The 56,422-nt window shown below is 67.5% G+C and carries 54 protein-coding genes, 1 pseudogene and 1 riboswitch (2 of these 56 only partly in view); of the genes and pseudogenes, 21 read left to right on the plus strand and 34 right to left on the minus strand.

The features are described 5' to 3' along the window. Positions 1-68, plus strand: partial view of a hypothetical protein gene (locus tag DFS13_RS12260; RefSeq protein WP_048984259.1) — the end only. Its footprint begins 184 nt before the window's first position; 68 of the gene's 252 nt are visible here — the last part of the coding sequence; its start codon lies off the left edge, out of view; it ends in the stop codon at positions 66-68. A 140-nt stretch (positions 69-208) separates the two neighbouring features. Here the strand turns inward: DFS13_RS12260 and DFS13_RS12265 are convergent, their stop codons facing one another. From DFS13_RS12265 to DFS13_RS12310, 10 genes are all read right to left on the minus strand, one after another. After that, positions 209-1,297, minus strand: coding sequence for a porin (locus DFS13_RS12265; protein WP_111441753.1), 1,089 nt, complete (start codon positions 1,295-1,297; stop codon positions 209-211). A gap of 193 nt (positions 1,298-1,490) precedes the next feature. Then, complete coding sequence (locus DFS13_RS12270; RefSeq protein ID WP_006484583.1) at positions 1,491-1,826, minus strand: Rieske 2Fe-2S domain-containing protein; 336 nt, start codon at positions 1,824-1,826, stop codon at positions 1,491-1,493. A 3-nt stretch (positions 1,827-1,829) separates the two neighbouring features. Then, a complete protein-coding gene (locus DFS13_RS12275; RefSeq protein ID WP_006484614.1) occupies positions 1,830-2,141 on the minus strand; it encodes a YciI family protein in 312 nt (103 codons plus the stop codon). Between the two features lie 108 nt (positions 2,142-2,249). Then, positions 2,250-3,317 carry a maleylacetate reductase gene (locus tag DFS13_RS12280; protein ID WP_069353897.1) on the minus strand — a complete coding sequence of 356 codons (1,068 nt, stop codon included), beginning with the start codon at positions 3,315-3,317 and terminating at the stop codon, positions 2,250-2,252. 7 nt (positions 3,318-3,324) lie between these two features. After that, positions 3,325-4,791 carry an aldehyde dehydrogenase family protein gene (locus DFS13_RS12285; protein WP_006484608.1) on the minus strand — a complete coding sequence of 489 codons (1,467 nt, stop codon included), beginning with the start codon at positions 4,789-4,791 and terminating at the stop codon, positions 3,325-3,327. 50 nt (positions 4,792-4,841) lie between these two features. Further along, positions 4,842-5,861, minus strand: a complete 1,020-nt coding sequence (locus tag DFS13_RS12290; protein WP_006484584.1) for a hypothetical protein — start codon at positions 5,859-5,861, stop codon at positions 4,842-4,844. Between the two features lie 37 nt (positions 5,862-5,898). After that, positions 5,899-6,393, minus strand: coding sequence for a hypothetical protein (locus DFS13_RS12295; RefSeq protein WP_006484626.1), 495 nt, complete (start codon positions 6,391-6,393; stop codon positions 5,899-5,901). A 115-nt stretch (positions 6,394-6,508) separates the two neighbouring features. Next, entirely contained in the window at positions 6,509-7,438 is a 930-nt protein-coding gene (locus tag DFS13_RS12300) for a LysR family transcriptional regulator (RefSeq protein WP_006484594.1), read from the minus strand. 122 nt (positions 7,439-7,560) lie between these two features. Next, entirely contained in the window at positions 7,561-8,814 is a 1,254-nt protein-coding gene (locus DFS13_RS12305) for an MFS transporter (protein WP_006484557.1), read from the minus strand. A 362-nt stretch (positions 8,815-9,176) separates the two neighbouring features. Continuing rightward, positions 9,177-10,130 (minus strand): LysR substrate-binding domain-containing protein, encoded by a 954-nt coding sequence (locus tag DFS13_RS12310; RefSeq protein WP_048984247.1) that lies wholly within the window; start codon positions 10,128-10,130, stop codon positions 9,177-9,179. A gap of 108 nt (positions 10,131-10,238) precedes the next feature. On the opposite strand from DFS13_RS12310, the gene metC reads away from it, so the two are divergent. The 6 genes from metC to DFS13_RS12345 all read left to right on the plus strand — a co-directional run bounded on the left by metC (position 10,239) and on the right by DFS13_RS12345 (position 16,248). Beyond that, positions 10,239-11,402: a cystathionine beta-lyase gene (metC, locus tag DFS13_RS12315; RefSeq protein WP_048984246.1), complete on the plus strand. Its 1,164-nt coding sequence runs from the start codon at positions 10,239-10,241 to the stop codon at positions 11,400-11,402. 55 nt (positions 11,403-11,457) lie between these two features. After that, complete coding sequence (locus DFS13_RS12320) at positions 11,458-12,297, plus strand: ABC transporter substrate-binding protein (protein ID WP_006484549.1); 840 nt, start codon at positions 11,458-11,460, stop codon at positions 12,295-12,297. Between the two features lie 3 nt (positions 12,298-12,300). Further along, on the plus strand, positions 12,301-12,951 hold the full coding sequence (locus DFS13_RS12325; protein ID WP_034202830.1) for an amino acid ABC transporter permease: 651 nt from the start codon (positions 12,301-12,303) through the stop codon (positions 12,949-12,951). 8 nt (positions 12,952-12,959) lie between these two features. Further along, positions 12,960-13,718: an amino acid ABC transporter ATP-binding protein gene (locus DFS13_RS12330; RefSeq protein WP_006484591.1), complete on the plus strand. Its 759-nt coding sequence runs from the start codon at positions 12,960-12,962 to the stop codon at positions 13,716-13,718. A gap of 300 nt (positions 13,719-14,018) precedes the next feature. Beyond that, positions 14,019-15,497: an aminotransferase class V-fold PLP-dependent enzyme gene (locus DFS13_RS12335; RefSeq protein WP_006484541.1), complete on the plus strand. Its 1,479-nt coding sequence runs from the start codon at positions 14,019-14,021 to the stop codon at positions 15,495-15,497. Positions 15,498-15,828: 331 nt separating this feature from the next. Then, complete coding sequence (locus DFS13_RS12345) at positions 15,829-16,248, plus strand: hypothetical protein (protein ID WP_006495792.1); 420 nt, start codon at positions 15,829-15,831, stop codon at positions 16,246-16,248. Positions 16,249-16,260: 12 nt separating this feature from the next. Here the strand turns inward: DFS13_RS12345 and DFS13_RS12350 are convergent, their stop codons facing one another. Further along, positions 16,261-17,361, minus strand: coding sequence for a DJ-1/PfpI family protein (locus tag DFS13_RS12350; protein WP_048984238.1), 1,101 nt, complete (start codon positions 17,359-17,361; stop codon positions 16,261-16,263). An 88-nt stretch (positions 17,362-17,449) separates the two neighbouring features. Between DFS13_RS12350 and DFS13_RS12355 the strand changes: the two genes are divergently transcribed. Beyond that, the gene (locus DFS13_RS12355; RefSeq protein ID WP_048984237.1) at positions 17,450-18,460 is read left to right on the plus strand and encodes a GlxA family transcriptional regulator; all 1,011 of its coding nucleotides are present in this window, start codon (positions 17,450-17,452) and stop codon (positions 18,458-18,460) included. A 132-nt stretch (positions 18,461-18,592) separates the two neighbouring features. Here DFS13_RS12355 and DFS13_RS12360 read toward each other — a convergent pair whose 3' ends face one another. The 10 genes from DFS13_RS12360 to DFS13_RS12415 all read right to left on the minus strand — a co-directional run bounded on the left by DFS13_RS12360 (position 18,593) and on the right by DFS13_RS12415 (position 28,881). After that, on the minus strand, positions 18,593-18,985 hold the full coding sequence (locus DFS13_RS12360) for a hypothetical protein (RefSeq protein ID WP_006484518.1): 393 nt from the start codon (positions 18,983-18,985) through the stop codon (positions 18,593-18,595). Positions 18,986-19,067: 82 nt separating this feature from the next. After that, positions 19,068-20,915: a peptidase S10 gene (locus DFS13_RS12365; RefSeq protein WP_006484566.1), complete on the minus strand. Its 1,848-nt coding sequence runs from the start codon at positions 20,913-20,915 to the stop codon at positions 19,068-19,070. A gap of 703 nt (positions 20,916-21,618) precedes the next feature. Continuing rightward, positions 21,619-23,433: an ExeM/NucH family extracellular endonuclease gene (locus DFS13_RS12380; protein ID WP_048984231.1), complete on the minus strand. Its 1,815-nt coding sequence runs from the start codon at positions 23,431-23,433 to the stop codon at positions 21,619-21,621. Between the two features lie 169 nt (positions 23,434-23,602). Further along, a complete protein-coding gene (locus tag DFS13_RS12385) occupies positions 23,603-24,544 on the minus strand; it encodes a CopD family protein (RefSeq protein WP_048984229.1) in 942 nt (313 codons plus the stop codon). Next, on the minus strand, positions 24,541-24,921 hold the full coding sequence (gene copC / locus DFS13_RS12390; RefSeq protein ID WP_048984384.1) for a copper homeostasis periplasmic binding protein CopC: 381 nt from the start codon (positions 24,919-24,921) through the stop codon (positions 24,541-24,543). Before copC ends, DFS13_RS12385 begins: the two co-directional genes overlap by 4 nt. 14 nt (positions 24,922-24,935) lie before the next feature. Next, positions 24,936-25,292, minus strand: coding sequence for a copper-binding protein (locus DFS13_RS12395; protein ID WP_048984227.1), 357 nt, complete (start codon positions 25,290-25,292; stop codon positions 24,936-24,938). 66 nt (positions 25,293-25,358) lie between these two features. Continuing rightward, the gene (locus DFS13_RS12400; protein WP_006495800.1) at positions 25,359-26,654 is read right to left on the minus strand and encodes a multicopper oxidase family protein; all 1,296 of its coding nucleotides are present in this window, start codon (positions 26,652-26,654) and stop codon (positions 25,359-25,361) included. Position 26,655: 1 nt separating this feature from the next. Then, entirely contained in the window at positions 26,656-28,158 is a 1,503-nt protein-coding gene (locus tag DFS13_RS12405) for a TolC family protein (RefSeq protein WP_111441754.1), read from the minus strand. Next, positions 28,155-28,436: a hypothetical protein gene (locus DFS13_RS12410; RefSeq protein WP_048984381.1), complete on the minus strand. Its 282-nt coding sequence runs from the start codon at positions 28,434-28,436 to the stop codon at positions 28,155-28,157. The genes DFS13_RS12405 and DFS13_RS12410 overlap by 4 nt, the downstream gene beginning before the upstream one ends. Before the next feature lie 88 nt (positions 28,437-28,524). Beyond that, on the minus strand, positions 28,525-28,881 hold the full coding sequence (locus DFS13_RS12415; RefSeq protein WP_048984221.1) for a hypothetical protein: 357 nt from the start codon (positions 28,879-28,881) through the stop codon (positions 28,525-28,527). Positions 28,882-29,114: 233 nt separating this feature from the next. On the opposite strand from DFS13_RS12415, the gene DFS13_RS12420 reads away from it, so the two are divergent. Together DFS13_RS12420 and DFS13_RS12425 are read left to right on the plus strand one after the other, a co-directional pair. Further along, the gene (locus DFS13_RS12420) at positions 29,115-29,786 is read left to right on the plus strand and encodes a heavy metal response regulator transcription factor (RefSeq protein WP_034202840.1); all 672 of its coding nucleotides are present in this window, start codon (positions 29,115-29,117) and stop codon (positions 29,784-29,786) included. Continuing rightward, complete coding sequence (locus DFS13_RS12425; protein ID WP_111441755.1) at positions 29,783-31,192, plus strand: heavy metal sensor histidine kinase; 1,410 nt, start codon at positions 29,783-29,785, stop codon at positions 31,190-31,192. Before DFS13_RS12420 ends, DFS13_RS12425 begins: the two co-directional genes overlap by 4 nt. Before the next feature lie 24 nt (positions 31,193-31,216). Here the strand turns inward: DFS13_RS12425 and DFS13_RS12430 are convergent, their stop codons facing one another. From DFS13_RS12430 to DFS13_RS12445, 4 genes are all read right to left on the minus strand, one after another. Beyond that, positions 31,217-32,425 carry an MFS transporter gene (locus tag DFS13_RS12430; protein WP_060212906.1) on the minus strand — a complete coding sequence of 403 codons (1,209 nt, stop codon included), beginning with the start codon at positions 32,423-32,425 and terminating at the stop codon, positions 31,217-31,219. A gap of 90 nt (positions 32,426-32,515) precedes the next feature. Further along, on the minus strand, positions 32,516-32,701 hold the full coding sequence (locus DFS13_RS12435) for a DUF1289 domain-containing protein (protein WP_080431263.1): 186 nt from the start codon (positions 32,699-32,701) through the stop codon (positions 32,516-32,518). Between the two features lie 2 nt (positions 32,702-32,703). Beyond that, positions 32,704-33,717, minus strand: coding sequence for a CDF family Co(II)/Ni(II) efflux transporter DmeF (gene dmeF, locus DFS13_RS12440; protein WP_060212909.1), 1,014 nt, complete (start codon positions 33,715-33,717; stop codon positions 32,704-32,706). Positions 33,718-33,729: 12 nt separating this feature from the next. Further along, the gene (locus DFS13_RS12445) at positions 33,730-34,005 is read right to left on the minus strand and encodes a metal/formaldehyde-sensitive transcriptional repressor (protein WP_006479857.1); all 276 of its coding nucleotides are present in this window, start codon (positions 34,003-34,005) and stop codon (positions 33,730-33,732) included. A 117-nt stretch (positions 34,006-34,122) separates the two neighbouring features. Further along, a riboswitch (yybP-ykoY riboswitch) is annotated at positions 34,123-34,290 on the plus strand. A gap of 69 nt (positions 34,291-34,359) precedes the next feature. On the opposite strand from DFS13_RS12445, the gene DFS13_RS12450 reads away from it, so the two are divergent. Next, positions 34,360-35,370 carry a sodium:calcium antiporter gene (locus tag DFS13_RS12450; RefSeq protein WP_048984209.1) on the plus strand — a complete coding sequence of 337 codons (1,011 nt, stop codon included), beginning with the start codon at positions 34,360-34,362 and terminating at the stop codon, positions 35,368-35,370. Between the two features lie 5 nt (positions 35,371-35,375). On the opposite strand, the gene gstA is transcribed toward DFS13_RS12450, so the two are convergent. Next, complete coding sequence (gstA, locus tag DFS13_RS12455; protein ID WP_060212912.1) at positions 35,376-36,014, minus strand: glutathione transferase GstA; 639 nt, start codon at positions 36,012-36,014, stop codon at positions 35,376-35,378. Between the two features lie 135 nt (positions 36,015-36,149). Between gstA and DFS13_RS12460 the strand changes: the two genes are divergently transcribed. From DFS13_RS12460 to DFS13_RS12470, 4 genes and pseudogenes are all read left to right on the plus strand, one after another. After that, on the plus strand, positions 36,150-36,530 hold the full coding sequence (locus DFS13_RS12460; protein WP_048984205.1) for a helix-turn-helix domain-containing protein: 381 nt from the start codon (positions 36,150-36,152) through the stop codon (positions 36,528-36,530). A 113-nt stretch (positions 36,531-36,643) separates the two neighbouring features. Next, positions 36,644-37,693 (plus strand): annotated as a pseudogene (locus DFS13_RS12465) (RNA-guided endonuclease InsQ/TnpB family protein); the annotation flags it as partial. Continuing rightward, positions 37,682-38,077 (plus strand): hypothetical protein, encoded by a 396-nt coding sequence (locus DFS13_RS40610; protein WP_208328483.1) that lies wholly within the window; start codon positions 37,682-37,684, stop codon positions 38,075-38,077. The pseudogene DFS13_RS12465 and the gene DFS13_RS40610, both read left to right, overlap by 12 nt. 211 nt (positions 38,078-38,288) lie before the next feature. Further along, positions 38,289-39,680 (plus strand): MFS transporter, encoded by a 1,392-nt coding sequence (locus DFS13_RS12470; RefSeq protein WP_060212914.1) that lies wholly within the window; start codon positions 38,289-38,291, stop codon positions 39,678-39,680. 64 nt (positions 39,681-39,744) lie between these two features. Here the strand turns inward: DFS13_RS12470 and DFS13_RS12475 are convergent, their stop codons facing one another. From DFS13_RS12475 to DFS13_RS12490, 4 genes are all read right to left on the minus strand, one after another. Beyond that, positions 39,745-40,821: a C45 family peptidase gene (locus DFS13_RS12475; protein WP_060213005.1), complete on the minus strand. Its 1,077-nt coding sequence runs from the start codon at positions 40,819-40,821 to the stop codon at positions 39,745-39,747. Positions 40,822-40,917: 96 nt separating this feature from the next. After that, positions 40,918-42,516, minus strand: a complete 1,599-nt coding sequence (locus DFS13_RS12480) for a DUF3138 family protein (RefSeq protein WP_080431264.1) — start codon at positions 42,514-42,516, stop codon at positions 40,918-40,920. A gap of 88 nt (positions 42,517-42,604) precedes the next feature. Then, the gene (locus DFS13_RS12485) at positions 42,605-43,720 is read right to left on the minus strand and encodes a polyamine ABC transporter substrate-binding protein (protein WP_060212916.1); all 1,116 of its coding nucleotides are present in this window, start codon (positions 43,718-43,720) and stop codon (positions 42,605-42,607) included. Positions 43,721-43,898: 178 nt separating this feature from the next. Continuing rightward, a complete protein-coding gene (locus DFS13_RS12490; RefSeq protein WP_077056675.1) occupies positions 43,899-45,623 on the minus strand; it encodes an amidohydrolase in 1,725 nt (574 codons plus the stop codon). A gap of 240 nt (positions 45,624-45,863) precedes the next feature. Here DFS13_RS12490 and DFS13_RS12495 point away from each other — a divergent pair, with 240 nt between their 5' ends. Beyond that, entirely contained in the window at positions 45,864-46,694 is an 831-nt protein-coding gene (locus DFS13_RS12495) for a helix-turn-helix transcriptional regulator (protein WP_006495819.1), read from the plus strand. Positions 46,695-46,709: 15 nt separating this feature from the next. On the opposite strand, the gene DFS13_RS12500 is transcribed toward DFS13_RS12495, so the two are convergent. The 4 genes from DFS13_RS12500 to DFS13_RS12520 form a co-directional block, all read right to left on the minus strand. Continuing rightward, positions 46,710-47,630 carry a LysR family transcriptional regulator gene (locus DFS13_RS12500; RefSeq protein ID WP_012493096.1) on the minus strand — a complete coding sequence of 307 codons (921 nt, stop codon included), beginning with the start codon at positions 47,628-47,630 and terminating at the stop codon, positions 46,710-46,712. A gap of 123 nt (positions 47,631-47,753) precedes the next feature. After that, positions 47,754-48,944: an MFS transporter gene (locus DFS13_RS12510; protein WP_077020782.1), complete on the minus strand. Its 1,191-nt coding sequence runs from the start codon at positions 48,942-48,944 to the stop codon at positions 47,754-47,756. An 87-nt stretch (positions 48,945-49,031) separates the two neighbouring features. Next, positions 49,032-50,492, minus strand: coding sequence for an FAD-binding oxidoreductase (locus DFS13_RS12515; protein ID WP_077020781.1), 1,461 nt, complete (start codon positions 50,490-50,492; stop codon positions 49,032-49,034). An 85-nt stretch (positions 50,493-50,577) separates the two neighbouring features. Continuing rightward, positions 50,578-50,922, minus strand: a complete 345-nt coding sequence (locus DFS13_RS12520) for a cupin domain-containing protein (RefSeq protein ID WP_077020780.1) — start codon at positions 50,920-50,922, stop codon at positions 50,578-50,580. A gap of 205 nt (positions 50,923-51,127) precedes the next feature. Here DFS13_RS12520 and DFS13_RS12525 point away from each other — a divergent pair, with 205 nt between their 5' ends. The 5 genes from DFS13_RS12525 to DFS13_RS12545 form a co-directional block, all read left to right on the plus strand. Beyond that, entirely contained in the window at positions 51,128-52,012 is an 885-nt protein-coding gene (locus DFS13_RS12525) for a helix-turn-helix transcriptional regulator (RefSeq protein ID WP_034202856.1), read from the plus strand. Positions 52,013-52,166: 154 nt separating this feature from the next. Further along, the gene (gene speB / locus DFS13_RS12530; RefSeq protein WP_077020779.1) at positions 52,167-53,117 is read left to right on the plus strand and encodes an agmatinase; all 951 of its coding nucleotides are present in this window, start codon (positions 52,167-52,169) and stop codon (positions 53,115-53,117) included. Positions 53,118-53,139: 22 nt separating this feature from the next. Beyond that, positions 53,140-54,621 carry an aldehyde dehydrogenase family protein gene (locus DFS13_RS12535; protein ID WP_060213011.1) on the plus strand — a complete coding sequence of 494 codons (1,482 nt, stop codon included), beginning with the start codon at positions 53,140-53,142 and terminating at the stop codon, positions 54,619-54,621. Positions 54,622-54,740: 119 nt separating this feature from the next. Beyond that, positions 54,741-55,289, plus strand: a complete 549-nt coding sequence (locus DFS13_RS12540; RefSeq protein ID WP_111441757.1) for a hypothetical protein — start codon at positions 54,741-54,743, stop codon at positions 55,287-55,289. A gap of 119 nt (positions 55,290-55,408) precedes the next feature. After that, on the plus strand, positions 55,409-56,422 hold the 5' portion of the coding sequence (locus tag DFS13_RS12545; protein WP_060212928.1) for a DUF2325 domain-containing protein. 336 nt of this gene lie beyond the right edge of the window; 1,014 of the gene's 1,350 nt are visible here — the first part of the coding sequence; its start codon is at positions 55,409-55,411; its stop codon lies off the right edge, out of view.

Raw genomic sequence — 56,422 nt, forward strand, 5'->3', positions numbered from 1 at the left:
CCTTGCCGAAACGGGTGGTCAAGGACTACTTCGGCGCAAGTAACGGCGTCGTCATGAGTCTCGCGTAAGCGAGTATGGCAATCGCAAACGCCGTAAAAGTGGAAAAGAAAACGGGCCGCCTGGCCCGTTTTCCGTTTGATCCGTCCAACGACAGGCGTCGCATACGCGACGCACCACGACGCATCTGAAGCGCGGCACCGCCGCCCCGTCAAAACACCGTATGCACCCCCACCCGCGCCACCGCCTGACTCGCGGAACTCGACGCCCCGTTCGGATCCAGCACGCCGTTCACCTGCGCATTCGCGCCGTTATTCGCGCGCTGATAATCCGCCGACACATACACCATCGTCCGCTTCGACAACAGGTATTGAAGCGCGACGCTGACCTGATGCGCATGGTCGTCGTTCAACGCTTCATTGCCCTTCATGTACATGTATTTCGCGCCCAGCACGACGTCCGGCCTGATTCGCCACAAGCCGCCGGCCTCGGCCATCCACACGCCCGCATCGTTGAACGAATTGCGCACGGTGGTCATCAGCGCCTTCGCGGTCACGACACCGAAGTCGTAGTGCATCCCGACACCCCAGTTGCGCACGCTGGTCGATGGCACACCCGGCGCCGGACCGTATTTCTCGTTCGTATAGGCCGCGCCCACGCCGAAGGCTCCGAGCTCATAGTTCACGCCGGCGCTGACGGCGTTGTCCGCGCCGATCGAACCCGCGACGCCGCCGAACGCATACATCACGCCGCCGGACAAACCCGCGACGGTCGGCGAGCTGTACTTGACCGAATTCGCGATCGGCTTGCTGCCTGCGGTGCGGTCCCAGTCGAATGCGCCGGTCGGATTGCCCGGCAGCGCGAGACGCTGGAACGGGCCGTTCCGAAAGCCGTACAGCCCGGAAATGTCCCGCGAAATCGCGTTGCCCTTTGAAAACAATGCATCGACCATGAAGTCGTACTGATTGCCCAGCGTGATGCTGCCGAAGCGGTCGCTCTCGATCCCCACGTAGGCATTGCGCCCGAAAATCCCGGTCCCGATGATGCTGCCGTTCGCCATCGAGAACTGGTTCACGAGCGCGAAGGTCGCGCGATACCCGCCGCCGAGATCCTCGGTGCCGCGCAGGCCGAACAGGTTGGGCGCGAATATGCCGTCGTCGAACTTGACGTTCTTTCCGCCGCCCTCGTTGCTGACATACGTGATGCCGGAATCGATCAGCCCGAACATCGTCACGCTGCTTTGCGCCCATGCGCCCTGCGCCACGGCAAGCACCGCCAATACACCAAACCTGAGTTTCATGTCGTCTCCGTCTTTTTTATGAAAATGCGAGTCCGTCACCCGCTGCGAGGCGGGTGTTCGCTCATTGCTTCGTGGAAAATCGCGTTGATTCAGGCAGTCACATCAACACCGGAAATGGGTTTTACCGATCGATCAATTCAGAACAATTCCCGGCGAACCCGCATCGACGCGCACGCATTCAACATGCGCCAAGTCAAGCGCCCCGAAAGACGATCCATGCGGATGCGTCCACCTCGACGGCCACGGTTTCCAGCCCGGCCCCCGTGCAGGGTCCGTCGATACACACGCCATCATCGAACCGGAACAACGCACTGTGATGCGCGCACATCAACACCTGCGACCGGTAGCACGACACATTGCCCGGCACGAAATCGAGCGGCACCGAAAAGTGCGGGCAACGATTCACGTACGCCCACACCTGCTCGCCACGCCGCACGACGATGACGGGACGCCCGATGCAGGCTTCGTCGACGACCCGCGCGCCGCCGTCGGGCACATCGGCCACGCGACACAGCTGTTTCGCTTCCATCGCTCACACCCTGTGCTCGGGGTTGCCGAGACTCCAGTCCCACGGGCGCACCTCGACGCGCGAGAACAGGCCCTCCTTCACATATGGATCGTTGCCGATGAACTGCATCACCGCATGGATGTCGTCCGCCTCGACGACGAGCAGCGTGCCGTTCATCGCATCGTCCTGCGGGTCCAGCGTCGGGCCGCCGAGCCGCACATACACGCCATGCTCGGCCGCCGAGCGCAGATACGTCCGGTGAATCGGCCGCATGCGGTCGCGCACGTCACGCATGCCCGGCTGGTCGGTGGCAAACACCGCAAAAAAACGCGCCATGGCGATCAGCTCCGATCGAGGACGAAGCCGAACATCGCTTCGCGGTGCAAGCCGTGCAGGCCGGTCTGGTCATTCATCACGTCGTTCTCCGTTCGCCCATCCGGCCGCTCAATGCGGCGCGCGTCCTTCCCATGCGTGCTGAAGCAACGCGCGAATCGCCGCGCGTTCGATCGGCCGCGGGTTCGCATACGGGTTCCTGCATGCGAGTTCCGCCGCTTCGTCGAGCCCCTGCTGCGGCATCCCGATATCGGCTAGCGCCGGCGCGATGCCGAGTTGCGCGTTCAGCCTGAACAGCAGCGGCCCGGCGTCAGCCGCGTCGCTCCCGCCCAGCGCCCGCGCGACGCGACGCAGTGCGTCGGGCGCGGCGGCGTGGTTGTAATGCGCGGTATGCGGCAACATCGCCGCGTGCGTCTGCGCGTGCGGCAGGTTGAACGTGCCGCCGAGCGTGTGACAAAGCTTGTGATGCAACGCCATGCCGACCGCGCCGAGGCAGGTGCCGGCGAGCCACGCGCCATACAGCGCGCGGCTGCGCATTGCGCGATCTTGCGGATCGCGCACCACGACGGGCAATGCTTCGCCGAGCGCACGAATCGATTCCTCGGCCATCAAGCTGATGACCGGGTTCGCGTCTTCCGCGTAGAGCGCCTCGACCGCATGCGCCATCGCATTGACACCGGACGCCGCCGAAATACCCGGCGGCAGCGACACCGTCAGCGACGGGTCGTAAATCACGGTCCGCGGCAGCACGCGTGCGTCGCGCCCGGTGCGCTTCAACCGGCCTTCGGTGAGCCCGTAGATCGGCGTCATCTCCGAGCCGGCGTAGGTCGTCGGCACGGCGAGGATCGGCAGCGACGATTCGAGTGCGATGGCCTTGCCGAGCCCGATCGTCGAACCGCCGCCGATCGCGATGCAGCAATCCGCGCCCAGTTCGGCGGCCGTCTCGCGCGCCGCGCGGGCGACCTCGACCGGCACGTGCATGACGGCCTCGGCGCACACGCCGGCCGCACGTTCGCCCAGCACGTCCTTCACGCGATCGGCGAGCGGCTGCTGTTCGGGCGTGGAGAGGATGAGCGCGCGGCGGGCGCCGAGCGCCGACAGCTCGTCCGGCAGCCTGTCGAGCGCGCCCCATTCGAAGACCACGCGCGAGGGGGTGCCCTGATAGACGAAGCGCTCCATACGAGCCTCAGCGCTTGAAATGCGGCGGCACGTTGCCGTCGACGTTGACCCACACCGAGCGTGCTTCCGTGTAGTCGTGCATCGCCTCGAAGCCCATCTCGCGGCCGTAGCCCGACTTGCCGACGCCGCCGAACGGGCTGCCCGGATTCACGCGCTTGTAGCAGTTGATCCAGCACATGCCCGCGTCGATCCGCGCCGCCATCCGGTGGGCGCGCGACAGGTCGTTGGTCCACAGGCCGCTGCCGAGCCCGTATTCCGTCGCGTTGGCGATGGCCAGCGCTTCGTCGTCGCTGCCGAAGCGCAGCACGGTGACGAACGGGCCGAACACTTCTTCCTGCGCGACGCGGTCGGTCGCATGCTTCGCCTCGACGATCGTCGGGCGCACGTAATAGCCATTGGCGAGCGCCGGGTCCTGCGGCGCGCTGCCGCCCGTCAGCACGCGGCCGCCCTGCTCGCGCGCGACGTCGACATACGACAGCACGCGATCGAGGTGCTGCTTCGACGTGAGCGGCCCCATTTCGGTATTCGGGTCGAGCGGATTGCCGATCCGGATCGACGACGCGAGCGCGACGAAGCGTTCGAGAAACGCGTCCGCGATGCGTTCGTGCAGCACCAGACGCGACCCCGCGATACACGCCTGCCCCTGGTTGTGGAAGATCGCCCACGCGGCGCCGTTGATGGCCGCGTCGAGGTTGGCATCGTCGAACACGATGTTGGCGCCCTTGCCGCCCAGTTCCAGTTGCACGCGCTTCAGGTTGCCCTGCGATGCTTCGACGATTCGCCGGCCGGTCGCCGTCGAGCCGGTGAACGCGATCTTGCCGACGCCCGGATGTTCGGCGAGCCGCTGGCCGGCCGTATGGCCGTAGCCGGGCACGATGTTGACGACGCCGGCAGGAAATCCGACCTCGGCCATCAGCTCGACGATGCGCAACGTCGACAGCGGCGTGATTTCCGACGGCTTGAGCACCACCGTGTTGCCGGCCGCCAGCGCCGGGCCCATCTTCCAGCTCGTGAACATCAGCGGAAAATTCCACGGCACGATCTGGCCGACCACGCCGATCGGCGCGCGCTGCACGTAGTTCAGGAAGCCGGTGTCGACCGGTATCACCGAGCCTTGCAGCTTGTCGGCCATGCCGCCGAAATAGCGGAAGCAGGCCGCCGTGCGCGGCACGTCGAGCGCACGCGAATCGCGAATCGGGTGGCCGGTGTCCAGCGATTCGAGCTGCGCCAGCGCTTCCGTGTTCGCTTCGATCGCATCGGCCAGGCGCAGCAGCAGGCGGCCGCGCTCGGCGGCCGGCATCGCCGACCAGGCCGGGAAGGCGCGCGTCGCGGCGTCGACGGCCAGATCGACGTCCGCCGCGGTGGCTGCCGCGATCTTCGTGATGACGGAGCCGTCGTGCGGGTTCAGCACGTCGATCGTGCCGCGATCGACGGCGTCAACGAAGCGCCCGTCGATGAAGAGTTGGGTTTGCATGAATCGTCCTCGGTGTAATGCGGAAGCGGAAGCAGACACTGACGCGCGGCCTAGAACGCGATCGGGTACGGCGCGAGCTCGCCGCTCTCGTAGCGTTGCGGCAGATCCGGCGTCGCGTTTTCCCAGACCAGCAGCATCGAGCGCTTCGTCGAATATCCCTGGTGCCGGATATCGGCCGGCATCGCGCAGATGTCACCGGCCCGCATCGTGATGCGGGCGCGCGGCGCGCCGGTGTTCTTGTCGCCGATATCCCACACGATTTCGTCGGACAGTTGCAGGAACCATTCGACGCGGTCGTTGCCGTGGAAGACCGGCAGGATGAATTCCTCGGTGGTCGGGCAGAACAGGCTGCGCCCGCACACCGACGTGACCGACGGATTCCACGTCACGTCCGAGCGCGACAGGTACTTGAACAGGTTGAACGCGTGCAGCTCGCCCTCGAAGCCCGGCTCGACGTGCACTTCCGGCTCGTCCTGCGCGACGTCGAGAAACGCGCGGTTGACCGGCAGGTCGTCGCGCAACGGCGAGTCGCCTTCGAGCCCCGGCATGCGGCGCGTCGCGATCCGCGTGCGCTCGATCGCCGCGCCGTTGTCGCCGTGCTTGCGGCCGAACGCCGTGCCCGTTTCCTCGGGCGCCGCGAACGGGTCGAAGCCTTCGTTGGTCCAGTCGTGCAGCATCGCCTTGAAGGTCGCCATGATCGTCGGCGTGTCGAAGGTCTCGGTGTAGTCGACGCCGGCGTCCTTCAGAATGCCGTTGAAGGTGCCCGCATACATGTCGACCTTGCCGTAGTGATTGCGCGTGCCGAATACGTGGTCGAAATTCACCCAGCCGTAGAAGAAGCCCCACGCGACGTCGCGCATCATCGCGCGCAGGAATGCGTCGGCCGGCATCGCATGCGTGCGGGTCTGGCCTTTCGCGGGCCAGCTGATCTTCACGAAATATTCGTCGCGCTGGAATGCGAATTCGCCGAGCTGAAAGCGGCGGTAGCCGGTGACGGCATCGGCTTCGGTCGATCGCACCAGATCGGCGGCGAAGCCCGTGGAAAGGTCGAGGGTCTCGAGGGTGGCCATAACGTGTCTCCTGGAATAGTCGAATGCGGTCGGGCGGTCAGTGCAGGCAGATCTCGGCCCACTTCTCGACGGACAGTTCGCCGAGCACGGTCTGGACGAGCGCGACGCCCGGCCGGCTCGCGGTGAAGCGATACGCACAGCCGGCCGGCAACAGCGCCTGATGCCCGTTGCGCAACACTACGTACCCCATGTTTCGGCCGGCCGGATGCGCGCCTGCGCTCACGGTGCCGCGGCCCGCTTGCGGCGGGTGGTCGAGCTTGATGAAGTCGATCCGGACTTCGCCGTCCATCTGGATCGTGAACTCGTCGTGCGCGCACGCGAACCACGGCGACTGGCCGTCGGTCCGCAGCACTTCGATCACGTATTCGAGGTTCTTGCCGGCGACGACCTTTTCGTAAGGGGCCGACTTCGACGCCACCTCGAAGACGTTCGAGAAGGCGTAGTGCTGCGCGCTGCCGCTGGTGATTTCGATCTCGCCCTTCCGGTAACCGTCGAGCGAACCGAAGACGGTGTGGAATGCCGTGCTGGTCATGTCTGTCTCCTGAGTTGAACCGCTTGTTGGATTCCACTCTAGGGGCAACGCACACCAGCAACAAGGCAACGGATGGCGATTACGGCATTTGCGTTTCGCGAATAATCCGCGCGGGTCAGCGTACCCAGCCGCGCGCCAGCAGCGGCCGGTCCCACGGCGATTCGTCGCCGATGTATTCCGCGAGGAACTCGACCAAGGCCTTCACCTTCAACGCCTGTCGCTGCGTGGCGGGATAGACGGCGGCGAAGCTCAGCGGCGCGAGCTGGTAGTCGGTCAGGATCGGCACCAGGCGGCCCGCGACGAGCGCGTCGCTGGCCACGAGCGTGGGCAGGCAGACGACCCCGCCGCCGGTCAGCGCGTATTCGCGCAACAGATGAACGGAGTTCGAGCGAATCATGCCCGGCAACTCCATCTCGACGACCTCGTCGCCGCGCGTCATCGTCCAGCGGTTGCGCGACGGGTAGCCCGAATACAGCGCCGTCGTGTGTTGCAGCAGATCGCGCGGATGTTGTGGTGCACCATGCGCGTCGACATACGCGGGCGCGGCACAGAAGAGGCGCCGGACCGTGAACAGCCGTCGCTCGATCAGCGACTCGGAAATCGGCGGGAAGATCTGGAACGCGATGTCGAACCCTTCTTCGACGGGGTCGACGACGCGATCGTTGACGATGATGTCGAGCTGGATGCCCGGATAACGCTGGTTGAACGCGGCGAGCGGCTTGCCGAAGTGATCGAGCGCGAAGCCGGGCAGCATCTGGATGCGCAGCCGCCCGGTCGGTGTCGCGCGCAGCTCGCGCATCTGGTCGGTCAGCTCGTTGACGCGGCCCACCACCTCGGCGCACTCGCGGTAAAACGTTTCGCCGACTTCGGACAGCCGCACGTGGCGCGTGCTGCGGTGAAACAACGGCGCGTTGACGAACTTCTCCAGTTGCTGGATGCGGTTCGTCACGACCGAACTCGTCACACCCAGCTGCCGCGCCGCCTCGGCGAAGCTGCTCGCCTCCGCGACCCTCACGAATGCCTCGATGCTCAGAAACCGGTCCATACCGCGCCCTTTTTCGACAGCGAAACCGGCAGTCTACCTGTGCGGATACAAGGCGGTGTCATGCGAAAGGCGTCACTGTGTCGCCAAATCGATGTCAATCGCCCGACCCATCGACACCGGCATTACCGCGCTTGCTCTCCGGCGGCCAGCTCCGGCTGCACGATCGCGCGGCGCTGCAGCACGGCCGGCGCGGTTTCCTTCAGCAGCAGGCTGACCACGATGCCGAGCAGCACCGAGGCCATCGGCAGCCACAGGATGTTCTGGATGCCAAAGTGTGCGGCCACGTAGCCGCCCATCGCCGGCGCGATGCCGCCGCCGAAGATCTCGCCGACGCCGACCACCACGCCGATGGACGTGGACACGAGGCCGACCGGCGCGGCCTCGGTCGCGACCGGGCCGGACAGCAGCGACACCAGCCCGAGCGTGAAGAACGACGCGACGAACAGCACGCCGAACAGCGCGAGCGGCTGCGGGCCGAGGCCGCGGAACACGTAGAGCATCACGGCCGTGCCCGCGAAGCCGACGATGCTGGCGATGCGGCGGCCGACCAGATCGGACAGGCCGGGCAGGCCGAACTGGCCGAGAAAGCCGCCGAAGCCGATCGCGGATACGACGAGGCCCATCTTCTGCGTGCCGAGCGACAGGTAATCGGTCAGGTATAGCGGCAGCAGCGCGCCGAGCACGAAGACGCCGGTCATCGCGCAGCACAGCGCGGCCATCGCCACGAGGATGTTGCGGCGCTTGAGCACGTGGCCGAGCGACGCGGGCGCATGCTCCGACGCGACGTCCTGCGCGACCTTCGGCTCGCGAATCACGAACACCATGATCGCGCCGAGGACCAGGCCGGGCACGGCCACGAGCGCGAAGACCCAGCGCCACGACACGAAACCGAGCAACTGCGTGGCGATGATCGGCGACAGCGCGAGCCCGAACAGCGCGAAGCCGCTTTGCTGCAGGCCGAGGTTCAGGCCGCGCCGCCGCGGATGCGACGCGTCGGCCGTCGCGGCAAAACTCGTCGGACAGAACGAGCCTTCCGCGACGCCCATCAGCCCGCGAATCGCCATCAGGCCGAGCAACCCGCCCGCGAGCCCCGAGAAGCCCGACAGCAGCGAGAACGCGATGATGGCCGGAATCAGCACCTTCCGGCGACCGATCTTGTCCGAGATGCCGCCCATCAGCGCGGCGAAGATGCCCCACGACAGGCCGAGCACGCCGATGCAGTTGCCGACGTCCTGCGCGTTCAGGTTCAGGTCCTTCATGATCGAAGGAAACAGCGGCGCGATGAGCCAGCGGTCGAGGCCGACCAGCCCGAAACCGAGCGCCAGCAGCGTGACCGCCTTCCACTCGTATGAGGTATCCCACTCGTTTGCTTTCATGTCCGTCTCCGTGGACGCCGGTTCGCCCGCGCGCGCCGCAGCGCCTGCGCATGGTTCGTGTCCGATGGTTTTTGTGTGCGACGCGAATCGCGAGGAAGTGCCGGCCGGCGTCCCGATTCGACGCATCGAACGGGCTCGGCCGACGCCACCACGATAGGTGCGCGGACGCCGATCGGGTATGGAACAACCGGCGAACGCGCCATTCGCGAAACGCAAACAATCGGGCGCGGCGGACCGGGAGGCGCTACCGGAACGCGCGGAGCGAACGGATACCGCGTCGAACGGGCGCGTGGCCACGTGTGACGGGGGAATCCCTCATGGACATCGGGATATCGGTGGACAGCCCCCGAGCAGCTGTCGATTCAACCGCCACCGCCCGCCCCCCGCGCACTACCCCGCCCCTTCCTGCCTGACAACGCCGCCAGCGCATGCCGGTCGGCCTCCAGCTGGATCCGCATGTGCTGGAGAAACACGCGCGCGTTCTCCGACATCGGCGTACCCGGACGAAACACCAGCACGCCGGTAAACGCGACATCGACGTCGAACGGCCGGACCACGAGCCCGCGCTGCGCGAAGTCGAGCGCCACCAGCGGATGCGCGAAACCGACGCCCACGCCGGCCAGCGCGAGTTCGCACACGGTATGCGAATAAGGCGTTTCGACCAGCGGCTTCAGCACGACGCCGAGCCCGCGCAACTGCGTTTCGAGCCGCAACCGCGTGCTGTCCTCCGGGTTCAGCGCGATGAACGGCGCCTGCGACAGATCGTCGGCCTTGATCACGCTTTTCGCCGCCAGCGGGTGCGCGGCATGCATCACCGCGACACCGGGCATGCTGACGAACGACGAGTGCTCGAGCCCGGCCATCGACATCTCGTCGGACATCAGCCCGAAATCGACCTGCCCGGCCGACACCGTCTCGTGAACCTCGCGGGAGCTCATCACCTGCAGCGAAATCTGCACGTCGCGCGCCGCCGCGTCGAACGACGCGATCACGCGCGGCAGGAAGCCGGTGCCGAGCGCGGGCAGCGACGCGATCGCGAGGCGCCCCAACCCATACGAACGCAGGCTGCGGATCCGGTGTTCGATCACCTCGAAGCCGAGAAAGTACCGGTCGACGTCGCGCATCAGCGCGACGGCCTCCTGCGTCGGCACGAGCCGGCTGCGCACGCGCTCGAACAGGCGGAACCCGGCCATGCCCTCGAGCCGCCGGATCGACTGGCTCACGGCCGGCTGAGAAATCTCCAGCACGCCGGCCGCCTTGCTGGTACTGCCGGCGTTCATCACCGCCCGGAACACCTCGATATCGCGCACGCTCACCTATAACTCCGGCTTATCAACCTAATTATTTCCGATGTTGCTGCAAACCGGCGCGAAAGTAAAACTGCTCGTCATCCCGTTTCCAGCCATGGAGTCCCGACCCGCATCATGACGACCACCCCGCCGCTCCCTCCGCAACCGTTCCGCAGCCTGTCGCCGGCGGTCATGCGTGCCTCGACCGTCGTATTCGACTCGCTCGACGATTTCGCCCGCCGCAAGGAACGCCAGCCCGACGGCTACAGCTACGGCATCACCGGCACGCCGACCGCGCGCGAACTGGAGCGCCGCATCGCCGTGCTCGAAGGCGGCGCGCACTGCGTGCTGGCGCCGTCCGGGCAGGCCGCGCTGATGACGTCCGTGATGGGCTTCGTGCGCGGCGGCGATCACCTGCTCGTGTCGGCCGCGTGCTACGGCGCGCTGAAGACCTTCGCGCAGAAATGGCTCGCGCTGTTCGACGTGGACGTCGAGCTGTACGAACCGGCGATCGGCGCCGACATCGAGCGGTACGTGAAACCGACTACGCGGATGATCTGCATGGAATCGCCGGGCACGGTGACGATGGAAATGCCGGACGTGCCGGCGATCGTCGACGTCGCGCGCCGCCATCGCATCATGACGATGATGGACAACACGTGGGCCAGCCCGCTCGCGTTTCGACCGCTCGAACATGGCGTGGACCTGAGCGTCGAAGCGGCCACGAAGCTGTTCGGCGGTCACTCCGATCTGCTGCTCGGCGCGATCAGCATGAACGACTTCGGCTACTACGAGACGCTGCGCGAGACGCAGAGCATCCTCGGCCAGCAGGCGAGCCCCGACGACTGTTTCCTCGTGTTGCGCGGCCTCGACACCCTGAAGGTGCGCTTCGATGCGCAAAGCGCGGCGGCGCTGCGCGTCGCGCAGGCGCTCGAATCGCATCCGGCGGTTCGCCAGGTGCTGTTTCCCGCACTGCCGTCCGACGCGGGGCACGCGATCTGGAAGCGCGATTTCTCCGGCAACGGCTGCCTGTTTTCGCTGATGCTCGAACCCGCGCCGGAAGCCGCGTTCACCGCGTTCTTCGATGCGCTGCGCCACTTCGCGATCGGCGCGAGCTGGGGCGGCGTCCACAGCCTCGCCGCGTACTACCCGGCGCCGCTGCAGGCGCAGCGCCGGTTCCCGCTGACCGACCAGCCGATCGTGCGCCTGTCGATCGGACTCGAAGCCCCCGAGCTGCTGATCGACGATCTGTACACGGGGCTCGCCGCGTTCACCGACGTCAGAAACCACGCAGCGTAACGCGGCGCTCGTACACACCCGCCGTGCGGAACAAGCCACCACCCAAGGAGACACCATGAACCCTCAGACCACCCGCGTTCTGGCCAGAGGCCTGGCCACGCTCGGCATCGCGGGCGCGCTCGCGTTGTCGAGCCTCGATGCCGGCGCGGCCGACCTGCTCGCTGCCGCGCGCGGCAGCGGCACGCTGCGCGTCGCGAACACGCAGAGCAGCCCGCCGTGGAGCCTGCTGGACGAGCGCAACCAGCCGGCCGGCTACGACGTCGAAGTCGCGCGCGAAGTCGGCAAGCGCATCGGCGTGAAGCAGGTCGTGTTCGTCGCGGACGCGTACAAGAACTTCGTCGAAGGGCTCAAGGCCGGCAAATACGATCTGGTGATGAACGACCTGACGCCGACGGCCGAGCGCAGCAAGCAGGTCGATTTCGCGAAACCGTACGGCGTCGAGGATTTCCGGATCTTCGTGCGCACCGACAACACCCACATTCACGGGCAGGCCGACCTGAAAGGCAAGCGCGTCGGCGTGACCACGGGCTCGTCGAACGAAACCTGGGCACGCGCGCACCTGAAGGACGCCGACATTCGCGCGTACGACAACGGCGGCCTCGTGTTCAACGATCTCGGCAGCGGCCGCCTCGATGCGGTCATCATTTCCCACTTCGGCGGGATGAAATACGCGAACGTGAATCACCTGCCGGTCAAGGAAGTCGGCGAGCCGCTGATCTATCAGCTGTCCGCGCCGGCGCTCGCGAAGGGACAACCGGCGCTGCTCGCCGCCGTCGACAAGGCGATCGACGACATGGCCGCCGACGGCACGCTCGAACGGCTCGCGAAGCGCTGGGTCGGCCCGACCTACGACATGGTCGGCAACATCGCGCGGGCGAAAGCGCAGAAGGAGTGACGCATGTTCGATCTCTTCGTGCGGTCGCTGCCGCTGCTCGAAAGCGCGGTGACGATGACCGTGTTCCTCGGCCTCGCGTCGTTCGCGCTCGGCTCGGCGCTGGGGCTCGCCGTCGCGCTCGCGCGGGTGTCGTCGATCCGCTTCCTGCGCGGCATCGCGTTCGCGTACGTGTCGATCTTTCGCGGCACGCCGCTGCTGGTGCAGATCCTGCTGATCTACTTCGGGCTGCCGCGCTACGGCATCACGCTCGACCCGGTACCGGCCGCGCTGCTCGCGCTCACGCTGTTCTCCGCGGCGTACCTGAGCGAGAACTTCCGCTCCGGGATCAACGCGGTCGATCGCGGCCAGTGGGAAGCCGCGCATTCGCTCGGCATGAACTACTGGAAGATGATGTGGCGCGTGATCCTGCCGCAGGGGCTGCGCATCGCGATCCCGCCCGTCGGCAGCCGGATGATCGCGCTGATCAAGGATACGTCGCTGGCGTCCACGATCACCGTCGTCGAACTCACCCGCGTGGCCGACCAGGTCGGCGCGTCGACCTTCCGCTACATGGAGATGTTCCTGATGGTCGGCCTGATCTACTGGGTCATCAACCAGATCCTGACGATCGTCCAGACGATCTTCGAAGGCCGCGTGTCGCGGCGCTTTCAATGACTACACCTATGCATACCATCGTCGTTCAGGGGCTGGCCAAGTCCTTCGGGGAAAACGTCGTGCTGCGGCGCGTCGACTTCCGTGTCGCACGCGGCGAAGTGGTCGTGCTGATGGGGCCGTCCGGCTCCGGCAAGACCACGTTGTTGCGCTCGCTGAATTTTCTGGAACTGCCCGATGCGGGCAAGGTATCGGTGTGCGGCATCGAAATCGAACGCGCGGGCGGCACCGCGCTGTCGCGCGACGAGCAGAAACGCATCAAGGCCATCCGCCAGCGTACGGCGATGGTGTTCCAGTCGTTCAACCTGTTTCCGCACCGCACCGCGCTGGAAAACGTCATCGAGGGGCTCGTGAGCGTCAAGGGCGTGCGCAAAAGCGAAGCGCTCGAGCGCGGGCTGCACCTGCTCGACCGCGTGGGCCTCGCGCACAAGGCCGGCGAATACCCGGCGCGACTGTCCGGCGGCCAGAAGCAGCGCGTCGCCATCGCCCGCGGCCTCGCGATGGACCCGGAAGTCATCCTGTTCGACGAGCCGACTTCCGCGCTCGATCCGGCATTGCGGGAAGACGTGCTCGCGGTCATGCGGGAACTCGCGGGCAACGGAATGACGATGCTCGTCGTCACGCACGAAGTGCGCTTCGCGCAGGACGTCGCCGATCGCGTGGTGTTCATGGAGAACGGCGTGGTGGTGCAGGACACGACGCCCGATGCGTTCTTTACCGCGAGCACGCACCCGCGCGTGCGGCAGTTTCTCAATCTCATCGAGACTTGATGCGCGCGTGACCCGACGTGCCGCCGGGCGCCGGCAGGCTCGAACCCGGCGACACGATGGCCAGCTGCCATGCCGGCCCGCGACGCTTCTCCGTGCGACCCGGCCGACCGCGGCAGGCCAACCCGCCGGTCGAGCCGGTGCCCCCGCGCACAATTGGCCCACCGAGAAACAAATTCCCCAAATTCATAAACAGAGAAAATATTATTCCACATCGAGCTGAATCGCCAGCCAACTTTGGATCCTTTTTCCCTTCTGTCCCCCGTATCATTTCCGTCACTACGCAATCAGCAAGAGACGGACATGAGCGAACCCACCCCGCTGCACTACCTCGACTACGCAGCCACCACCCCGGCCGATCCGCGCGTGATCGAAGCGATGACGGCCTGCCTCGGCTTCGACGGCATCTTCGGCAACCCCGCTTCCAGTTCGCACGCCGCCGGCCGGCTCGCGAAAGACAAGGTCGAGCACGCCCGCGCGCAGGTCGCCGCCTTAATCGGCGCGGATGCCGACGAAATCGTCTGGACGTCCGGCGCCACCGAATCGAACAACCTCGCGCTGAAGGGCTATGCGGAAAACGCGACCGGCAAGCGCCACCTGATCACGAGCCGCCTCGAGCACAAGGCCATTCTCGACACGATGGCGAACCTGTCGAAGCACGGCACGCAGGTCACCTTCCTGACGCCCGACGCGCACGGCGAAATCACCGCCGACGCGGTCGCGGCCGCGATCGGCCCCGACACGGGCCTCGTGTCGCTGATGCTCGTGAACAACGAGATCGGCACGCTGACCGACATCGGCGCGATCGCCGGCATCGTGCACGCCGCCGGCGCGCTGCTCCACGTCGACGCCGCGCAGGCGCTCGGCAAGACGCCGATCGACGTGCGCGCGCTCGGCATCGACATGATGTCGATGTCCGCCCACAAGGTGTACGGCCCGAAAGGCATCGGCGCCCTGTTCGTCCGCCGCGAGATCGCCAGCCGGATCGCACCGCAGATTCACGGCGGCGGCCACGAGCGCGGGTTGCGTTCGGGCACGCTCGCGACGCACCAGATCGTCGGCATGGGCGTCGCGTGCGCACTCGCCGCGGAAAAACTCGACGGCGAGACCGCGCGAATCGCGGCGCTCGGCGCACGGCTGACCGGCGCGCTGTTCGCGCTCGGCGACGTCACGCAGAACGCGGCCGCCGCCCGCCGCATCCCGCACACGCTGAGCCTGACGGTGCATGCGCCGGGCTTCTTCCCGTTCATGCTCGGCGATGCGCTCGCCGTGTCGTCGACCTCCGCGTGCAATTCGACCAGCGGCGCGCCGTCCCACGTGCTGACCGCGATCGGCCTCGATGCGGAAACGGCCGGTCGCACCGTGCGCATCAGTTTCGGGCGGTTCACGACGGAGCAGGACGTCGACTTCGCGATCGGCTGTTTCGCGCGAGCGATCGAGCAATGTCGCGCGGCCGCGGCGACCGGCTTCACCGCGTCGCGGCAGATCACGCCGGCCGACCTGAAGGCGATCCGCAATGCCGGCTTCCGTGCGGTGATCTGCAACCGGCCGGATGGCGAAGGCGACGACCAGCCGGCGTTCGAGGAAATCGCCGCGGCCGCGCGCGAACTCGGGATGGACGCGCGCTACCTGCCGGTCGAACGCGATCGCATCGGCGACGCGGAAGTCGACGCGTTCGGCGCACTGGTCGACACGCTGCCCAAGCCGGTGCTCGCGTATTGCCGCAGCGGGAGCCGCTCCGGCATGCTGTGGAACCGGCTGTCTGCACGACGGACAGCCTGAACGTCCCCGACGGCAGCCGTGACGCTGATGACCGGGCGCGTTCGCGGCGGGTCGCTCGACCTCGGGCATTTCGACGTGAGGGGCTTCGCGCTCGACGACGCGAACGGCGCGTTCGCGCATGCGGCAGAACACGGCGGGCCGTTCAGGATGACGGTGATCGCGCGTTGGCGTTCGCGCACGCGGCACGCGAGCCGCCATCACGCCGCGTCGGGGCTGGCGCCGGGTAGCGGTACGTCGAGGCACGGCAGCTTCATGTCGATCTCCTGGCGAACGTCGCGGCGGCCGGCGAAATCCGTCACAATGCCCGCCATGTTCATCCGCTGGACGCCGAATGCCCCGCCCGTCACATGCCCGCGCGCGGCAGCGCGCCGACGCTGACGCACCTTCCGCCCACGGCCCGTGCCACTGGCGGCGCGCCGGCCGCGCCGCCGCGCTGCTGCTGGCCGCGAGCGTCGCCGCATGCGACGCGACGCCGGTGCCGGACCGGCTCTCCGACCTCGACGCGACCTACGCGATGCAGGAGCGGTTCGGCCTCGGCGACGTCATGGTGTTTCTCGGGTCCTGCATCGGCGCGAAAAACCCGACGTACCCCGGACAGGCCGCCTGCACCATGGCCATCCGCTCGAACGGCCACGGATCGGAAACGCAGGCCGATTTCCACTGGAACGGCGAGAAATGGGTGGCCGAGCCCACCGCGTCGCAGGATCTCCTGCCCTATCCCGATCCGCGGCTCGCGGAATGGGTGAAGTAAGCGCGGCGGGCGCTACTCCGGATACTCCAGTTGCAACGCGACCCAACCGGATGTGGCGTCGCCGTAGCGCGCCGCGATATCCGCGAGCACACCGGCAAGCGTCGATTCGCCCCGCCAGCCGGCCGACGTCGTCACGCGCGCGTGCCGGCCATGGGCCGGCTGCGCCAGCAACCGCAGCCCGTACCTCGACTCGACCACGCCCGCATCGGCCGTCGCGACGACGTCACTGCGCCAGGTCCGTGCCCACGCGTCGGCGCTCAACGCGACCGGCAGCTCGTCAAACCCGCTTTCGACCGGAAGATCGAACGTCTCGTGCCGCCAGAACGCGACGCGGTTCATCAATGCGATCGCCACCGCGCGCGCGGTCACCCCGAAGCGGCTGCCGTCGTGCGCATCGCCCCATGTCTGCACGCCGAGGCCGCGCGCCGTGTCGCGCGCGGCGGTCGGCCCGGCCAGCGCGCTCAACAATGCCAGCGAAGCGGGAATCGATGCGGACACGCCGGTCGTCGTCATCACGTTGCCGTCCATCACGTAGCGACGATCGTCGACCCATTTCGTCTCGGTGAAACGGCGACGCAGGCGCTCGCGCGAATACCAGTGCGACGTCGCGGTACGATGCCGCAGCAGGCCGGTGTTCGCGAGCACCTCGGCGCCATCGCAGATCGCCACCATCGTCGCGCCGGCAGCGGCCTGCTTGCGGAGCCAGGCCAGCACGGCCGGCCGGTCCGCGCGATGCATCGCGGGAACGATCACGACATCCGCCCCCGCGGGCACCGTCGCGTCGAACCGGTCGAACGTGGTATCGGCGAGCACGCGCAGAGCGGGCATCAGTTCGACCGCGCCTTCGTCGGCCGACACGGCGACGACATCGACCGCACCGGAGCGCTTCAGAATCGCGTACGGCACGATGAAATCGGTCGTCTCCGTTCCGGCGTTGTCCGCGACGATCGCTACGAGCGGCCGCGGGCGACCCGCCTTCGGCATGCCGATCGTCAGCGTCCGGGCCGCCGCCGGCGGGTCCTCCGCCATCGCCCGCGCCGGCCACCCCCATGCCCACGCACCCAGCAGCCCGCATACGAGCAGCACCGCGCCGCCTGTCTTCCGTTCCCGCATCGCCCACCCGTGTCGATCGATTGCATGTCCGGAAAATTACAAGGATCATGCTCGCGGTCACAAGGACAACTCCACCGCACTTTCCGCCATGCCTCAGTCAACCCGTTCGGCACGCAACGTCGTCGTCGTCGGCTTCGCAGGTGTCCAGTCGCTCGACATCACGGGGCCGATGGAAGTGTTCGCGGTCGCGAACCGTCATCTTCCGGATCACGCCGTTCCGTACCGGCTCACGCTCGCGTCGCAACACGGGGACGATATCGTCACGCACGCGGGCCTGCGGCTCGCCGGCGCGGCCGCCCTCGCGGCACTGCCGGAACGAATCGACACGATCATCGTCGCGGGCGGCGATGAAGCGGCGCTGCGGCACGCCGCGTCGGAAGCCGGCGTGCTGCCGTGGCTCCGCACCCGGATCGCGAGCACGCGGCGCATCGCGAGCATCTGCACCGGCGCGTTCGTGCTCGCCGCCGGCGGCTGGCTGGACGGCAAGCGCGCGACCACGCACTGGAACCAGTGCTCGGCGCTACAGGCGCTCTGTCCCGACGCGCGGATCGAGCCGGACGCGATCTACGTGAGCGATCCGCCGTTCCATACGTCGGCCGGCGTGACGGCCGGTATCGATCTGTGCCTGGCGCTCGTCGAGGCGGACTGCGGTGCGCCGACCGCGCTCGCGATCGCACGCGAACTCGTGCTGTTCATGCATCGTCCCGGCGGACAGGCGCAGTTCAGCGTCGGGCTCGACATCCAGGCCGGGGCGACGCCGCGCATGCGGTCGCTGCTCGCCGACATCGCCGACGATCCGGCCGGCGACCTCGGCGTCGCCGCGCTGGCCGCCCGCATGCACATGAGCGAACGGACGTTCGCGCGCCATTTCGTCAAGGAGACCGGACTATCGCCCGCGCAGTACGTGCTGGCAGCGCGCGTCGAGCGCGCGAAGGCGCTGCTGGAGCGCGCCGACTGGCCGCTCGAACGGATCGCGGAACGCTCGGGATTCGGCAGCGTGGACGCGCTGCAGCGTGCGTTCTCGAAACGCGTCGGCATCTCGCCGCGCGACTATCGCGCGCGCTTCGGACCGCGACGCGACAACCGGCAAACGGAATAAGCCGTCGCCCGCCTCTCCGGCATGCGGGATGAAAACATGCAACGGAAGCCGGGCGACCCCGCCCCCGCGCAGCTGAATAGTCGGCGGCCGGTGCGATCGCCATCGCGCCGGCCGCCGCCCTGCCCGACTACGTCACTCGTCCTGCTGTTCCTGCTGCGCCTGCACCTGCCGCTGCCGGATGAACTGCCGTACATCGCTCATCGTCACGCGGCCGGTGTGCTTCGCGTCGATCTCGTCGAAGTGCTTCGACACGAAGCCGAGCCCGCTGCTCTGCGCCTGCGCCTTCGTCACGGCCGCGCCGTTGCTCAGCACGGTATTGGCGCCGAGCCGCGCATCGACGCGCTGCTGCGCCTGCTGCTGCAACGCCGCGCCGGTCGACGGCAACACCGGCGCCGCGCGCGTGGCCGGAAAGAACGGACCGTCGACACCGCGCCCGCCGTGCGGCAGCTTCACCGGCGCCACCGCCTGCGGCGGCAACGCGTAGGCACTGCTCATCGCGGCACCGAGCACGATCAACGGAGACATACGCCGCATCAATTGGATTAGGGACATGATCGCTCGCATTCAATGGATGAAGAGTGGGTTCCTTTGACAAGGACGCCGTCGCTCAAGGGGCTGCCGCCAGCGTCGTCGCGGCCGTCGCGCCCGGGACGCTGCCGGTCGGGACGCTCGGCGGGTTTTCATCCGGCCACGGCGGCGGCAGCGTGTGCAGCGTCAGCGCCGTCGGAATCCGCGCGCCCTTGTAGAACGTCTGCAGGTCCCGCTTCATCAGCGGACGGGCGACGTCGTCCAGGTAAGTCATGTGGCCGCCCTGGAAGAAGTTCACCTGCAGTTTCGGATTCAGGCCCTTCACCGTCTGCAGCCGCGCGAGTTGCTTCTCGGTGTTGAAGAACGGCGTCGCGAGATCGTGGTAGCCGTTCTCCGCGAGCACGCGAAGCTTCGGGTTGAGCTGCAGCGCGCCGAGCAGATCGGGGATCGTGTCCGGCATCGGCTGGCCGTCGTGCGAGAAGTCCCAGACGCCGATGATGTTGTCGTTCAGCGGCAGGTACGTCGCGTTCGGGGCCGTATAGCCGAGGTAGTCCGGCATCTGCGTCGCGAGCGCGTTCGTGAACGGCTGCGAGATCAGGATGTCGGACGGATCGCCGTCGGTCTGCAGCCGCGGGTCCGAGTTCGGCAACGACACGCGCCCGTCGTAGCGGCCGATCGTCGTGCCGGGCAGCAGGCTCGTGCCGAACGGATTCGCGTTGAAGTAGCCGCGCAGCGCCTGCTGCGTGAGGCTCGACGGGATCGACCACAGCCTGAGCGTCGCATCGCTCGGGAACACCGGCGTGCCGAGCGCATCCGGAATGCCGAGCTGGCTCAACACCCACGATTGCGAGTACTTCTGCAGCTGGCTGTAGATCAGCGTCGTGAACAGTTCCGTCTGGAATGCGTACAGATCCTGGTTCACCGGCGCCGGCGACACCTGGTTGAAGTACGCGGCGACCGCCGCGTAGCCGGGCAGGTAGCCGGCCACCGTATCGGTATCGAGCAGCAGCCCTTCGGTCGACTGCGTGATCGCCACCGCTTCCACCGCATCCGCGAAGTAGTTCAGGATCGACGACTGCAACACGATGCCCGTCAGGTGCACGCCGGCCGATTCGAGTGCGAGCGCCAGCATGTCGGTCCGCGGCGTGCCGTACGATTCGCCGTACAGGTAGATCGGCGACGTGCCGCGACTGTTGACGTTCAGGTAGCGCTGGATGAAGTCGCGCATGATGTTCACGTCCACGTCGGAGCCCCAGTACTTCTGGTTGGTGTTCGGCAACACGGCTTCCGACAGCCCGGTGCCGGGCGGGTCGATGAACACGAGGTCGGTGGTGTCGATCAGGCTCTCCGCATTGTCGACGAGCGGGTAGTTCGGCCAGTTGTTGCCGAACAGCGGATCGGGCGTGGCCACGCGGGTCGGCGCGAACGAGCCGAGCCGCAGCCAGATCGACGACGAGCCGGGCCCGCCGTTGTAGACGAACGTGACCGGGCGCGGCTTGCCGTTCGTGCTGGGCGCGGTGTACGCGACATACGACATCGACGCTTCCGCATTGCCGTTCGCGTCCTGCGCGGTCAGGTGGCCGGTGGTCGTCGTGTAGTTGATCGTCTTGCCGCCGCCGGTCCACTGGTAATGCATGACGGCCGCCTTCTCGGACACCTGCGACGGCGCGAGGCCGTCGGTCGCGTTCATCGAGTACGCGACCGGGTCGACGTACGGCTGGTTGGCCGCCGGCGCCTGGGTGCCGGCCGCCTGCGCGCTCGCCTGCTGGCTCGCCGTGGCCTGCGCGAGACTCGACGCGCCGACCGACGACGAATCGTCGCCGCCGCACGCCGCGAGCGCCAGCGTCATGGCCGACAATGCACCGAGCCCGGCCAGCCGACCGCGACGAACACGGCGGCTGCCGGTACTGCTCCTGTCTGGTTTCATCTCTTTCCTTTGGCTTCGGATACCGCGTCACAAAGGCCGCCAACGCCTGCGACACGCGCAGGCCGACCCGCCACTCGCGTTGCACGGTCGGCAGTCGGCGGTTGGGGATTGGACTTCTCAGAGACTGAACTTGATACAGACACAGCAAACTGCTGGCGAGAATGGTGCTCGGACGCGCCCCCTGCAGTTTGGCCAACTTTTATATGACTAAATTTACGACACCACAAAAATAGGCGGTGCTGCGCCGCGTTGTCAAAGATCATTCGGATATTAAAAATCCCGCAATGATGCAAAGGGCGGACAGTGTCTGGAATCTGAAAGAAAGCGGGATTATTCGGGCAGCGTGTGCTTCATCGGTAATGCCGAACCGAATATTTTGCTTTTCCAGCATAACGCGGAAGCCTATCCCGTCTTGGACAAGCGCATTCAAAGCCTTCAAATCGACAGGATCATTCTTTCATTTTTATTATCACCTATCGATTAATGCAATGCCGCGGCGTGCGCCGCGCGTCATTCGATGATTCGATTCGCTTCAATCACGCTTCAATCGCAGCATCGCCGTGCGCTGCGTCATCCATAAAATACCGATTCGATTAATTCTTCACGGCATTATTTACCCGGCATTCAAACGGTGTTCCCGGACAAGCGACGACGTACGGTATTGCCTGCCGCACGTCGCCCGTCGTCGAGACTCGAACCGCGATTACTTCCCGCCGCCCGGCAGCGCGATATCGATCAGCACCGGATCGTGATCCGACGAACGATATGCATCGGCCGCGTAGAACGTCTTCTGCTGCTCCGCCGACTTGTACGCGAGCGTGTACTGCAGCGCGAGCGGCTCGTCCGCGTTGATGTGCCATTCGTGCACGGCCTTCACGTGCGATGCGAGCGGCAGCGTCGCCAGCGCGTGGTCGAGATAGCCGGCTTCGCCGTTGTACACGTAGCTGTACGCGTTCGCGCCGATCCAGCGCGCGACGAGGTTGCGGTAGCCGCGCGATTCGAGCGCGCGGATCGGGTCTTCGTACGTGTAGCTGTTGAAATCGCCGATCAGCAGCACGCCCTGGCTCTTGACGCCCGTCGGGTTGCCGGCCAGCCAGTCGGCCACCTTCGCCGCCGCGCGCGTGCGCGTCGGGTTCCAGCAGCCCTGGCCATCGCCCTGGTCGAGATCGTCGTTCGCCGCATCCGGGCAGTTCTTCGACTTCAGGTGATTCACGGCCACCGTCAGCGCCTGCTTGTTGCCGTTGATCAGCCGGAACGACTGCGCGAGCGGCTGACGGTTCTTGTCGTCGATCGCGAGCGTCGCCGCGCGGCCGACCGGTTCGACCTTGCGGCTGTCGTAGATCAGCGCGACCGCGATCGCGTCGCCGCCCAGCCGCGACGTGCCGGGATCGACCACGCGCCAGTGGTTGCCGAGCTTCGCCGCGAGCTGGCGCACCGCGCTCAGTTCGCCGTAGCCGTTGTTCTGGATTTCCATCAGGCCGATCACGTCGGCGTCGATCGCCTTCAGCGCGCTGACGATCTTCGCTTCCTGACGCTGGAATTCCTGGAAGGTCTTCGCGCCGCGGTTGTTCGGATCGTCGAAGCCGCCGCCGAGACCGTTGCCGTTGAAATAGTTCAGCACGTTGAACGACGCGACGCGCAGGTTCGATTTCGGATCGCGCGCCGGTGCTTGGGTGCGCGGGTTCGAACGCGCGTCGAACGCCGGCGCGGCCGCGCCGGGCAGCGGCTGCACGCGCCAGGCGCCGTAACGCACTTCGAGCACGCCTTCGACGTCGCGCACCGTGTAGCCCGCGCGCAGCGTGTTCGCGGCCGACAGGCCCGGCGCCGGATACGGCACGGTTGCCGGGTTCTGCTTGTTCGAGCCGTCGTCGAGGATCAGGCGGTTGCGCGCGTTCGCGTCGATCTGCGTCTGCGCCTGCGCGGGCGGCACGACGCTCGTCGGCGTACGCAAGCGGCCGTTGCTGAGCATCACGCTGCCGTAGCGGCCGAGTTCGTAGTTGTCGGTGACGGTCAGCGTCTGCGGCAGGCGCACGAGCATCCCTTCGTATGCGGCGAACGCGCTCGGGCTGTCGACCGGCAGCGTGAGCGTCGCGGGCGTGACCGTCTGGCCGTTCGCGCACACCGCGATCGCGCCCGACAGCGTGAGCTGCGTCTGCCCGTATTTCTCCTCGACCTTGCCCGTCACGTGCACGAGATCGCCGGCCTTCGCGCGCGCTTTCGGCGCATAGACGAACAGCCCTTCGGACACGCCCGGCTGGTTGCGGCGCTGCGCGTCGGCCTGCTGGACGAAGAAGCCGCCGAAGCCGTCCGTGCCGCCGAAATCGGCGGTGACGACCGCTTCGATCGATGCGTTCTGACCGGCGAGCGGCGACGGCGCGCCTGCCCCCTGGATATCGGCGATCGGCGTCGTGCTGCCGCCGCAATTCGGGCTGACGGGTGCGGCGGTGGCGGCGCACACCGGCGCGGCGAGCGTCGGGAGCAGCAATAGCGGGGCAAACAGGCGGATTGTCGAGCGCATGGCGGGAATCCCGGTTGTGAGGGTGGCGAAAGCTTAGCGGCGCTCGGTGACAGTTTTTGGTAATCGCGAGACAGGCCGATGTAATGGTCGTCATCACGCCGCGATCGCCCTGTGTCCTCCGGTCAAGCCCCGACCATGCACCCCATCTTCCGGCGCCGAAGCCCCGCCGCTAGATCGTCCCCGGCAACGCGCTCGACACGAGCACGGCCGCCGCCATCAGCACGCCGCCGAGCACGACCGCCTCGACTCGCAGCACGGTGCAGAACCGCTTCAACGCGTGTGCCGGCATCGCGGCGGCCGGGTCCCTCAACGCGCGCAGCAGCGTCGGCATTCCGAAGAAGCGGTTGTGTGCGCCGAGCATCGCGGCAAGCAGCACGAGCGCGAGCTTCAGCAGCAGGATCTGCCCGTACGTCGACGCGAACAGGTTGACGGGCGTCTCGACGCCGCGCCAGCCGTTGTACGCGCCGGTCGCGAACAGCACGATCAACGCGCAGGTCGACGCATCGGACAGCGACTGCACGAACGCCGCGCCCGTCATGCGTTCGCTCGCCGGCATGCGGGCGAGCCGCGGCATCACGCCGAACGCCGTCACGAGCACGAGTCCGATCCACACGCTGATCGCCAGCAGATGCAGCCAGTCGATCCACACCGGCACGCTGAACAGCCCGGCGTCGACCGGATGGCCGCCATTGCTGCGCGCCAGCGCGACACCGGCAAGCGCGGCCGCCATCGCGAACGGAAACCGCGTGTCGTTCGCACGTCCGGCGAACGACAGCAGCACGACGACGAGCATGAACGCCGTGCCGGCCAGCCACGCATGACCGAAGCCGGTGCCCGCGAGCATCGAACATACCGCCGGGCCCGCGTCGAGCAGCGACACTTCGCTCATCAGCGCGCAGTGCGCCCAGAACGCGGTGACGCTCGCGAGCAGCGATACGACGGACGCGATGCGCAGCGTCGCGACGAGCCGCCGTCCGACACCGTGCTGCCATGCGGACGCGCCGCGCGCGAGCCAGCGGCGCCCCAGCAGCGCACCGACGACGACCGCGAACCCGGCGTTCTGGATCGTCACCGCACCAAGCCGCAGCAGGCCGACGACGCCGTCGTTCATCCCTTCACCCGGAACGCATAAGTGCCCTTCGTGCGATGCGCGTCGGCCGTCATCGCCGCCCATTGCACGGTGTACGCGCCCGCCGCGAGCGTCGGAATCGCGACGGTCATCACACGCGGGTTCGACGCGTCGACCTTCGCCTTGTCCTGCGTGATGGCGTTGCCGCTCGCATCCGACACCTTCACCGTGCTGAACGCCGGTTCGAGAGCTTCGTTGAACGTGAGCCGCACCATGTCGGGCGCCGCGTCGATCGTGCTGCCGGCCGCCGGGACCGCGCTTTCCAGCTTGCCGTGCGCCGACGCCGCGACCGGTGCAATCGCGAAGAGCGCGGCAGCGGCGGTGAAGCCGGCCAGCCGCTTGCGTGTGGAAATCGTCATGTTCGCGCTCCGCGTCACGGCTTCTTCAGTTCGACGACGGTCAGCGTGCCGTCCACGTCCTCGGCGACGAAGTCGATCGTATCGCCCGCCTTCACCTGCGACAGCATCGCCGGGTCCTTCACCTTGAATACCATCGTCATCGCGTCCATCCCGAGGTTCTCCAGCGGGCCGTGCTTGATCGTCAGCTTGCCGGCCGCCGTGTCGACCTTGCGGATCTCGCCGTGCGACATGCTCGACGCCGCGGCGCCCTGCTTCGCATCCGCGCTCATGTCCATGCCGGCCGTGTCGCCGGCCATGTCGCCGGCCGCGTGCGACGCGGCCGACAACGCCAGCGCCCACCCCGTCGCCATCAAAACCAGTCCCTTCTTCATCGTGTCGACTCCCGTGTCAGTGAATGGAAACCGGCGGCCGCCTCGGTGCGGCCGCCGCATGCTGCTTCAGCTATCCGGCAATTCGCCGGTGTATTCGTATGCGACGGTGCCCTTCGGATGCCGGAACCAGCCCGGATCGCGATAGTCGTTGCGCCCGAGCCCCTGCCGCACCTTGAGCACCGTGAACATGCCGCCCATCTCCAGCGGCCCGAACGGGCCCGTGCCGGTCATCATCGGCAGCGTGTTGTCGGGCAGCGGCATCTCCATGCCGCCCATCGCGCCGCCCGTGCTGCCCATCGCCATGTAGTCGGGCACGAGCTTGCCGATCCGCTTCGCGAGATCCTTCTGCGGCACGCCGATCAGGTTCGGCACCTGGTGGCCCATCGCATTCATCGTGTGATGCGACTTGTGGCAATGAAACGCCCAGTCGCCCGGGCGATCGGCGGTGAACTCGATCGCGCGCATCTGGCCCACCGCGACATCGGCCGTCACTTCCGGCCAGCGCGCGGCCGGCGGAATCCAGCCGCCGTCGGTGCCCGCGACCTCGAAGCGGTAGCCGTGCAGATGGATCGGGTGATTCGTCATCGTCAGGTTGCCGAAACGAATTCGCACGCGGTCGCCGGCGCGCACCGGCAGCGGATCGATGCCCGGGAACACGCGCGAGTTGAAGGTCCACATGTTGAAGTCGGTCATCTCGTTCACGCGCGGCGTGTAGCTGCCCGGATCGATGTCGTACGCGGCGAGCAGGAACACGAAATCGCGATCGACCGGCATCGTGCCGCGATCCTTCGGATGCACGATGAACATGCCCATCATCCCCATCGCCATCTGCACCATCTCGTCGGCGTGCGGGTGATACATGAACGTGCCGTGCGCTTCGAGCTGGAACTCGTAGACGAAGGTCTTGCCGGGCGGGATATGCGGCTGCGTGAGGCCGCCGACGCCGTCCATCCCGTTCGGCAGCCGCAGCCCGTGCCAGTGGATCGTCGTGTGCTCGGGCAGCCGGTTGGTCACGAAGATGCGGACCTTGTCGCCTTCGACGGCCTCGATCGTCGGGCCGGGCGACTGGCCGTTGTAACCCCACAGGTTCGCGTTCATGCCGGGCGCCATCTCGCGCACGACGGGCTCGGCCGTCAGGTGGAATTCCTTCCAGCCGTTCTTCATCCGCCACGGCAGCGACCAGCCGTTCAGCGTCGCGACGGGCGTGTACGGGCGGCCGTTGGGCGGCACGAGCGGCGGCTGCGTGCCGGTTTTCGCCATCGTCGGCGCGTCGGGCAGCGACGCGGCGCCGGCCCGGCTGACCATCGCCGCGCCAAGCAGCGCGGCGCCCGAGCCGCTGAGAAATTGTCGACGGGACACCATGTCAATGACCTTCCGGATGCGGTTGCGTGGCGGGCGCCGATGGCGCCGCGGGGGTGGAAGCCGGCTGCCGCGCAGCGTCGGCGCCGAGTGTGGATGCGGGTGCCGATTCGGCGTCATGCGGTGCGCGCGGCGCAGCGCCCGACGACGGCAACCGGCCGCCGACGGCCATCTGCAGATCGGTTTCGGCGAGCCAGTAGTCCTTCAGCGCGTCGATGTAGCCGTTGACCGCGCCAACCTGTTCGCGCGCATCGGTCAGCAGCTCGAACACGCTCGCGAGCATCCCGTTGTAGCGCAGCAGCAGTTCGTCGGAAATCGTCTTGCGCAGCGGCACGACTTCGTCGCGATAGTGCGTCGCGACGTCGTAGCTCGTCACGTACGCCGCGTACGATTCGCGTACTTCGGAGCGGGCATCGATGGCCGTTTTCGCGAGCAGGTTCGCCGATTGCATGTAGACGGCCTCGGCGCGCGCGACCTTCGCGCCGCCCCAGTCGAACAGCGGAATCTCGACGCTGATCTCGTAGCCGTGCTCGTGGCCCTTGCCGGTCTCGTAGTCGTTCACGTAACCGAGCTCGACCGCGTTGACGAAACGCGTGGCCTTGCTCAGGCCGAGCGACGACGCGACGCCCTGCGTCCGCAGCTTCGCCGCCTGGATGTCGAGGCGGTTGCGCATCGCGAAGCGCTCGAGATCGGGCAGATCCGGGCGCGCCTTCGGCAAATCCGGCAGGCGTTCGGGTAGCGCGTACCGCGTGCGTTCGCCCCACAGCCCCATCGCACGCGTGAGCTTCTCGCGTGCGGCGACGGCCTGCTGGCGCGCCTTCGCGTGCTGCGCGACCGCGTCGGCATGAAACGCCTGTTCGCGCGCGTAGTCGAGCCGGCTGAAGTTGCCGGCCTGCCGCATGCGCAGCGCCAGTTCGGCGGCCGCGCTCGCGGCGTCGCGCACCTGCTGCGCATAGTTCGCGGCCTGCTCAGCGGCGACCGCTTCCACATAGGCCCGGCGCGCATCGGCCGCGACCTTCAGCATCGCATCGGTCGTTTCCAGCCTGGTCTGCTCGAAACGGCGGCGCTCGATCTTCGTCGCAAGCGGCATCGTCAGCAGCGCGAACACGTTCGCCGAGAACGTGCGGCCGAGCGTTAGCTCGCCGTCGCCGGCACGCGTGCGGCTGAATGCGAAGCGCGGGTTCGGCAACCGGCCGGCCTGCACGAGGTCGGCCTCCGACAGCCCCAGCTCCGCGTACGACGCCTGCAGCCCGCGGTTGTTCAGCAGCGCGACCTGCACCGCGTCGTCCATCGACAGCGGCTTGCCGAGCAGTTCCTTCGTCCGCCGGTCGACGGCTTCGCGGTCGGCGTCGGTCCTGACCACCACCGCGTCCTTGCCGATGCGCGCCGATGCGGCGGACGACACGGCGTCGAACCCACCGTCCTTCGAAAACGTCGTGCAGCCCGCGAGGAACGCCAGCGCGACCACGGCCGCGCCGATCCTCCGCGATATCGCGAACGTCGTCATCGCGCGGCCCCTCCATGCGTCGAATGGGCCGCGCCGTTGCCGGCCGCGCCGCCGGTCGTACGCCCTTTCGCGGGCCGCGCCGTCACGTCCCGGTTCAGTTGCTTCCAGCCCGGGCCTGCATCGTCCCGATACGGCCGGTAGCCGTCGAACGCGGACGTCACGGTGACGTCCGGCACCGACGCGGCGGCGTCCGCCGGATCGGGCAACGGGGTTTGCGCGGGCGCGAGCGACGGCACGAGGGCCGCCGCGCCCATTAGCGCCGCAATGATCAATCGCATGAACATGTCTCGTCGTAAGTCGTCCGGCGCGCCTGAGGCGGCCGCCGGAGTAGAGGGCGGATCGCGGCCGGTCGGCCACGGGCAGGGACTAGGCGGGCATCCGGCGCGGCGGCCGGTCGATGCCGCCGGTCAGGAACGACACGTCCGCAGCCGAAGGCGGCGGCGCGACGATCGTGACGCCGCCGCTCGCCGCGGCCGGCACCGCAGGCGCCCCCGACATGCCCGTGCCGAAGCAGCAGGACACGCACGCGACACACGACGACGCATGCCGCGCGTGGTCGCCGTGATCGGCATGACCATCCTGCGCGGCCGGCATCGCGTGCGACACATTCTCCTCATGCGGCGCGGCGACGCTCGCGCACTGCATCGAAACAGCCGCGAACGACTGGATCGGCAGGCTCAGCGCGAGCAACACGACGACGAGGAATGTGCGCCAGTACGACATGGATGCGAAATCGGGCAGACAGCGATCGTTCGGGCCATCGCGGCGCCGCGACGGCGCGCTCCGGGGACAAGACGGTCGCAGCTTATCGCCGCCGCGGTGACGACGGCATGGCCGGAACATGACCGGCTTTTCATGACAATTCCGTCATCCGCCGGTCATCCTGCGCGCACGCGCGACACCGTACGCTCCGGCGTTACACTGACCGGCTGGAATCACGGACAGCCTGCCTCACCATGCGGATACTGATAGTCGAAGACGAACCCAAGATGGCGTCCTACCTGCGGAAGGGCCTGACGGAGGCGAGCTACACGGTCGACGTCGCGGAAAACGGCAAGGACGGGCTGTTCCTCGCATTGCACGAGGATTTCGACCTGGTCGTGCTCGACGTGATGCTGCCGGAGCTCGACGGCTTCGAGGTGCTCAGGCGGCTGCGTGCGCAGAAGCAGACGCCCGTGCTGCTGCTCACGGCCCGCGACGCGATCGAGGACAAGGTCGCCGGGCTCGAACTCGGCGCCGACGATTACCTGCTCAAGCCGTTCGCGTATGCCGAATTCCTCGCACGTATCCGCTCGCTGCTGCGGCGCGCGCCGCGCAACGTGCGCGACGTCCTGCACGTCGCCGATCTGGAAATCGACCTGCTCAAGCGCCGCGTGCGGCGCGCCGACGCCCGCATCGACCTGACCGCACAGGAATTCGCGCTGCTGCAGCTGCTCGCGGAACGCGAAGGCGAGGTGCTGACGCGCACCTTCATCACGTCGCAGATCTGGGACATGAATTTCGACAGCGACACGAACGTCGTCGATGCGGCGATCAAGCGCCTGCGCGCGAAGATCGACAACGCTTACGAGAAGAAGCTGATCCACACGATCCGCGGCATGGGCTACGTGCTCGAGGATCGTTCGTGACCGCGCGCCCCGCGTCGTATTCGCTGCTGCGGCGCCTGACGCTCGCGTTCGCCGCCGTCGCGGCGCTCGTGTTCGCGCTGACCGGCGCGTATCTCTATCGTTCGCTGTCCGCCGAACTGACGCGGCGCGACGACATCGAGATCTCCGCCAAGCTCAACCAGTTCCTGCAACTGGCACGCGCCAGCGGCTCGACGGCCGCGCTGCGCGCCGACCCGGCCGTGTTCCATGACGTGCTGCTGTCACATCCGGGCGTCTATCTCGGCATCTACGATGCGCGACACCAGCCGCTCGTCGAGCATTCCGACGAAGCCGGCAACACGCTCGCATCGGTGATCTCGGCGCCGCATCCGGCTGGCAGCGCCGATGGGCCGTTCACGTGCGCGCCGCCCGGCATCGGCACGTCGCGCTGCGTGTACGCGCGCGAAACGCTGCCGTCCGGCGAAGCGATCGAGGTCGCGCTCGCGCGCACCGCGACCGATCGGCAGTCGCTGCTCGAAAGCTATCGTGTCGACATCTGGCTCGCGGCGGCCGTCGGCGCGCTGCTGGTCGGCGCGCTCGGCTACGCGGTCGCGTCGCGCGGCCTGCGCCCGGTCGAAAGCCTCGGCCGGCAGACGTCGCGCATCGAGGCGCACAACCTGAACGCACGCCTCGACGCGCGCGGCGGCCCGGTCGAATTGCGCGAGTTCGCCACGTCGGTGAACCGGATGCTCGACCGCCTCGAACGCGCGTTCGTGCGGCTGTCGCAGTTCTCGTCCGATCTCGCGCACGACATGCGCACGCCGCTCGCGAACGTGATCAGCTCGTCGCAGATCACGCTGTCGCGCGCCCGCACCGTCGACGAATACGAAGCGCTGATCGAATCGAACATCGAGGAATGCGAACGGCTGCAGCGGATGATCGAGAACATGCTGTTTCTCGCGCGCACCGACAATGCGCGGCAGCACCTGAAGACCGCCGAACTGGACGCGGGCAGCGAACTGCGCCGCCTCGCGTCGTATTTCCAGGCGTTGGCCGACGAGGCCGGCGTGCGCATCGACGTGCATGGCGAAGCGCCGGTCGTCGCGGACGCGACGCTGTTCCGGCGCGCGGTCAGCAACCTCGCGTCGAATGCGCTCGAACACGCGCACGCCGCGTCGACGATCGAGCTGGCCGTGTCCGTACAACGCGGCTACGCGGTCGTCGAAGTCACGAACCGCGGCGCCGCGATTCCGCCCGAACAGGTCGAGCGGATCTTCGAGCGCTTCTACCGGATCGATTCGTCGCGGCACGGCGCGGCGCGCAACGCGGGGCTCGGGCTCGCGATCGTGAAGTCGATCATGGAGCTGCATCGCGGCAAGGTGGAGGTCGCGAGCCGCGACGGGCGCACGACGTTCGCGCTTTATTTTCCGCGCGGCACCGATCGTTAGCGCGTGCGCCGCCGCGTCGTGCGGCTAGCGATCCTGCACCGTGCCGAACGACGTGCGAACGCACACGAGCAGCGCGATGGTCGCCGCGCTGAACACCGCCCCCGCGTAGAACGTGGCAGCAGCACCGGCCCGGTCCCACAGGAAGCCCGCGACGACGCTCGATACGAGCGTCACGATGCCGCTGATCAGGTTGAACACGCCGAACGCCGTCCCTCTCAATTCGGCCGGCGCGGCATGCGCGACCATCGTCGCGAGCAGCCCTTGCGTCATGCCCATATGGAGCCCCCACAGCGCGACGCCGACGAGCACGGCCGGCCAGTGCGCGCCGTGCGCCAACACGATATCGGCGGCGATCAGCATGACGAGCCCGATCACCATCAATGTCGTGTGGCTCGTCGTATCGGCGAGCTTGCCGAACGGGTAAGCGGACAACGCGTACACGACGTTCATCGCGACCATCACGAGCGGCACGAGCGCGACGGGCACGCCGCTGCCCATCGCGCGCAGCACCAGGAACGCCTCGCTGAAACGCGCGAGCGCGAACACGCCGCCGACGGCCACGACCCACCAGTAGCGGGCGCCGAGTTGCGCGACGACCTCGCGGCGGATCGGATTGACGCGCGGCTCGCCCGGCGCACGCGCCGGTTCGTCGATGCCGAACGCGAGCAGCGCCACGGCGAGCACGCCGGGGATCACGGCCAGCCAGAACGCGAGGCGGAAATCGTCGCGCCACACCAGCATGATGACGACGGCCAGCAGCGGCCCGAGGAACGCGCCGACCGTATCGAGCGACTGGCGCAACCCGTACGCGGCGCCGCGCAGGTGAACGGGCGTGACGTCGGCGACGAGCGCATCGCGCGGCGCGCCGCGAATCCCCTTGCCGACGCGGTCGACGATGCGTGCGGTCACCACGACGCCGATCGTCGGCGCGATCGCGAACAGCGGCTTGCTGAGCGCGCCGAGCGCGTAGCCGGTCACCGCGAGCCATTTGCGATTGCGCAGATAGTCGCTCAGCGTGCCGGAGAACACCTTGACGACCGGCGACGTCGCCTCGGCGATCCCCTCGATCAGGCCGATCGTCGTCGCGCTCGCGCCGAGCCCCGCCATCAGGAACATCGGCAACAGGCTGTGGATGATTTCGGACGACACGTCCATCAGCAGGCTGACACAGCCGAGCACCCACACGCTGCGTGGAATCTGCCGAAGAATGCCGGTCGATGAGTCGGTCTGCATGGGTCGCTCCGGTTCAGGGATCCAGATGTCGAATGCCTGTGATGCTACTGCAGTCCCGTGACACGACCGCACGCCGTGCGTGCGCGCCCGCTATTCCGCCGTACCGTGCCGAAGTTTCGCCTGCCGGCGCGTGCGGTCGTTGAGGATCTGGTGCCGGCGATGGTCGGTCAGCTTCTTCCAGTCGCGCGCCTCGTCGCGGGTGCGCAGGCAGCCGACGCAAAAGCCCGTGCGGCCGTCGACCGCGCACAGCTCGATACACGGCGATTTCACGGCCACGATCAGGCCGCCTTCGCGGGCGTCAGCACTTCGACGGTCACGTGCGACACGCCGTCGAAGCCCGCGACCAGCGCATGGTAGAAACGTGCATCGCGCGCGGTGTCGGCCGATTCGACCGACACGATCGCGCTCATGTGCCCGGGGCCCACGCGCCACACATGGAGATCGTTGACCGTGTCGCCGAGCGCCTCGATCGCGCGGCGGACGTTGTCCGTCAGCTTGCGATCGACGTTGACGTCGAGCAGGATCCTGCCCGTATCGCGCATCAGCCCGTACGCCCAGTTGGCGATCACCAGCGCGCCGACGATGCCCGCGAGCGGGTCCATCCAGACCCATCCGAACGCGCGCGCGAGCAGCAGGCCGACGATCGCCAGCACCGATACGGCCGCGTCGGCGATCACGTGAACGTAGGCCGACCGGATGTTGTGGTCGTGATGCGCGGCCGAGTGCGAACCGTGAGCATGATGCGCGTGGTGCGCGTCGTCGTGGTCATGATCATCGTGACGGTCGCGCCCGTGCGCATGGTGATGGCCGTGACCATGCCCGTGATGGTGGTCGCCGCTGAGCAGCCACACGCTCGCGAGGTTCACGGCAAGCCCCAGCACCGCAATCGGAATCGCTTCGCCGAAATGAATCGGCACCGGCGCCAGCAGGCGCGCGATCGCCTCATAGCCGATCAGCACCGCGATCATCGCCAGCACGATCGCGCTCGTGAAACCGGCGAGGTCGCCGAGCTTGCCGGTGCCGAACACGAAACGCGGATCGTCGGCATGCCGGCGCGCATAGGTATAGGCCAGCGCGGCGATCAGCATCGCGCCCGCATGCGTCGACATGTGCAGCCCGTCGGCGACCAGCGCGAGCGAGCCGAACAGCGTGCCGCCGACGATCTCGGCGATCATCATCGCCGTACACAAGCCGATGACCATCCACGTCTTCCGCTCGTTGCGCGCATGTGCGGCGCCCAGAAATGCGTGGCTGTGCGCGCCGCCCGCCGCCGCGCCGTCGAATTCGTTCATGTTTGCATCCGGTTACTTGAAATAGCTGTGCACGACCTCGATCAGCTGCTCGGTCGCGCTGCCCTCGTGCGCATCGGGCGTGTCCGCATCGACGAGATGCGACCGGATGTGGTCTTCCAGCACGACGGCCAGCAGGCCGTTCATCGCGCCGCGGCAGCTCGTGATCAGTTGCAGCACGTCGTTGCAGCCGCGCTCTTCTTCCAGCGCCCGCTCGATCGCTTCCACCTGTCCCTTGATACGGCGCACGCGGTTCAGCAGCTTCTGTTTCTCGCGGACGGTATGACTCATCGATGGCTCCTGTATAGGGTAGGGGAGTATATCTCCGGAAGGCTGCCCCTATAGGGCGGAGGGGTATATTTTTTTCGAGACGAAGGCTTGTCGAAAGAAAACCGCTCGGCTAGACTGCTCTCCGTCTTTGGGGAGTAGCCTGCTTTCCGCCCCCGGAAAGCGAACGCGTCAACACACTCGGCCTGCGGCCGTGGCGCGTTCGGCCTGATCGGCTTGGCGAGACCATCGGCACATCGCGTCGTTCCTGGTCGGACGTCGGCGGATGTGTCATGGTTCGTCAGCGTCCGACCACGGAGTCCCCATGTTCCTCCCTGCTCGCCTTGCCCACGCCACCGCTGCCTGCGGAGGTGCCGCATGACCTTCATGTTTGTCGAACTGGCGTTCATGCTGGTCGTGATCCTCGTCGCGGCCGAAGTCTTCACCAATGCGCTCGAACATCTCGGCGAACGCCTGAAGATTTCCGAAGGCGTGACGGGCTCGCTGTTCGCGGCCGTCGGCACCGCGCTGCCCGAAACGATGGTGCCGCTGCTCGCGCTGGCTGGCGGCACGTCGAACCAGGCCGTGAACGAGGAGATCGGCGTCGGCGCGATTCTCGGCGCGCCGCTGATGCTCGCGACGCTCACCACGTTCCTGATGACGCTCGCCGTGATCCGCACGCGCGGGCTGCGCGGCACGATCACGCCGGAACGCACCGGCTTCGTGCGCGACATGAACACGTTCCTCGCCGCGTTCTCGCTGGCGACCGTCGCGATGTTCGTTCCGCATCACAACTGGGCCGTGCGCGCGCTGCTCGCCGCGATGCTGGTCGGGCTCTACGTGATGTACGTCGTGATGACGTTCCGTGCATCGACCGGGCTCGTCGACGCCGGGCACGGCACGGAGGCGCCGCACGCGATGTTCCTGTCGCGCATCGGCCTGCCGACCAACCTGGCGACGATCGTGCTGCAACTGCTGATCGGCGTCGCGCTGCTGGTGGGTGGGGCGAAGGGCTTCATTCACGGCGTGGAAGGCGTGTCGCACGTGCTCGGCGTGTCGGCGCTGCTGCTGTCGCTGATCATCGTGCCGATCGCGACGGAACTACCGGAGAAGGTCAACAGCGTGCTGTGGATCCGCCGCCGGAAGGACACGCTCGCGTTCGGCAACATCACCGGCGCGATGGTGTTCCAGGGCACGCTGCTGCCGGCGATCGGCATCATGCTGACGCCGTGGGAGCCGCGCCCCGAAGTGCTGACCGGCGTGATCATCACGCTCGCGGCGGCGGCCTGGCTGCGCATCAATGCGCGCACGCGCGGGCTCGCGATCTGGGCGTTGCTCGCGAATGGCGCGGGTTATGCGGGGTATCTGGCGGTGACGCTGGCGCGTTGAATGCGTCAGGACGCGGTCGGCCGTGCATCGGCCGCCAGCACCTGCTGCACCGCCGGCCGCTCGCGCACCCGCTCGTACCACGCCCGCAGATGCGCGTGCCGGCTCAGGTCGATATCCGCGTTGTACACCGAGCGCATCCAGTCGGCCTTGCCCCAGCCGGTCAACGCAAACAGGTACGCATCGGCGACGGTGAACGTGTCGCCGGTGACGAACGTCCTGCCGTCGAGCTGGCGGTCGATCCATGCGAAGCGGCCGTCTAGCTTCTGCCGCACGGGCTCGACGTACTTCCCCGCCTGCACCGCATACAGCAGCGGGATGAAACCCTTGTGGATCTCGGTGCCGAGAAAGTTCAGCCATTCCATCAGCCGGTAGCGCGCGAGCGTGCCGTAAGCGGGCGCGAGCGCGGCTTCCGGGCGCTGGTCCGCGAGATACTGCGCGATCACCGGCCCTTCGCGCAGTATCGTACCGTCGTCGAGTTCGAGCAGCGGCACGTAGCCGAGTTCGGTCACGTCGTAGTAATCGCGGCCGCCTTCGACGACATGCTTGCGCGCATCGACCTTGACGATCTCGGCGTCGATATCGGCTTCGCGCAGCACGATGCAGATCGCCTGCGAACAGCTGCCGGGAGCGTGATAGAGCTTCATATGTTTCCTTCGTGAGTGTCCATGTATCGATTCGCCGCGACGCGGGCGCTAATATCTCGCATCGGCGCATGGCTGAGAAGACGGCAGTCGTTTGTGCCGTAGTCACAAAAAATTTACCGACCAGGATTCGGCGCAATGAAAACGAGTGCGACAGGATGTTCCGTTGAAGAAGCGATGCGCGTGCTCGGCGGCCGCTGGCGGCTGCTGCTGGTGTCGTATCTGCTCGACGGGCCACGCCGCTTCAGCGACCTGCGGCGCGACATGCCGGGCATCTCGCAGCGCATGCTGACGCTCGACCTGCGTGCGCTGGAAGACGCGGGGCTCGTGCGGCGAACCGTCTATCCGGAAGTGCCGGTGCGCGTCGAGTACGATCTCACCGCGGACGGCGACCGGCTGCGGCCGGTGGTCGACGTGATGCGCGAATTCGGGCTGTGGCTGAAAGCGCGCGACGTGCAGGCCGACGCGATGCCCGACAACGCGGCTGAGACCGAAACGACGATGTATGCTCACAAATAACCCTTCGGCAGGAACTACGTTCATCAGTTGCTCCGAGAAACCCCGTACTTCAGGACGGGGAAGAAAGGCGTGCTGTTGACAGACAGCTTCTTCCACGGGATAGGATCACCTACATGATTCTTGTCTATCGCTACCGGGTGAAGTCGCTCAACGGACTGCTCAACAAGCAGAGCCGTGTGGTGAACTACGTCTGGAACTTCTGCAACGACACACAGAAGCACGCGCTGAAGTGGAACAAGAAGTGGCCGACCGGTTTCGACTTGAATGTGCTCACGACCGGCAGCAGCAAGGAACTCGGTATTCACTCCGGCACGGTCAACGCGACGTGCGAGCAATATGCGAAGTCGCGCAGTCAGCGCCGTCGGCCCTACCTGCGCTATCGCGGCAGGAAATCGTTGGGCTGGGTGCCGCTGAAGGGCCGTGACCTGAAGCGCGAGGGTGACGCGTTCCGTTTCGCCGGCAACACGTTTCGCGTGTTCAACAGCCGACCGCTTCCCGAAGGCAAGATCAAGGACGGGACCAACTTTGCGCAGGATGCACGCGGCAACTGGTTTCTCAACATCGTGATCGAGATGCCGGATGTGCAGGCCCGCCCGATCCGTTCCGGCGTCGGCATCGATCTCGGCCTGAAAGACTTCGCCACACTTTCGACCGGAGAGAAGCTGCCCAATGACCAGTTCGGTCGGCGCGCGGCGGAGAAGCTGGCGAAAGCGCAGCGAGCACGCAAGCACAAGCGGCATATCGCGAAGCTGCACGCCAAGGTCGCGAACTCCCGCGCCGACTTCCAGCACAAGCTCGCGCTCGATCTGGTGCGGCGCTTCGATTACATCGCGGTCGGCAACGTGTCGGCGGTCAAACTCGCCAGAACCAGGATGGCGAAGAGCGTCTACGACGCATCCTGGTCGTCCTTCCGAAACAAGCTCCGTTACAAAGCGATCGCGCACGGAGCCACGTTCGAGGAAGTGGACGAAAGCGGTTCTACCCAGTCCTGTTCGTCGTGCGGGTCGAAAGACAGCACGACGCGGCCGAAAGGTATCGCGGGACTGAGAATAAGAGAGTGGGCCTGCAGTAGATGTGGTGTCGAGCATGATCGAGATACCAACGCTGCGTTGAACATTCTCCGATGCGGACGTGCATCGCCAGGTGTGGGAATCCTCTCTCTTTCGGGAGAGGAGGACGTCAAGGAACTTCACGCTACCGTCGGCACGGCCACGTCCGACCTCGACGACGAAAGCTTCGCCAATATCTACTGTCACGATGCGGAGCAGGACTATTGCTTCGCGCTGTCGCGCTTTCCGGACGATGCGCGGATCGAAGTGATGGTGCGCGACCAGCTCAACGTGCGCGTCAAGGATCTGTCGGTGTGTCTGACCGACGACACGATCGACGTCGAGATCGAACCGGGCATCGCCGCGCGGCTCGACGGCCAGACGCGTTACGTGATCCATCTCGCGCCCGGTCAGTACGATCCGGGCACGCTGCGCGCTGCGTTGAAGGAGATCTTCGTCGGCAAGAGCGGCTATCGCGACGACAGCACGGGCGGCTGACCGTTCGCCTGCTTGCGCTCTTTCGTGACGACGCCGGTCCGCGCCTGTCGGCACGTTCCCATATATTGAACGGCAAACGTCCCATTAATGGGGATGCCTGCCCAAATGTTGACGCACGCCGCGCCACGGCTCTAACGTTCGCCCCAACGCCATTCGATTCGGCCACCTCGTTCGCGAGCGCCGGCCGGGGCATAGAACACAGGAGACGACCGTGGCCCAATCCGCGTCACGCACCCATGCCAACCCGCCGCAGCGGGCATCCGCGCGCACCGGCGCCGCATCTGATTCCGCCGCCCGCGCGACCGCGGCGGCGACCTCGTCCACGCCGCCGAGCCGCAAGCGGCTGCTGATTCTCGCGCTGCTGTTCGTCACCGTCGTGATCAACTATCTCGACCGCAGCAACCTGTCGATCGCGGCGCCCGAGCTGTTCAAGGAACTGAACATCGATCCGGTTCGCGCGGGCCTCGTGTTCTCCGCGTTCGGCTGGACCTATGCGCTGATGCAGATTCCGGGCGGCTGGCTCGTCGACAAGGTCTCGCCGCGCGTGCTGTATGCGGGCGCGCTCGCACTGTGGTCGGCCGCGACGCTGCTGCTCGGCTTCGCCGGTTCGTTCGTCGGGCTGATCGTGCTGCGCCTCGCGGTGGGCGCGCTCGAAGCGCCGGCCTACCCGATCAACAACCGCGTGGTGACGACGTGGTTCCCGACCCGCGAACGCGCAAGCGCGATCGGCGGCTACACGTCGGGCCAGTTCGTCGGCCTCGCGTTCCTCACGCCGGTGCTCGCGTGGCTGCAGGTGCATCTCGGCTGGCACATGGTGTTCGTCGCGACCGGCCTCGCCGGCATCGCGTGGGCCGCGATCTGGTACGCGGTATATCGCGAGCCGCGCGCGTTGCGCGGCGTCAACGCGGCCGAAATCGCGCTGATCCGCGACGGCGGCGGCCTCGTCGATCTGGAGGACCGCGTCGCGGCGCGCAGCGAACGCGCGCCGTCGACGTGGCGCGACCTCGGCGTCGTGCTCGGCCGGCGCAAGCTGTGGGGCATCTACCTCGGCCAGTTCGCGCTGAACTCGACGCTGTGGTTCTTCCTCACGTGGTTCCCGACCTACCTCGTCAAGTATCGCGGGATGGATTTCATCAAGTCGGGCTTCCTCGCGTCGTTGCCGTTCCTCGCCGCGTTCGTCGGCGTGCTGTGCTCGGGCGTGCTGTCGGACTGGCTGATGCGGCGCGGCGCATCGCAGGGCTTCGCGCGCAAGCTGCCGATCATCTCGGGGCTGCTGATCTCGACCTGCATCATCGGCGCGAACTACGTGAGCTCGACCGGCTGGGTAATCGCGTTCATGACGATCGCATTCTTCGGCAACGGCTTCGCGTCGATCACGTGGTCGCTCGTGTCGGGGCTCGCGCCTGCACGGCTGCTCGGCCTCACGGGCGGCGTGTTCAACCTGGTCGGCAACCTGTCCGCGATCGCGACACCGATCGTGATCGGGCTGCTGGTCGACGGTGCGGACTTCTCGCACGCGATCACCTACATCGCCGCGATGGCGCTCGCGGGCAGCCTGTCGTACGGGCTGCTCGTCGGCAAGGTCGAGCGCATCGACGCCTGAGCGCCACAACGGCGGCCCACGCGTGCCGCCGTGCCACCCTGCCGACCGTCGCCCGCGCGTCGCGTCAGAACCGCATGAACCCGTCGCGCGCAAGGTCGTGCGGATTGCCGGCCACGTAGTCGAGCGCGCACGCGTCGGTATCGATGCCGACGGTCAGCAGCGTTTCCCAGCGCTCGGTGTCGGGCATCGACCGATCCGGGTGGAAACACACCACGGCCGCGTCGCCGGCCGCGCCGCACATCGCCGCCGCGCGTTCGCGCACATCGGCGCCCGTCATCCCCGCCACGACCGCGTTCAGGTGCGCGAAGCGCTCGCGCGTGGTCGAGCTGTCGGGCATGCATTCGCCGCCGCTCAACGCGTGATCGAGGAAGTGGTTCGTATGCAGCAGCCAGCCGTCCGGGCGCGGCACGACCACGCCGACGCCGGACGGGCTCAGCTCGATGCTCGCCGCGCGCGGGTTCGCATCGTGTCGCGTGAACACGGTCAGCACCGTCGAGGCGCTGACGCGCGCGGTGCGCGCCAGCTCGATCGCCTCCGGCACCGTCGTCGCATCCTCGAGCAGCCGTCTCGCGATCGCGTGCACCGGCACGCCGCCACCATCGTCGTCGCTCGCGTGATGCAGGATGTTGAAGTGCAGCCCGAGCCCCGCGTCGTTCACGCCGAGCTTCGCGAGCATCCCGAATTCGGTGAACAGCTTGACGGTGCGGCCCTGCGGCGTCGCGAACCGCATCAGCAGCCCCTGCGGCGCGAGACTGTCGTGCCAGTCCCACGTCTGCAGCGTGCGCGGCGCATGCGGGCCGGCCGGCGCGTACACGGTCGTCGAGCACTCGCCTTCGGCCGACGCGGGCGCGGTCGCGAGAATCTCGGTGCGCGCGTTCAGGCACGCGAGCTGCCAGCGCGGCAGGTCGGCGCCGTCGGCGGTCGCCTCCACCTCGGCGGCGAGGCGCGGACACCATGCATCGAGCGCCGCGAGGCTCGCCTCGCCGATCGCCCGCGCGCGCTGCGGATCGATGCCGAGCTTCGGGAAGAACGCGAGATACAGCGCGACCGTCTCGCGGATCGCCGGCGCGAAGCGCGCGCCGATCAGGCGGCCCCGCTCGCGCGGATCGGTGACGTCGGTCGCGAAAGTGTGCAGCTTCAAGATCAAACCTCCTGTGTCGAATGAGCGCCGGGCCCGCGCGGCCCGGCATGGGATGCGTTTTACGAACGAACCGGCGCGCGCCGGCCGTCGGAACGGTCAGAACGAGTAGATGAACTGCATGCCGGCCAGGTCGTTGCTGCGCGCATAGGTGCCGTTGCTCTTCAGGAACACCGGATGATTCGCCGCGTCGTGTCGATATTCGACCTTCACGGTGATCTGTTGCGTCGGATAGAACAACAGGTCGGCCGTGATCGCATAGCGTTGCGCGCCCTTGCACTCGGTGCCGTTCGTCGCCGAGCCCTGGAAGCACGACGGATCGATGCCGAAGCCGCTCGACCCGTTCACCGACGGGTTGCCGCCCGCGAGCCCGTACTGGATGTTCGTGCCACCGCCGCCGTTCGACGCGTTGTTCAGGTAGTCGAAGCGCAGCGTCGCGCCCATGCGGCCGAGCCACGACGTCGTCCACTTCGTATGGCCGAGCAGCGACATCCCGTACCAGCGCGCCGTGCCGCCGTTCCATGCGCCCTTCTGCAGCTCGCCGTAGTCGACCTGTGCGTTGATCTGCGTCTTGTCGTGCGTATAGGTCATGTCGGCTTCCACGTACTTGTAGAGGCCGGTCGGCGACGAGCCGTTGCACTGGTAGCCGTAGCCGCCCGCCGCGCACGGCGAGAACAGCGACTGCCGGCCGAGCATCCCGGAGAGGCCGAAGTCGAACGCCGTCGACGTCGCGTTGTCGAAGCGCGCGGTGATCGTCGGCGTCCAGTTCGGCTTCGTCGTGTTGTTCGCCGCATTCGCGATCGCGCCGGCCGTGCGCAGCACCTCGTTGCCGATCACGACCTGCCAGAAGCGCGTCATCGCCGCGTTGGAGCCCTTCAGCCCGATACCGACCAGGTTGCCCGGCTCGCTGAAGTCGTACAGCAATCCGTGCGTGAGCGTGAGCATCTGGTTCGACGGCTGCACCTCGTAGCCGGCGAGGCTCGGCATCATCCCGATCTCGAACGTGCGCGTCGTGCCGAGCGGCACGTTGACCTGCGCCTGCGTGACGATGTTGTTGCCGATGCCGCCGTGCGCATTGCTGAACACGTTGCCGAAGCCGCGGTTCGGCTGGATCACGATCTCCGCCGACGGCGCCATCGGGCCGACGCCGAAGGTCTTCCTGATGTCGAGGTAGACGTCGCCGATCGTGCTGTTGAAGTAGTCGTACGCGCCCGGATCGTGGTTCAGGAACTGGAAGCCGGACGTGCGCTGCGCGCGGTTGAACAGGTACACGGGATCGACGTAGCCGGTGATGCTCAGGCCCGCGAGCGGGCCGGTCGTCGCCGCCTCCTGCAACGCATCGACCTTCAGCGACGCGTTCGCGATCTGCTCGCGCATCTGCTGCAGGTCGTCGTTCGTGAACGCGCGCGCCGAATCGGCAGCCTGCGCGGCGGCCGCGGCCGTGTTGATCGTGCCGATCTTCGCGCCGGCCGATGCGGCGGTCGTCGCGGTCGTGGCAGTCGTGGCGGTCGTTGCCGCGCCGGCCGGCTTCGCCGCCAGCATGCTCGCGCGCAGCGCGTTCACCTGCCGCTGCAGCGCGGTGACCTGCGCCTGCAATGCCTTCATCCGGCTCGCGTCGGTCGCGTGCGGTGTATGGGCGAATGCCGCGGCCGCGTCGAACGCGAGCGCGCACAGCGCCGTCATGTGTTTGATGTTCATGGTGTCGGTGGTCGTCGGGACGCACGCGCCCCCGCCCGCCGCGATCGACGGCGGGGCGCGCGAAAGAGGTGCGGGTGTGCGGGGCGGCTTACTCGGTCTTCAGCTTCGTCCACAGACGGTTCTGCAGCCGCATCAGCTCGGGCGGAACCGGCTTGCTGAGGCTCAGCCGGCGGATCACGTCGGCGGGCGGGAACACGGCCGGATCGCTCGTCACCTCGGCGCGCACGAGGTGCCGCGACGACGGCACGGCCGACGGATACGACGTGTCGTTGGTCAGGTTGGCGCTCTCCTGCTCCGACAGCACGAAGTTGACGAACTTCAGCGCGGCGTCCGGATGCGGCGCATCCTTCGGAATCGCCATCATGTCGAACCACATCGCGCTGCCTTCGGTCGGGATCACGTACTTGATTCGATACGGTTTCTTCGCGGCGGCAGCCGCGATCCGCGCGGAATTCACGTCACCCGACCAGCCGAGCGCGAGGCAGATGTCGCCGCCCGCGAGATCGTTGATGTAGCTGCTCGAATTGAACTGCGTGATGTACGGCCGTACCGTCTTCAGCAGCTCGTACGCGGCCTGGTAGTCGGCCGGGTTCGTCGTGTTCGGATCCTTCTTCAGGTACACGAACGCCATCCCGAATGCATCGACCGGCGAATCGAGCACCGACACGCCGCAGCGCTTCAGCTTCTTCGCGTACTTCGGATCGAACAGCAGCGACCAGCTGTCGAGCGGCGCGTCGGCGCCGAGCGCGGCCTTCACCTTCTCGACGTTCATTCCCAGCCCGTCGGTGCCCCACGTCCACGGAATGCCGAACTGGTTGCCCGGATCATCTCTCGACAGCACCTTCATGATGTCCGGATCGAGCAGCCCGTAGTTCGGCACCTGGCTTCGGTCGATCTTGCGGTAGATGCCGGCCTGCAACTGCCGCGCCCAGAAGATGTCGGACGGCACGACGACGTCGTAGCCCGACGTACCCGACAGCAGCTTCGCCTGCAGCGTCTCGTTCGAATCGAACTCCTGGTAGACGACCTTGATGCCGGTCGCCTTCTCGAAGTTCGCGATCGTCGCCTTGCCGATCGAATTGCCCCAGTTGTACACGTTGACGACGTCCGCCGCCTGCGCGACGGGCACGCCCGCCCCGGCGAAACCACCCAGCGCGAGCGCCGCGCATGCGTTCTTCACCCGATGTTTCCAGTCCGCTGCCATGTTTTCCTCCGTCGATGTCATGATCCGCCCGCGATGAGCGGCGCGTGCTTCGGTCCGGAAAAATGTAGCCAGAGGAAATTGGCCGGTCTGCCCTGCCAACAGGGGGACACGCCGCACAATCGGCGGCAACGGAAGCGACTTGAAAGCTTCCGTCGCCGCATCGCCGGCCCGCCGCCGTTCACGACGCCTGCAGGCCCGTCCGCGCGCCGAAATCGTCGCCCACGTGCGTGATGCGGCCGCCCATCATCGTCAGCCCGACGTCGATGCGCCCGATGTCGTATTGCCCGACCTCGAACAGGTCGCGCTCCAGCACGACGAGATCCGCGCGCTTACCGGGCGTCAGCGAGCCGACCTCGTGCTCCATGCCGAGCTGGTACGCACCGTGGATCGTGTACGCGGCGATCAGCTGCGGAATGCTCAGGCGTTCGGCGATGTCCGGGAACACCGGCGCATCGGGCTCGCCCGCGAGCTGCCGCGTATGGCCCGACTCGATGTGTTCGAGTGGCTTGTGCTGACAGCGGCACTGGCACGCGAGGCCATCCATGCCGATCGACACCGTCACGCCTGCGTCGACGAACGTGCGGAACGTGTACATGTTGCTCCAGCGTTCGTGGCCGTAGTGGTCGCGCAACTGCTCGGTGTACGCGTCGACCACGCCCCATTGCAACTGCGTGTTCGCCATCACGCCCGCGCGACGAAAGCGCGGAATGTCGTCCGGATGCGTGAGGAACGCGTGCGTGATCACATGACGGCGATCGCGCGGCGGGTTCGTGCGGTTGACGGCGTCGAAGCCGTCGAGCGCCATCCGCACGGCCGCGTCGCCGACGCAGTGCACCATCACGTTCGCGTTCGCGCGATCGGCGTCGACCAGATAGCGATTGAACGTGTCGGCCGGCATCGTCGGCGCGCCGCAGGTATCGGGGCGGTCCGCATACGGTTCCAGCAGGTACGCGGTGTGGTTCGCCTCGGTGCCGTCGAGAAACAGCTTCAGCGCGCGCGCCTTCACGAGCGGCGAATCGTACCGCTCGCGATACCGGACCAGCGTGCCGACCGGATCGTCGATCTCGCCGATCACCGCGACGCTGCCGACCACGCGCAGCTTCAGGTCGCCCGCGCGCTCCATCGTCTGCAGCGTCTCGTACAGCAGCGACTGGTCGCCGCTCGCATCGAAGAAGCCCGCGTCGAACACGGTCGTCACGCCGGCCGCGCACAGCTTCTCCTGCCACGGCGGAATCGATTTCAGATACAGGTCGATGCCGGTCGGCAGCAGGCCGGCCGCGCTGATCCGCTGCAGCAGCAGCGAGTACGCGGCGCCGTCGACGATCAGCCCGGTCGGCTCGCCCGTCGCCGCGTCCTTCTCGAACCAGCTCGCGCCTTCCTGCACGGGTGGCGTCGACGCGTCGATGCCGGCGATTTCCAGCGCCTTCGAGTTCACCCACATCGAATGGAAATCGGTCGACAGCAGGCACACGGGGCGATCCGCGCACACCGCGTCGAGGGTCTCCTTGCGCAGCATCGCCGGCGGGATCGTCGCCTGCACCCAGCCCATCCCGGTGATCGCCGGCTCATCGGGATGCGATTCGACGTAGGTGCGTAACGCGGCGAGCACCTGGTGCGGATCCTCGTAGTTGACGAACGCCTGGAACGCGAACGCGGTCGTCTCGAAGTGCCAGTGCGATTCGACGAAGCCCGGCAGCACGAGCCGGCCGGCCGCATCGACGACTTTCGTGTTCGCGCCGACGTACGCGCGCACGGACGCGGTATCGCCGACATGCACGATCCGGCCGTCGCGCACGGCAACGGCCTGCGCCCACGGCCGGTGCGGATCGACGGTGTAAACCCTCGCGTGGGTCAAAACGAAATCCGCCGGCGTCGCGGCGGCCGGCGTCGGTTGAATCTGCATGGCCTGTCCTTTCTGGTCGTCAGGTTTTCGAAGCGCTTTCACTATAGGCAGACGATTCGCGCCGGTATGCCCCCCCGGCGCGGGGGCTTTTGCGATTTCCGGCCCGCCCGCCGCGCGGTCTTGTCGTCGTTTTGGGGACAACGCACGAAATTCGTGCGGTTGATCCGGTGAATTCCCGGCTGACGCGTGCGCGGCGTTCGCGTAACGTCGCGCTGTCCCCTCCGACCGCCTCGCCCGACCATGCGACTTCTCCAGCCCGACCCGGCCGCCCGCGGCCACTACCTGATCGGCGTGCGTCCCGATACGCTCGGCGCGACGCTACGCGCGGTCGGCACGCCGGATTTCGTCGATGCGGTCACGGAATTCGTCAACGACAGCATCGACGCCGACGCCGTGCATCTCGAACGCTGGCGCGCGGACCCGGCCAGTACGTCGGGCTTCGTCGTCGAATGGCTGGGCAGCGGCAGCCTGCGCTTCGCGGCCGATACGCTGCGCGTGATGGACGTCTATTACCAGGACTACTGCCAGACCGACCCGCTGGTCGCGCCGCTGCGCGGCAAGGCGGGGACGCTGCTCGTGCAGCGCCATGTCGCCGGCATCGCGCAAGGCGAATTCCGCCGGCGCATCTTCGACGAACCGGGCATCGCTCAGGAATGCCTGCTCGTGCACGGCAATGCGCATCAGCAATACGCGCTCGGCCTCGCGCGCACGGTCGAGCGGGCCGCGTTCACGACGGACGAGCTGTTCCACTTCCGGCAGATGGTCGATCTGCTGTTTCCGATGTTCGAGCTGCACGCGCGCACCTGTGCGGCACGGCGTGTGGCGGCGGTGTCGGTGAATGCCGCGTCGCAGGCGGGCTTCGATGCGCGGCTCGAACGGCAGCACGTGCAGTTGTCGCGCCGCGAGCATGAGATTTGCCGGCTGATGCTGTGCGGGCGCTCGGTGCCCGAGGCCGCGCAGCAGCTCGACGTGAAGCTGTCGACGGCCGAGTCGTACGTGAAGCGCGCGTTCGCGAAGCTCGGCGTGCGCACGCGCCGCGAGCTGTTCGACTGGGTGCTGGTCGACTGCTGAGCGCGGGGCGCGAACCTACGCGGCGAGCGCGGCCGCCTTGATGTTGAACGCGCGCAGCAGGTCCTCGCAGAACGCGTCGACGATCGGCTTGTCGCTCGTGCTGCGCTTCATCGCGAGATGCAGCGGCACGTCGAAGCTGAACGTCGCGCGGCCGACCGCCTTCACGAGCCCGCGCTGCTCGAACGGCTCCGCGTAATGCGCGGGCAGGTAGCCGAGATGGCCGCCCGACAGGATCAGGATCGTCGCGGCCTCGATGCTGTCCGCGCTCGCGGTCACGCGCCGCTCGGGCAGCGGATACTGCTCCTCCGGCACCGGATAGGTGCGCCATACCCAGTCGTGCAGTTGCAGATCGTCGGCCGTCACGGGCCGCGACGCATGGAACAGCGGATGCCCGCGCCCGCAGTAGATCACCTGCTGCTCGGTGAACAGCGGCGTGTAGAGCAGGCCCGGCACGCGATGCCAGAAATAGCCGATCGCGAGATCGAGCTGGTTGTTGACGAGGCTTTCCTCGAGCTCCTGCGGCGACGCGACCTTCATCGCGAACGTGACGGCCTGGTCGCGCTGGCGGAACGCGCCGATCGCGTCGGCCACGCGCGCGTTCTCGACGAGCGGCGCCTGGCCGATCAAGCCGATCGACAGCGTGCCGACCAGCTTGCGGTCGATGTCGCGCACGCGCGCGACGAATTCGGACGTCGCCGCGACGAGCGTGCGCGCGGTGGCCGCGAAACGTTCGCCCTTCGACGTCAGGCGAAAGCCGCCGCGCCCGCGATCGCACAGCTTGAAGCCGACGCGCGCTTCGAGCGCCGACAGCTGCGTGCTGATAGTCGACTGCCGCACGCCGAGCGACGCCTCGGCGGCGGTGATGCCGCGTGCGTCGACGACGGCCAGAAAGACCCGGATGAGCCGGAGATCGAGATCGGTGGTATTCGAAAACATGCTGGAAGCCGCTGCCCGTGTACGCACGGCCGGCACGGCGCGAATCGCGCGCTGCCTGACCGCCTTCGCCGATGAACCGAACCTGACGCGCGCCGCCATCGGCAGCGGCGCGCGTCGCAACCGTCACTCGGGCGCCATCGCGAGCGGGCGCGCCATGCCGAACACGGCCGGCCGCAGCCGCCCGTAACAGAGGAACGCGACCGCGCACAGCACGATCGCCGCGAACAGCGCCGACTGCGTGCCCGCACGTTCGATCAGCGAGCCACCCGCGACCGAGCCGACGCCATAGCCCAATGCGACGCAGCCCGGCGACAGCGCGGCCGACTTGCCGATCAGGTCGTACTGCGGAATCGTCGCGTAGATCAGCAGCGCGCCGCCGGTCCAGCAGCCGATGAACACGATCGCGCCGAGCGTGAACGTCGCGACCGACGCCGGCATCGCGAGCAGCACCGCCGCGACCGCGCAGCCGCCGAGATTCATCAGCGTCCAGCGGCGCAGGCCCGCGCCGGCGCCGAGCTTCGGCATCGCCGCGCAGATCACGAGGCTCGCGACGTTCGCGACGCCGAGCACGAGCGAGACCGACCGGCCGCTCAGGCCCGCATCGGTACCGATCTTCTCGAGGAAGGTCCACACGACGCCGACGCCGCCGTACAGCGCGAGCTGCGCGCACAGCACGAGCATCGCGCCCTTGCGGTCGATGCCGCCGACGGCGCCGGCCGGCGTCGGCGCGGCCATCGTTTCGCCGCGGCGAAACAGCGGCGTCGCGAGCACGAACATCCCGAGCACGCAGGCCACGAAGCCGAACACCCCATACGCGCCCCACGTGCCGCTCAGCAGCGGGAAGATATAGGCGAGCAGCACCATGCTCCACATCACCTGCCCCATCAGCATGATCCCGAGATTGCGCTCCGGCGCGCGCGAATACGACAGGTAGCGCAGCGCGATGCCGTTCAGCCCGCCCGACCCGACGCCCGCGACGAACTGCAACGTCGAATACGCGACGAGCCCGTGCGTCGCGAGCGTGCCGAGATTCGCGCCGGCCGCGAGCGTCACCGCGCCCGCGAGCACGAGCCGCACCGGCTGGCGGCCGAGCACGAACGCGACGAGCAGCGTGCCCGTCGATTCGCCGAGCACCTCGATGAAGCTCGACAGCCCGAGCGCCGCTTCGCCGAAGCCCCAATGGCGCTCGACCTGCCCGACGATCGCGGGCAGACCGAGAAAGACCGTCGGCCCGAGCATGCCGAGCAGCAGCATCACGACGACGAACAGCGCGCTTTCCTGCCGCGCTTCATCCTGCAGGTTCACAACGTTCATGGGGTGTCTCTCTCCGTGTCCGCCGTGCGGACCGTCTCCTCGGGGGAGCGTGTCATGGCGGCGGCCCGCGCGGGGCCGCCGTGTCGCTTACATCGGGAAGCCCATCGCCTTGAGGCCGCTGATCCACGCACGCTTCCAGCCGCCTTCGGCATCCGCGCCGTCGAACGCATGGAACGTGATCTTCGCGGCGACCCAGCGCATCGGCTCCGGCGGGATGTAGCTCGGACTCTGGTTCGCGATGTCGAGCTTGCGCTCCGGGCTGTCGCGGTCGAACAGGATGTTCAGCCCCATGAACGCGCCGAACCGGCTCGCCGCGACGCCGAAGCCCGTATAGCCGGCGACGAACACGGCCTTGTCGCCGAGATAGCGCTTCGCGAACACCGAGCCGCGCGAGCAGTAGTCGATCGGGCCGCCCCACGCGTGCGAGAAGCGCACGTCGCTCAGTTGCGGGAACGTGCGGTAGAACGCTTCCGCGAGCCGGTAGTAGGTTTCGCGCCGGCCGTCCTGATGCGGCTCCGGGTCGCCGTCGAAGTGATAGCTGACCAGACCGCCGAAGATGATGTTGTTGTTCTTCGTCAGCCGGAAGTAGTTGAGCTGCGTGCGCGTGTCGTACACGCCTTGGCGATTCTTCCAGCCGATCCGCGCGAGTTGCGCGTCCGTCAGCGGCTCGGTCGCGAGCACGTGGTCGCGCACCTGCATCACGCGCCGGTTGATGTCGGGAATCCCGACCTTCGCGGTGCCGCTGCCGAACACGACGCGCGGCGCGCGCACGCTGCCCTTCGGCGTCTTCACGAACACCGTACTGCCTTCGTCGGTCACGCTCGTGAGCGGCGTGTGCTCGTACAGCGTCACGCCGAGCTGCAGCGCCGCGCGCTTCAGCCCCCATGCGAGCTTCGCCGGATGCACGATGCCGCTGCGGTTGCGCGACCACAGCGCGCCCGCGAACAGCGGCGAATTCAGTTGCGCGAGTGTTTCGTCGCGGTTCAGCAGCACGACGTCGTGACCGTATTCGCGATGCAGGTCGTAGTCGCCCTTCAAGTGCACGAGGTGCCCGGGATCGACCGCGACCGTCATCTCGCCGTTCCACTCGATGTCGGCATCGATGTCGTAACGCTTCAGCGTTTCCTCAAAACCGTCGAGGTTGCGGTGTCCGAACGCTTCGAGCTGCGCGATATCGTTCGGGAACACGCGCACCGCGTTCGGCAGCCCGTGCATCACCGACGTCGAGATGATCCCGCCCGCGCGGCCCGATGCGCCGTGCGCGACCTTGCCGGCCTCGATCAGCACCACGTTCAGGTGCGGCATCTGTTCTTTCGCCTGCACGGCCGACCACAGCCCCGTGAAGCCGCCGCCGACGATCAGCAGGTCGGCCGTCACGTCGCCGACGAGGACCGGCTCGGCGGCCGGCGCGGCCGGGTTGTCGAGCCAGTACGGGAACAGTTTCGTATTCGCGAGCGCCGCTTCGACGCCCAGCGCGACCGGCGCGGCGCGCAGCGCGTGCGCGTCGACCGGCGCGGTCCGTTTTGCTTCGTTGACTTCCATTTCCATGATCCCAGCCATCACACGCGAAAAACGAAACCGCCGCCGGGTTCGCGTCACACGGACGACGACGCCGCGGCGGCGGTTTCCGACATCACGACTGCTCGAGCAGCACGTAGAACTTCTTCGCGTCCTCGATCGTCTCCCAGCGGCCCGCGAAACCGGCCGGCAGCAGATAGCCCTGGCCCGGCGTGAATTCCTTGCGATTGCCCTCGACGTCGGTCAGCGCGATCCGGCCCTCGACGAGCCACACCGCTTCGTCGGCTGCCGTTTCCGGAAACTCCACCGAGCCGGCCTTGCCCTCCCACCAGCCGATGATGTAGTTGCCGCTCTTGCCTTCGGCCGCGCGCCAGTCGCTTTCGTCCATCCCGAAGTCGAGCTTCGTGAATTCGCCCACGCCTGCGCCCAGCGGCAGGATGTCCTTGATCAGTTTGGTCATCTGAATCTTTCGTCTCTCGATTGAAAAAAGCAGAGACAAAGTTACTCATTTACACTGCCCCGGTATGCCCCCCTTCGGGGGGGACAAGCCGCGTTTTCGGGGGTACGCGAGGCAGCAGGACTCCGTACGGTAATTCCCCTAATGACCTTTTCGGGCGCGGATCGCTACAATCGCGCCGCTTCAAGGGCCGGTTCCAGGGACCCGCATGCTGCTCAACGTGAACCCCTTCCACCGCGACGACGACCATTTCAACGTGTCGTTCAAGGCGCTGGGCGAGCTGATCGAGACGGTCGGCACGCCGCATTTCGTGCCGCGCCTCACGCAACTGCTGAACGACGTCGTGCCGCTCGACGTCGCGCACGTCGAACGCTCGCGCGTCGACGGCACGATGCCCACCGGCTACCGCTGCGAATGGATCGGCAGCAGCGGCATCGGGACCGAAGCCACCGAAATCTCCGACGTGATGACGCTCTACTACGAGCGCTTTCTCGACAGCGACCCGCTGTTCGCGGGGCTGCGCGGCAAGACCGGCACGATGCTCGTCGTGCGCGACATCGCGGCGATCCCGCCCGGCGAATTCCGCCAGCGGATCTACGACGACGTGCATATCGGTCACGAATGCGTGCTCGCACGCGGCACGCGCTATTCGCAGCATTCGATCGCGCTGGAGCGCGGCCGCGACCGTCCGCCGTTCACGCTCGCCGAGATGAACCGCTTCCGCAGCATCAGCGACGTGCTGTTCCCGCTGCTCGAGCTGCATGCGTCGACCACCGCCGCGCGGCGCATCGCGCACCCGACGCCCGACGTCCATCCGCTCGCGCAATTCGACGCGCGGCTCGCGGCCGGCGACGTGAAGCTGTCGAAACGCGAATACGAGACCTGCAAGCACCTGCTGTCCGGCAAGACCGTGCCCGAAGCCGCCGCGATTCTCGGCGTGCGCGTCGCGTCGGCCGAGTCGTACGTGAAGCGTGCCTTCGCGAAGCTCGGCGTGCGCACCAAGCGCGAACTCGCCGCATGGGGGTCGGCGGCAGCCGCGCTTCCCGCCGCCGGAGCGCACGACGACGACGCACCGCCGGCCATCCCGCGCTGACCCGCCCCGCCGCGTTCGGTCGCGCCGCGTCGATGCGGCGGCGCCACTTGCATCGAGCCCGGTCGATGTAAACGTTGCGACTTCAGGATCTTCGCGCGTGCGTTCTCCTCTACCATCGGCCGATCGCTTGACACCAGAAAGAGGAGACGGCCCCATGCCCCGCGAACTGAACCAACCGATGGGCGGCAACGAGATGCCGCGCTTTGGCGGCATCGCCACGATGATGCGGCTGCCGCAGGCCACGACGACCGACGGCCTCGACGCGTGCTTCGTCGGCGTGCCGCTCGATCTCGGCACGTCCAACCGCACCGGCGCGCGCTTCGGCCCGCGCCAGATCCGCACCGAATCCGTGCTGCTGCGCCCGTACAACATGGCCACCCGCGCCGCGCCGTTCGATTCGCTGCAGGTGGCCGACATCGGCGACGTCGCGACCAACCCGTACGACCTGAAGGACTCGGTGCGCCGCATCGAGGAGGCATACGACGCGATCGTCGCGAACGGCTGCCGGCCGATCACGCTCGGTGGCGATCACACGATCGCGTGGCCGATCCTGCGCGCATTGCACCGGAAGTACGGCAAGGTCGCGGTCGTGCACGTCGATGCGCACGCGGACGTGAACGACACGATGTTCGGCGAGAAGATCGCGCACGGCACGCCGTTCCGCCGCGCGGTGGAAGACGGCCTGCTGCAATGCGACAAGGTCACGCAGATCGGCCTGCGCGGCACCGGCTACCACGCGGACGATTTCGACTGGTGCCGGCAGCAGGGTTTCACCGTCGTGCAGGCGGAAGACTGCTGGAACAAGTCGCTCGCGCCGCTGATGGCGCAGGTGCGCGAACGCGTCGGCGACACGCCGGTGTACCTGAGCTTCGACATCGACGGCCTCGACCCGTCGTTCGCGCCGGGCACCGGCACGCCGGAAATCGGCGGCCTGACCGTGCAACAGGGCCTGGAGATCGTACGCGGCATGAAGGGCCTGAACATCGTCGGCGCGGATCTCGTCGAAGTATCGCCGCCGTACGATCCGGCCGGCACCACCGCGCTCACCGGCGCGAACCTCGCGTTCGAAATGCTCTGCGTGATGCCGGGCGTCGCCTACCGCTAACCCGATCGACAGGATGACCGTCATGTCCACCGCCGAACTTTCCCGTTCCACGCACCCGTTCGTGCTGCCCGCCGCGCGCATCGCCGGCCAGCCGGTGCGCACGCATTCCGACACGATCGGCGCGCCGGTCTTCAACGCATCGACCGGCAATACGATCGGCTGGCAGGAATTCGCGACGCCCGCGCACGTCGACGCCGCGGTGCGCGCCGCGCGCGACGCGTTCGCCGGCTGGCGCGATACGCCGCCCGCCGAGCGCGGCCGCGTGCTCGCGGCGATCGCCGGGCGGGTCGACGCCGCGCGCGAGCGTCTCGCCGCGTTGCAGATGCAGGTGAGCGGCAAGCCGCCGTTCGAGGCCGACGCGGACGTCGGCGATGTCGTCGCGACCTTCGCGTACTACGCGAAGCTGTGCGAGGACCCGGCGCTGTTCGCGGCCGAACCGGTTGCGTTGCCGAGCGACGGCGTCACGGCCGAACGCTTCCACGATCCGGTCGGCGTCGCCGCGCTGGTGATGCCGTGGAATTTCCCGATGGTCACGACCGCATGGAAGCTCGCGCCCGCGCTCGCGGCCGGCTGCGCGGTCGTGCTGAAGCCGTCCGAGCTCACGTCGCCGACCGAGCATGCGCTGCTCGACATCGTCATCGAAGCGGGTGTGCCGGCCGGCGTCGTCAACGTCGTGAACGGCGACGCCGAGATCGGCGCGGCGCTGACCGCGCATCCGCTGATCGACAAGATTTCGTTTACGGGCAGCACGGCGGCCGGCCGCAAGGTGATGCAGGCCGCGGCCATCGACATGAAGCGCGTGACGCTCGAACTCGGCGGAAAGTCGTCGCTGATCGTGCGCGACGATGCCGATCTCGATGTCGCGGTGTCGCTCGCCGTGGCGGGCGCGTTCACCAACGCCGGCCAGATGTGCTCGGCCACCGCGCGCATCCTCGTGCACGACAGCCTCTATCGCAGCTTCATGGCCGCGTTCGAGACGGCCGTGCGTGCGCTCGTCGTCGCGCCGCCGGGCACCGACCAGGTCGCGATGGGGCCGCTGATCTCCGCCGCGCACCGCGCGCGAGTCGAGGCGATGCTCGAACACGGCGTCGATGCGGGCGCACGCATCGCGTTCAGCGGCCGCGTCGCGGACGCCGGCGGCGCCGGCTTCTTCATGGCGCCCGTGGTGATCGCCGAACCGGCCGCGGACAACCCGCTATGGACCGACGAAGCGTTCGGCCCCGTCGCGTGCGTGAAATCGTTCCGCACCGATGACGAAGCGATCGCGCTCGCGAACGATACGCGCTACGGGCTCGTCGCGACCGTCGTCACGCGCGATGCGGCCGTCGCACGGCGGTTCCAGCGGCGCGTGCGCGCGGGGCTCGTGTGGATCAATGCGCCGCAGCTGATCTACCCGCACGTGTGCTGGGGCGGCTTCGGGCTCAGCGGGATCGGGCGCGAACTCGGCGTCGCGGGGCTGCGCAGCTATCAGGAACTGCGCCACGCGATGCGCGCGATCGACTGACCGGTGCGGCCGTTCGGGCCGTGGGCGATACCGTGTCGCGCGGCGACGGTATCGCCTTTTTTTGCGAATTCGATATATTCCGTAGAATATATCGAGACCTGCATACCCGGAGCATCATCATGACCCGCACGGCGACGGATCGCACCCCGCTGCACAACGCTCGGGAACAGCCGTTCGCGCGCAAGATCAGCGCGCTCAAGCCGCTGTCGAGCGACGCGCGGGCGCAGCAGGTCACCGATGTCGTCGATGCGTTCCGCCGCCTGCGCGGCAGCGTCGCACGTTTCATCCGGATGTTCTCGGCCGCGCACGCCGAAGCCATGCCGGACGACGCACTGTCGGCCATGGGCCTTCGAGAATTGCTGTCGATGCTCGAACACGAAGCGCGCACTGCCCGCTTCACGCGGCTCTCCGAACTCGAACGCGCGATCGGCCACGCGCGCCGCCTCGAACGCACGCGCGACGACGTGTTTTCCGATGCGTTCAGCAACGACCCGGCCGCGATGCGCCGCGCGGTCATCGCGCTGGAGCGCGTCGATGTGCTGTTCGTCGGGTTGTGCGTCGAATCCGTGATCGCGCGCCATGCGCCGGCCTCGGCATCGGCCCCCGTTTCGCCCGCTGCGCCTGCCGTCGTGCCGCAGCCGATCGACCGTTCAACGGCGCTCTGCTGACCGCGCGATCCCCGTTGCCCGGTATTTCCCCGGCATCGGCCTCGTTATATTCCGTGGTATATTTCGAGCCATCTTTCGCGCATCCGTCTCCGGCCCGATCGTGCCGGATCGAGGTCAACATGCACGCTCCGCCCTTTCGCCTGGCCCGCACGGCGGACCTCTCGTCGCCCGGCGGCCATTCGCCCGCGGCAGCCGGCACGCGGATCGACGCCTGCTGCGCGCCGTCCCGCGCGCAACAGGTCGAACTGACGCGCCGCGCGCGCCTGTCCGAACTCGACGCGAACCTGCACTGCTCGATCATCGGCACGTGCCTGACCACGCACGAACTGCGCAAGCTGGTGCCGAAATTCGCCGATGTCGACCGTCAGCGCGCGACCGATCTGGAGATCCATCACGCGGCCGTCGAACTCGCGATCGGCGGCACGGCCGGCGCCAAGGCGTTGCACAAGGCGCTCGACGAGCGTTATGCCGGAGCGATCCGCGCATTCGACGGCGCGAAGGACGCGGACGCACTCGTCGCGCGCTGGAAGGACGCGCTCGCGAGCGGCGACATTCCCCCGGCGTACTGGGCGCTGATGACGCATCCGCGCGCGACGATGGCCGTGCGCCAGGTCGCGTTCGGCGACGTGCACATGCTGTCGCATCTGGTCGGCGCGGCCAATCGCGCCGATATCCGGCGGCTGGTCGCGCTCGAACGGGAGAACGCGGAACTGCACGCGAAGCTCGAACGACAGCAGGCACGCCTGCACGAAATGAGCACGCAGCGCGACGTGGCGCTGCAGGAGCGGGATGCGCTCCACGCGCACCGGCACGCGCCACCGCTTGCGGCCGAACGCGTGCTGCGCGACGAAGTACACGCGTTGCACGAAGCGCTGGCGGCGCGCGACGAGCGGCTCGCGCTGCACACGAGCCGCCGCGAGGCGGCCGAGCAGCGGATCGCCGCGGAACAGGCAAGCGCCCGTGCGATGCGCGCGCGGCTCGACGACCTGATGGCGATGGTCAAGACGCTGCGCGCCGAAGCAAGCGCGCTCGAACAGGCGGTGCAGGCGTCGACGGACGACCCGGCCGAGCACGCGGCGCATTCGCTGTCGATACTGCGGGGCACGCGCGTCGTCTATGTCGGCGGACGGCCC

The organism is Burkholderia sp. 28_3, assembly GCF_003253915.1.
In the GTDB taxonomy this organism is placed as follows: domain Bacteria; phylum Pseudomonadota; class Gammaproteobacteria; order Burkholderiales; family Burkholderiaceae; genus Burkholderia; species Burkholderia cenocepacia.

What these genes read in the sequence shown, in the direction of transcription:
- DFS13_RS12540 (WP_111441757.1), top strand. Translation starts at nt 54,741, where the DNA reads ATGACCCGCACGGCGACGGATCGCACCCCGCTGCACAACGCTCGGGAA.
- dmeF (WP_060212909.1), bottom strand. Translation starts at nt 33,717, where the DNA reads ATGAACGAATTCGACGGCGCGGCGGCGGGCGGCGCGCACAGCCACGCA.
- DFS13_RS12280 (WP_069353897.1), bottom strand. Translation starts at nt 3,317, where the DNA reads ATGGAGCGCTTCGTCTATCAGGGCACCCCCTCGCGCGTGGTCTTCGAA.
- speB (WP_077020779.1), top strand. Translation starts at nt 52,167, where the DNA reads ATGCCCCGCGAACTGAACCAACCGATGGGCGGCAACGAGATGCCGCGC.
- DFS13_RS12535 (WP_060213011.1), top strand. Translation starts at nt 53,140, where the DNA reads ATGTCCACCGCCGAACTTTCCCGTTCCACGCACCCGTTCGTGCTGCCC.
- DFS13_RS12495 (WP_006495819.1), top strand. Translation starts at nt 45,864, where the DNA reads ATGCGACTTCTCCAGCCCGACCCGGCCGCCCGCGGCCACTACCTGATC.
- DFS13_RS12335 (WP_006484541.1), top strand. Translation starts at nt 14,019, where the DNA reads ATGAGCGAACCCACCCCGCTGCACTACCTCGACTACGCAGCCACCACC.
- DFS13_RS12365 (WP_006484566.1), bottom strand. Translation starts at nt 20,915, where the DNA reads ATGAAACCAGACAGGAGCAGTACCGGCAGCCGCCGTGTTCGTCGCGGT.
- copC (WP_048984384.1), bottom strand. Translation starts at nt 24,921, where the DNA reads ATGACGATTTCCACACGCAAGCGGCTGGCCGGCTTCACCGCCGCTGCC.
- DFS13_RS12290 (WP_006484584.1), bottom strand. Translation starts at nt 5,861, where the DNA reads ATGGCCACCCTCGAGACCCTCGACCTTTCCACGGGCTTCGCCGCCGAT.
- DFS13_RS12350 (WP_048984238.1), bottom strand. Translation starts at nt 17,361, where the DNA reads ATGCGGGAACGGAAGACAGGCGGCGCGGTGCTGCTCGTATGCGGGCTG.
- DFS13_RS12330 (WP_006484591.1), top strand. Translation starts at nt 12,960, where the DNA reads ATGCATACCATCGTCGTTCAGGGGCTGGCCAAGTCCTTCGGGGAAAAC.
- DFS13_RS12345 (WP_006495792.1), top strand. Translation starts at nt 15,829, where the DNA reads ATGCCCCGCCCGTCACATGCCCGCGCGCGGCAGCGCGCCGACGCTGAC.
- DFS13_RS12415 (WP_048984221.1), bottom strand. Translation starts at nt 28,881, where the DNA reads ATGTCGTACTGGCGCACATTCCTCGTCGTCGTGTTGCTCGCGCTGAGC.
- DFS13_RS12500 (WP_012493096.1), bottom strand. Translation starts at nt 47,630, where the DNA reads ATGTTTTCGAATACCACCGATCTCGATCTCCGGCTCATCCGGGTCTTT.
- DFS13_RS12380 (WP_048984231.1), bottom strand. Translation starts at nt 23,433, where the DNA reads ATGCGCTCGACAATCCGCCTGTTTGCCCCGCTATTGCTGCTCCCGACG.
- DFS13_RS12450 (WP_048984209.1), top strand. Translation starts at nt 34,360, where the DNA reads ATGACCTTCATGTTTGTCGAACTGGCGTTCATGCTGGTCGTGATCCTC.
- DFS13_RS12395 (WP_048984227.1), bottom strand. Translation starts at nt 25,292, where the DNA reads ATGAAGAAGGGACTGGTTTTGATGGCGACGGGGTGGGCGCTGGCGTTG.
- DFS13_RS12320 (WP_006484549.1), top strand. Translation starts at nt 11,458, where the DNA reads ATGAACCCTCAGACCACCCGCGTTCTGGCCAGAGGCCTGGCCACGCTC.
- DFS13_RS12445 (WP_006479857.1), bottom strand. Translation starts at nt 34,005, where the DNA reads ATGAGTCATACCGTCCGCGAGAAACAGAAGCTGCTGAACCGCGTGCGC.
- DFS13_RS12295 (WP_006484626.1), bottom strand. Translation starts at nt 6,393, where the DNA reads ATGACCAGCACGGCATTCCACACCGTCTTCGGTTCGCTCGACGGTTAC.
- DFS13_RS12300 (WP_006484594.1), bottom strand. Translation starts at nt 7,438, where the DNA reads ATGGACCGGTTTCTGAGCATCGAGGCATTCGTGAGGGTCGCGGAGGCG.
- DFS13_RS12360 (WP_006484518.1), bottom strand. Translation starts at nt 18,985, where the DNA reads ATGTCTCCGTTGATCGTGCTCGGTGCCGCGATGAGCAGTGCCTACGCG.
- DFS13_RS12420 (WP_034202840.1), top strand. Translation starts at nt 29,115, where the DNA reads ATGCGGATACTGATAGTCGAAGACGAACCCAAGATGGCGTCCTACCTG.
- DFS13_RS12405 (WP_111441754.1), bottom strand. Translation starts at nt 28,158, where the DNA reads ATGACGACGTTCGCGATATCGCGGAGGATCGGCGCGGCCGTGGTCGCG.
- DFS13_RS12385 (WP_048984229.1), bottom strand. Translation starts at nt 24,544, where the DNA reads ATGAACGACGGCGTCGTCGGCCTGCTGCGGCTTGGTGCGGTGACGATC.
- DFS13_RS12525 (WP_034202856.1), top strand. Translation starts at nt 51,128, where the DNA reads ATGCTGCTCAACGTGAACCCCTTCCACCGCGACGACGACCATTTCAAC.
- DFS13_RS12305 (WP_006484557.1), bottom strand. Translation starts at nt 8,814, where the DNA reads ATGAAAGCAAACGAGTGGGATACCTCATACGAGTGGAAGGCGGTCACG.
- DFS13_RS12325 (WP_034202830.1), top strand. Translation starts at nt 12,301, where the DNA reads ATGTTCGATCTCTTCGTGCGGTCGCTGCCGCTGCTCGAAAGCGCGGTG.
- DFS13_RS12520 (WP_077020780.1), bottom strand. Translation starts at nt 50,922, where the DNA reads ATGACCAAACTGATCAAGGACATCCTGCCGCTGGGCGCAGGCGTGGGC.
- DFS13_RS12485 (WP_060212916.1), bottom strand. Translation starts at nt 43,720, where the DNA reads ATGGCAGCGGACTGGAAACATCGGGTGAAGAACGCATGCGCGGCGCTC.
- DFS13_RS12510 (WP_077020782.1), bottom strand. Translation starts at nt 48,944, where the DNA reads ATGAACGTTGTGAACCTGCAGGATGAAGCGCGGCAGGAAAGCGCGCTG.
- DFS13_RS12515 (WP_077020781.1), bottom strand. Translation starts at nt 50,492, where the DNA reads ATGGAAATGGAAGTCAACGAAGCAAAACGGACCGCGCCGGTCGACGCG.
- DFS13_RS12410 (WP_048984381.1), bottom strand. Translation starts at nt 28,436, where the DNA reads ATGCGATTGATCATTGCGGCGCTAATGGGCGCGGCGGCCCTCGTGCCG.
- DFS13_RS12275 (WP_006484614.1), bottom strand. Translation starts at nt 2,141, where the DNA reads ATGGCGCGTTTTTTTGCGGTGTTTGCCACCGACCAGCCGGGCATGCGT.
- DFS13_RS12480 (WP_080431264.1), bottom strand. Translation starts at nt 42,516, where the DNA reads ATGAACATCAAACACATGACGGCGCTGTGCGCGCTCGCGTTCGACGCG.
- DFS13_RS12460 (WP_048984205.1), top strand. Translation starts at nt 36,150, where the DNA reads ATGAAAACGAGTGCGACAGGATGTTCCGTTGAAGAAGCGATGCGCGTG.
- DFS13_RS12430 (WP_060212906.1), bottom strand. Translation starts at nt 32,425, where the DNA reads ATGCAGACCGACTCATCGACCGGCATTCTTCGGCAGATTCCACGCAGC.
- metC (WP_048984246.1), top strand. Translation starts at nt 10,239, where the DNA reads ATGACGACCACCCCGCCGCTCCCTCCGCAACCGTTCCGCAGCCTGTCG.
- gstA (WP_060212912.1), bottom strand. Translation starts at nt 36,014, where the DNA reads ATGAAGCTCTATCACGCTCCCGGCAGCTGTTCGCAGGCGATCTGCATC.
- DFS13_RS12285 (WP_006484608.1), bottom strand. Translation starts at nt 4,791, where the DNA reads ATGCAAACCCAACTCTTCATCGACGGGCGCTTCGTTGACGCCGTCGAT.
- DFS13_RS12400 (WP_006495800.1), bottom strand. Translation starts at nt 26,654, where the DNA reads ATGGTGTCCCGTCGACAATTTCTCAGCGGCTCGGGCGCCGCGCTGCTT.
- DFS13_RS12490 (WP_077056675.1), bottom strand. Translation starts at nt 45,623, where the DNA reads ATGCAGATTCAACCGACGCCGGCCGCCGCGACGCCGGCGGATTTCGTT.
- DFS13_RS12355 (WP_048984237.1), top strand. Translation starts at nt 17,450, where the DNA reads ATGCCTCAGTCAACCCGTTCGGCACGCAACGTCGTCGTCGTCGGCTTC.
- DFS13_RS12270 (WP_006484583.1), bottom strand. Translation starts at nt 1,826, where the DNA reads ATGGAAGCGAAACAGCTGTGTCGCGTGGCCGATGTGCCCGACGGCGGC.
- DFS13_RS12265 (WP_111441753.1), bottom strand. Translation starts at nt 1,297, where the DNA reads ATGAAACTCAGGTTTGGTGTATTGGCGGTGCTTGCCGTGGCGCAGGGC.